Annotated in this window: 45 protein-coding genes and 5 pseudogenes; 17 read left to right on the plus strand and 33 right to left on the minus strand. The window is 60.1% G+C overall.

Features of this window, described 5'->3' with window-relative positions:
- Both AC0L2F_RS31940 and AC0L2F_RS31945 read right to left on the minus strand, forming a co-directional pair.
- Window positions 1-157 (minus strand): annotated as a pseudogene (locus tag AC0L2F_RS31940) (IS3 family transposase); the annotation flags it as partial.
- A 51-nt stretch (window positions 158-208) separates the two neighbouring features.
- Window positions 209-304: pseudogene (locus AC0L2F_RS31945) on the minus strand (hypothetical protein); the annotation flags it as partial.
- 245 nt (window positions 305-549) lie between these two features.
- Here AC0L2F_RS31945 and AC0L2F_RS31950 point away from each other — a divergent pair.
- Window positions 550-825, plus strand: a pseudogene (locus AC0L2F_RS31950) (IS3 family transposase); the annotation flags it as partial.
- Window positions 826-1,292: 467 nt separating this feature from the next.
- On the opposite strand, the gene AC0L2F_RS31955 reads toward AC0L2F_RS31950, so the two are convergent.
- The 14 genes from AC0L2F_RS31955 to AC0L2F_RS32020 form a co-directional block, all read right to left on the minus strand.
- On the minus strand, window positions 1,293-2,429 hold the full coding sequence (locus AC0L2F_RS31955; protein ID WP_473251104.1) for an NAD(P)/FAD-dependent oxidoreductase: 1,137 nt from the start codon (window positions 2,427-2,429) through the stop codon (window positions 1,293-1,295).
- Window positions 2,426-4,408 (minus strand): LodA/GoxA family CTQ-dependent oxidase, encoded by a 1,983-nt coding sequence (locus AC0L2F_RS31960; RefSeq protein ID WP_473251106.1) that lies wholly within the window; start codon window positions 4,406-4,408, stop codon window positions 2,426-2,428. Before AC0L2F_RS31960 ends, AC0L2F_RS31955 begins: the two co-directional genes overlap by 4 nt.
- A gap of 22 nt (window positions 4,409-4,430) precedes the next feature.
- Window positions 4,431-5,090, minus strand: coding sequence for a hypothetical protein (locus AC0L2F_RS31965; protein ID WP_473251108.1), 660 nt, complete (start codon window positions 5,088-5,090; stop codon window positions 4,431-4,433).
- Between the two features lie 24 nt (window positions 5,091-5,114).
- Window positions 5,115-6,311: a hypothetical protein gene (locus AC0L2F_RS31970; protein ID WP_231188945.1), complete on the minus strand. Its 1,197-nt coding sequence runs from the start codon at window positions 6,309-6,311 to the stop codon at window positions 5,115-5,117.
- A 211-nt stretch (window positions 6,312-6,522) separates the two neighbouring features.
- On the minus strand, window positions 6,523-7,374 hold the full coding sequence (locus AC0L2F_RS31975; RefSeq protein WP_473251109.1) for an MBL fold metallo-hydrolase: 852 nt from the start codon (window positions 7,372-7,374) through the stop codon (window positions 6,523-6,525).
- A gap of 9 nt (window positions 7,375-7,383) precedes the next feature.
- Window positions 7,384-8,499, minus strand: a complete 1,116-nt coding sequence (locus AC0L2F_RS31980; protein WP_473251110.1) for a hypothetical protein — start codon at window positions 8,497-8,499, stop codon at window positions 7,384-7,386.
- 39 nt (window positions 8,500-8,538) lie between these two features.
- Window positions 8,539-10,005, minus strand: a complete 1,467-nt coding sequence (locus AC0L2F_RS31985; protein ID WP_231188938.1) for a hypothetical protein — start codon at window positions 10,003-10,005, stop codon at window positions 8,539-8,541.
- A gap of 697 nt (window positions 10,006-10,702) precedes the next feature.
- The gene (locus AC0L2F_RS31990; protein ID WP_473251111.1) at window positions 10,703-11,803 is read right to left on the minus strand and encodes a hypothetical protein; all 1,101 of its coding nucleotides are present in this window, start codon (window positions 11,801-11,803) and stop codon (window positions 10,703-10,705) included.
- Window positions 11,804-12,042: 239 nt separating this feature from the next.
- Window positions 12,043-12,525, minus strand: coding sequence for a hypothetical protein (locus tag AC0L2F_RS31995; RefSeq protein WP_473251112.1), 483 nt, complete (start codon window positions 12,523-12,525; stop codon window positions 12,043-12,045).
- 29 nt (window positions 12,526-12,554) lie between these two features.
- Entirely contained in the window at window positions 12,555-14,798 is a 2,244-nt protein-coding gene (locus tag AC0L2F_RS32000; RefSeq protein ID WP_473251113.1) for a multicopper oxidase domain-containing protein, read from the minus strand.
- Between the two features lie 309 nt (window positions 14,799-15,107).
- Entirely contained in the window at window positions 15,108-15,509 is a 402-nt protein-coding gene (locus AC0L2F_RS32005; protein WP_473251114.1) for a hypothetical protein, read from the minus strand.
- Window positions 15,494-16,240, minus strand: a complete 747-nt coding sequence (locus AC0L2F_RS32010) for a hypothetical protein (RefSeq protein ID WP_473251115.1) — start codon at window positions 16,238-16,240, stop codon at window positions 15,494-15,496. The genes AC0L2F_RS32005 and AC0L2F_RS32010 overlap by 16 nt, the downstream gene beginning before the upstream one ends.
- A gap of 118 nt (window positions 16,241-16,358) precedes the next feature.
- Entirely contained in the window at window positions 16,359-16,628 is a 270-nt protein-coding gene (locus tag AC0L2F_RS32015) for a hypothetical protein (protein ID WP_473251116.1), read from the minus strand.
- A 1,538-nt stretch (window positions 16,629-18,166) separates the two neighbouring features.
- Complete coding sequence (locus AC0L2F_RS32020) at window positions 18,167-19,618, minus strand: caspase family protein (protein WP_473251117.1); 1,452 nt, start codon at window positions 19,616-19,618, stop codon at window positions 18,167-18,169.
- A gap of 359 nt (window positions 19,619-19,977) precedes the next feature.
- Here AC0L2F_RS32020 and AC0L2F_RS32025 point away from each other — a divergent pair.
- From AC0L2F_RS32025 to AC0L2F_RS32060, 8 genes and pseudogenes are all read left to right on the plus strand, one after another.
- Window positions 19,978-20,271, plus strand: a pseudogene (locus AC0L2F_RS32025) (transposase); the annotation flags it as partial.
- A 322-nt stretch (window positions 20,272-20,593) separates the two neighbouring features.
- The gene (locus tag AC0L2F_RS32030; protein WP_473251118.1) at window positions 20,594-21,922 is read left to right on the plus strand and encodes a tyrosine-type recombinase/integrase; all 1,329 of its coding nucleotides are present in this window, start codon (window positions 20,594-20,596) and stop codon (window positions 21,920-21,922) included.
- 728 nt (window positions 21,923-22,650) lie between these two features.
- A complete protein-coding gene (locus tag AC0L2F_RS32035; protein WP_473251119.1) occupies window positions 22,651-22,944 on the plus strand; it encodes a hypothetical protein in 294 nt (97 codons plus the stop codon).
- 141 nt (window positions 22,945-23,085) lie between these two features.
- A complete protein-coding gene (locus AC0L2F_RS32040; RefSeq protein ID WP_268738918.1) occupies window positions 23,086-23,265 on the plus strand; it encodes an HORMA-1 domain-containing protein in 180 nt (59 codons plus the stop codon).
- A gap of 49 nt (window positions 23,266-23,314) precedes the next feature.
- Window positions 23,315-23,590: an HORMA-1 domain-containing protein gene (locus tag AC0L2F_RS32045; protein ID WP_438744122.1), complete on the plus strand. Its 276-nt coding sequence runs from the start codon at window positions 23,315-23,317 to the stop codon at window positions 23,588-23,590.
- Window positions 23,587-24,702: an AAA family ATPase gene (locus AC0L2F_RS32050; RefSeq protein WP_473251120.1), complete on the plus strand. Its 1,116-nt coding sequence runs from the start codon at window positions 23,587-23,589 to the stop codon at window positions 24,700-24,702. Before AC0L2F_RS32045 ends, AC0L2F_RS32050 begins: the two co-directional genes overlap by 4 nt.
- A gap of 508 nt (window positions 24,703-25,210) precedes the next feature.
- Window positions 25,211-26,490, plus strand: a pseudogene (locus AC0L2F_RS32055) (type IV secretory system conjugative DNA transfer family protein).
- 35 nt (window positions 26,491-26,525) lie between these two features.
- Window positions 26,526-27,638 carry a hypothetical protein gene (locus tag AC0L2F_RS32060; protein WP_473251121.1) on the plus strand — a complete coding sequence of 371 codons (1,113 nt, stop codon included), beginning with the start codon at window positions 26,526-26,528 and terminating at the stop codon, window positions 27,636-27,638.
- On the opposite strand, the gene AC0L2F_RS32065 is transcribed toward AC0L2F_RS32060, so the two are convergent.
- The 4 genes from AC0L2F_RS32065 to AC0L2F_RS32080 all read right to left on the minus strand — a co-directional run bounded on the left by AC0L2F_RS32065 (window position 27,613) and on the right by AC0L2F_RS32080 (window position 29,751).
- Entirely contained in the window at window positions 27,613-28,500 is an 888-nt protein-coding gene (locus AC0L2F_RS32065; protein WP_473251122.1) for a MobA/MobL family protein, read from the minus strand. The genes AC0L2F_RS32060 and AC0L2F_RS32065 overlap by 26 nt on opposite strands.
- Window positions 28,501-28,673: 173 nt before the next feature.
- Window positions 28,674-29,156 carry a hypothetical protein gene (locus AC0L2F_RS32070; protein ID WP_473251123.1) on the minus strand — a complete coding sequence of 161 codons (483 nt, stop codon included), beginning with the start codon at window positions 29,154-29,156 and terminating at the stop codon, window positions 28,674-28,676.
- A 203-nt stretch (window positions 29,157-29,359) separates the two neighbouring features.
- Window positions 29,360-29,554, minus strand: coding sequence for a hypothetical protein (locus tag AC0L2F_RS32075; RefSeq protein WP_473251124.1), 195 nt, complete (start codon window positions 29,552-29,554; stop codon window positions 29,360-29,362).
- On the minus strand, window positions 29,551-29,751 hold the full coding sequence (locus tag AC0L2F_RS32080; RefSeq protein ID WP_085394447.1) for a hypothetical protein: 201 nt from the start codon (window positions 29,749-29,751) through the stop codon (window positions 29,551-29,553). The genes AC0L2F_RS32075 and AC0L2F_RS32080 overlap by 4 nt, the downstream gene beginning before the upstream one ends.
- A gap of 499 nt (window positions 29,752-30,250) precedes the next feature.
- Between AC0L2F_RS32080 and AC0L2F_RS32085 the strand changes: the two genes are divergently transcribed.
- Both AC0L2F_RS32085 and AC0L2F_RS32090 read left to right on the plus strand, forming a co-directional pair.
- Window positions 30,251-32,608: a DUF2235 domain-containing protein gene (locus AC0L2F_RS32085; RefSeq protein WP_473251125.1), complete on the plus strand. Its 2,358-nt coding sequence runs from the start codon at window positions 30,251-30,253 to the stop codon at window positions 32,606-32,608.
- Window positions 32,609-32,644: 36 nt separating this feature from the next.
- The gene (locus AC0L2F_RS32090; protein WP_473251126.1) at window positions 32,645-33,220 is read left to right on the plus strand and encodes a hypothetical protein; all 576 of its coding nucleotides are present in this window, start codon (window positions 32,645-32,647) and stop codon (window positions 33,218-33,220) included.
- A 168-nt stretch (window positions 33,221-33,388) separates the two neighbouring features.
- On the opposite strand, the gene AC0L2F_RS32095 is transcribed toward AC0L2F_RS32090, so the two are convergent.
- The 7 genes from AC0L2F_RS32095 to AC0L2F_RS32125 form a co-directional block, all read right to left on the minus strand.
- Window positions 33,389-33,928 carry a hypothetical protein gene (locus AC0L2F_RS32095; RefSeq protein WP_473251127.1) on the minus strand — a complete coding sequence of 180 codons (540 nt, stop codon included), beginning with the start codon at window positions 33,926-33,928 and terminating at the stop codon, window positions 33,389-33,391.
- 322 nt (window positions 33,929-34,250) lie between these two features.
- Window positions 34,251-35,711 carry a HesA/MoeB/ThiF family protein gene (locus tag AC0L2F_RS32100; RefSeq protein ID WP_473251128.1) on the minus strand — a complete coding sequence of 487 codons (1,461 nt, stop codon included), beginning with the start codon at window positions 35,709-35,711 and terminating at the stop codon, window positions 34,251-34,253.
- Between the two features lie 23 nt (window positions 35,712-35,734).
- Window positions 35,735-36,586, minus strand: coding sequence for a hypothetical protein (locus tag AC0L2F_RS32105; protein WP_473251129.1), 852 nt, complete (start codon window positions 36,584-36,586; stop codon window positions 35,735-35,737).
- Between the two features lie 96 nt (window positions 36,587-36,682).
- Window positions 36,683-37,387 carry an ImmA/IrrE family metallo-endopeptidase gene (locus AC0L2F_RS32110; protein WP_473251130.1) on the minus strand — a complete coding sequence of 235 codons (705 nt, stop codon included), beginning with the start codon at window positions 37,385-37,387 and terminating at the stop codon, window positions 36,683-36,685.
- Between the two features lie 3 nt (window positions 37,388-37,390).
- Complete coding sequence (locus AC0L2F_RS32115; RefSeq protein WP_085394453.1) at window positions 37,391-37,720, minus strand: helix-turn-helix domain-containing protein; 330 nt, start codon at window positions 37,718-37,720, stop codon at window positions 37,391-37,393.
- Window positions 37,721-38,026: 306 nt separating this feature from the next.
- A complete protein-coding gene (locus AC0L2F_RS32120; RefSeq protein WP_473251131.1) occupies window positions 38,027-38,227 on the minus strand; it encodes a hypothetical protein in 201 nt (66 codons plus the stop codon).
- Between the two features lie 308 nt (window positions 38,228-38,535).
- Window positions 38,536-39,189, minus strand: a complete 654-nt coding sequence (locus AC0L2F_RS32125) for a hypothetical protein (protein WP_473251132.1) — start codon at window positions 39,187-39,189, stop codon at window positions 38,536-38,538.
- A gap of 281 nt (window positions 39,190-39,470) precedes the next feature.
- On the opposite strand from AC0L2F_RS32125, the gene AC0L2F_RS32130 reads away from it, so the two are divergent.
- The gene (locus AC0L2F_RS32130; protein WP_473251133.1) at window positions 39,471-40,115 is read left to right on the plus strand and encodes a type IV toxin-antitoxin system AbiEi family antitoxin domain-containing protein; all 645 of its coding nucleotides are present in this window, start codon (window positions 39,471-39,473) and stop codon (window positions 40,113-40,115) included.
- Window positions 40,108-41,106, plus strand: coding sequence for a nucleotidyl transferase AbiEii/AbiGii toxin family protein (locus AC0L2F_RS32135; RefSeq protein WP_473251134.1), 999 nt, complete (start codon window positions 40,108-40,110; stop codon window positions 41,104-41,106). Before AC0L2F_RS32130 ends, AC0L2F_RS32135 begins: the two co-directional genes overlap by 8 nt.
- 915 nt (window positions 41,107-42,021) lie before the next feature.
- Here the strand turns inward: AC0L2F_RS32135 and AC0L2F_RS32140 are convergent.
- The 3 genes from AC0L2F_RS32140 to AC0L2F_RS32150 all read right to left on the minus strand — a co-directional run bounded on the left by AC0L2F_RS32140 (window position 42,022) and on the right by AC0L2F_RS32150 (window position 47,854).
- Window positions 42,022-44,892, minus strand: a complete 2,871-nt coding sequence (locus AC0L2F_RS32140; RefSeq protein ID WP_473251135.1) for a YecA family protein — start codon at window positions 44,890-44,892, stop codon at window positions 42,022-42,024.
- 52 nt (window positions 44,893-44,944) lie between these two features.
- Entirely contained in the window at window positions 44,945-46,219 is a 1,275-nt protein-coding gene (locus AC0L2F_RS32145) for a YiiX/YebB-like N1pC/P60 family cysteine hydrolase (protein ID WP_473251136.1), read from the minus strand.
- 87 nt (window positions 46,220-46,306) lie between these two features.
- On the minus strand, window positions 46,307-47,854 hold the full coding sequence (locus AC0L2F_RS32150) for a Fic family protein (RefSeq protein WP_473251137.1): 1,548 nt from the start codon (window positions 47,852-47,854) through the stop codon (window positions 46,307-46,309).
- A 360-nt stretch (window positions 47,855-48,214) separates the two neighbouring features.
- Here AC0L2F_RS32150 and AC0L2F_RS32155 point away from each other — a divergent pair, with 360 nt between their 5' ends.
- Together AC0L2F_RS32155 and AC0L2F_RS32160 are read left to right on the plus strand one after the other, a co-directional pair.
- Entirely contained in the window at window positions 48,215-50,629 is a 2,415-nt protein-coding gene (locus tag AC0L2F_RS32155; protein ID WP_473251138.1) for an AAA family ATPase, read from the plus strand.
- Complete coding sequence (locus AC0L2F_RS32160) at window positions 50,601-50,924, plus strand: hypothetical protein (protein WP_473251139.1); 324 nt, start codon at window positions 50,601-50,603, stop codon at window positions 50,922-50,924. Before AC0L2F_RS32155 ends, AC0L2F_RS32160 begins: the two co-directional genes overlap by 29 nt.
- Here AC0L2F_RS32160 and AC0L2F_RS32165 read toward each other — a convergent pair.
- Complete coding sequence (locus AC0L2F_RS32165; protein ID WP_473251140.1) at window positions 50,921-51,556, minus strand: ArdC family protein; 636 nt, start codon at window positions 51,554-51,556, stop codon at window positions 50,921-50,923. The two genes, AC0L2F_RS32160 and AC0L2F_RS32165, sit on opposite strands and share 4 nt — an antisense overlap.
- A 564-nt stretch (window positions 51,557-52,120) precedes the next feature.
- On the opposite strand from AC0L2F_RS32165, the gene AC0L2F_RS32170 reads away from it, so the two are divergent.
- Window positions 52,121-52,411, plus strand: a complete 291-nt coding sequence (locus tag AC0L2F_RS32170) for a hypothetical protein (protein WP_473251141.1) — start codon at window positions 52,121-52,123, stop codon at window positions 52,409-52,411.
- A gap of 267 nt (window positions 52,412-52,678) precedes the next feature.
- On the opposite strand, the gene AC0L2F_RS32175 is transcribed toward AC0L2F_RS32170, so the two are convergent.
- Window positions 52,679-54,025 carry an IS5 family transposase gene (locus AC0L2F_RS32175; protein ID WP_007605691.1) on the minus strand — a complete coding sequence of 449 codons (1,347 nt, stop codon included), beginning with the start codon at window positions 54,023-54,025 and terminating at the stop codon, window positions 52,679-52,681.
- Between the two features lie 1,391 nt (window positions 54,026-55,416).
- On the opposite strand from AC0L2F_RS32175, the gene AC0L2F_RS32180 reads away from it, so the two are divergent.
- Window positions 55,417-55,602, plus strand: a complete 186-nt coding sequence (locus tag AC0L2F_RS32180) for a hypothetical protein (protein ID WP_473251142.1) — start codon at window positions 55,417-55,419, stop codon at window positions 55,600-55,602.
- 150 nt (window positions 55,603-55,752) lie between these two features.
- On the opposite strand, the gene AC0L2F_RS32185 is transcribed toward AC0L2F_RS32180, so the two are convergent.
- On the minus strand, window positions 55,753-56,469 hold a 717-nt coding region (locus AC0L2F_RS32185), incomplete at its 5' end, for a hypothetical protein (protein WP_473251143.1).

Genomic DNA, 56,469 nt, shown 5'->3' on the forward strand with positions numbered 1-56,469 from the left:
CGTTGTCCGAGACGATCATGCCAGGCTTGCCGCGGCGACCAATCAACGCCGTCAGCTCGCGCGCCACCCGCCGTCCCCGGATCGAAGTATCGGGGATCGCCGCCAGGCATTCCCGGGTCACGTCATCGACGATGTTGAGGATCCGGAACCGGCCCCCAGTCGAGGCGGACCGAGCGAGGCGGCGCCCGATTTCGTGCATAGAGTGGCCCTGCACCTTGAGAAGTGCGATCTCCTCGCGCTCGGCAAACGACAGGTACCGCCCGGAGAGCGGCTTTGCCGAGGATCTGAACATTGCTGGTGGCATGCCGCCCGCCTTTCGGAACAATCTGTATCCGACAGGCTGCGATACTCCCGGCTTCAAGCGCAGCTTCTTCACTGCTTAGCCCCGCGGCAATCCCCCGCCAAAATCTGCTCTGTTCATCACGCCCCGCAACTTGCGGCCGCCCCGGCGATGGCATTGGCGCTCGTCCAGATCGTGCCGATCTCCGTCCTCCAATACTCATCGCAACCTCCAATGTGCGAGTGTTGCGACGACCGTTTGAATCCGCCCAGTACGTCAGCGAGCAGTTCCAGCGCCTGATGGCTGATAGCGGCATCGTCTGCAGCACGAGTCGGTCCGGCAACGTCTGGGACAATGCGGCCATGGAGAGCTTCTTCTCGTCGCTGAAAACCGAACGCACCGAGCGCAAAACTTATCGCACCAGGAACTAGGCCAGAGCAGATGTGTTCGATTACATCGAGCGGTTCTACAACGCGACCCGACGTCACTCGACGATCGGATACCTCAGCCCTGTTGAGTTCGAGCGCAAGGTGGGATTAGTTTAACCCGGTGTCCATCAAACCGGCAGCAGCTCAGCTTCCGGGCTTCGCGCCGATGTTGGTCAAGATGCTGGCCGACCCATCGCTTTGCCTTGGCGAAATCAATCTTGCCGTCCTTCCGGGCGGGCAGGCCCTCCTTGACCACTGCGACACGCGCTGCCGGGTGACGTCGATCCGTCGGCCGAATTCTGCTTTCGAAATAATTTCAGTCGTCATCGGCCGTTCACCAGCTTCGCGCGAACGCGGCGCTCGACCTAGCGTAATGTCGCGAGGTCAAGGGAGGGCATGCGAATCGGCGAACGATCCGCACCTAGTAAGGACGCCCGATTGCTTGCTTGTTGAGCTTGCCGGCACATTCAACCTGTTGGCACATCTGAGCCCATGGCGTGGGTCCAACTCGCAATAGATCTGTCCCACTCAGGCTGCCGAGCAATAAGTCGGTGGATGCAGCGGGCGAGCGATTTCGAGCGACGTCACATTCTCAGCCGCGTCCTTGCCGCGAGCGGAAGGTGCGCTTGCCAAAAAGGTGTTGCCCAGCGGTGTGCGGCTGCTTGGTAAATCGAAAAAAGCTGCCGCACAGAATGGTGCCATGTTTCAGCAGTTCGTACGGCGAAGGCCTCCATGGCGACGCAATCGCCGAGGAGTTGACGGCCGATTGCCTCTGCACCGTCCACGGCCGATGCCATGGCGTTCGCAAGGCCTTGAGAGGCGATCGGATCAAAGCTTGCGGCGGCGTCGCCGATTGCCAGCCAACCCTCACCGGTCGGATGATCGAGGAACGACGGCGAGGCGTCGACGCTCTGCACATCGCCGCTACAAATCAGTTCCTTGGTCCAACGAGGAAGTGAGTTTGTGTCGTCGATCGCAGCGAGAAGGGCTGACCGCGCGGCGTCGCTTCGGGCGAGGGCGGGATCACCGGTGAACAGGGCGCACGTAAGCGTCTGCCCCGGGCCGCATACCGCGTACCACCATCCGACCGCAGTGGCTTCGACGGTCAGTGACGCCGGTTCGCTCTGCCTTTCTGTGTCGGGCGCGGACTGGATATGAACGGCGAGCAGGCGAAAGAGACACTTTCGTTTCGCGCCGAGCCGGCGAGCTAATGTCGACGTAGGCCCGCTTGCATCGACCACGAACGCCGCCCGCAGGGAGGCCAGACCATTCCTCGAACGGCTCTGCACAGACCAATATCTATTGCAGCGGCTTAGACCGCGAACGTGATGGCCGGGAAAGACACGGACGCCGGCCCTCATGGCTCGGCGCACGAGCAATTGCTCGAGGGCGACGCGGTCGATCACCCAAGCGCGTCCACCCGGGTGACGGAGAAAATGCTCGCGGTCCGGCCGAGCCGTCGACCATGCGCGATCGATGCATGCGAGGGGACATGCCAGATTGCCATTCGCTTCGATAACGTTGAGGAGACCGAGATGAGACAGAATAGGAATGGCGTTCGGCGTCAGTACCTCACCGGGCTTGCCCTTAGGCTGCAGGTCTTTCTCCAGGAGTGCGACGAGCAGACCCCGCTCCGCGAGAGCCGCGGCGGCGACCGCTCCCGCAGGGCCCCCGCCGACCACGAGAACGTCCCAGACGCGATCGTCCTCCAGGCCGTTCACACCTCGCCCTGACGGAACTGATGGCGCGGCGGCGTGGTCGCTTCGGGCGGCGCGTCGAGGCCCGCTTGGAACGGAGTCGGCTCCGGTGTCCGCTCCCGCAGCGACTCGATCCGGGTAATCAAGGCAATTTTTTCGTCGGAGCCGGCATTCGCGCGATCGCGGCCAGTCTCCACGTGGACTGTTTCCGGGAAGCCAACCTCGCGCAGCGCCTGCGGCGTTTGGCGTGGTTCGACAATCCCGAGCGTTGCCCAGAGCTGAACCATCTTGTCAATGCGCTCGTAATAGGTGCGGCCGCGCACGTCGCGCAGCCAGTCCTCCCGCAGCAACGCGTGCTTGAGACGCTGCAGCTTTGGGTCATCAAACGGATCGGTGAGGTTAGCGCTCGCTCGCTCGAAAGCGGCAGAGCTCAGCACTTGGTCGGGCACGCGCGCGCCCCAGAAGCTCGGGAACGACAAATATGTGCTAGGGGAGTAATCGGCGCTGGAGTTGCACGATGCTTCGTCGGTCTGCCAGGGCAGGCCGAGCCAGCGCGTGAGCGCACCGGGGCCCGCAGCTGTGATCGGGCCTGCGGGTCCGAGGCATGTGTCCCGCGTCAGTTGTGAACCGAAATCCTGGCGCACGGCTTCGCCCTCAGGGACAAGGTTTAATCTGTACAGCAGGCGATCGTCGCGTTGGGCCGCGTGATGCAGCGCCCACAGCTCAGGCCGCCGCATCGGCCATGTAAGCTCGATGCCTGGGTGGAACGGGCCGCCGAGGCACTCGGTCAGGCCCACGCGCATCAGCTGAGATACTTGCGCATCGGCGGAGAGGGCCGCGAAGTCCGGTAGCGACGGTGGTCCCTGCCAATCGGACACAAACGTGCCCGCGGCCCACCGATCGAGGTGTGCGAACATCGTAGGCGTGACCGACAGAAAGGTCAGATCGACGTCGCGGGCCTCACCAAAGAGGTCCCCGTATATGTAGGGTATCTGCCGTTGCGAGCCGGGACCGGGAGATACCGGGCGGAACAAGGCAAAGACCTGTTGGCGCCAGGGCGCGTTCCCGGGACTGGCGTCGGCCAGGCGTGAGATCACCGAGACGGCCCGCGCATCGAGCGGCGACCCCACGCCGTGCGCGACAAGGAATCCGTGATTGATCCACTGCAGCGCGGTTAATCGGTCGAAGATCGGCCAAACGTTGTGCGAGAAACTTGTCCTCATCGGTCGGGCGAGCCAGCCGGCTGCCATGAACGCCTCCCGGACGGTGTCGTCCATCGTCACGAGACCGTTAAGGCCGGGCGCGAAATTGGGCGGCGTGACGATCACATAACCGGGATCAGCTTCGAATTCCGTGGTGCCCACGGTTACGCGCGCGCGCACCGGCCCGTCGCATGTGTCGTCATACCAACGATCGTTGTTGGCGAAGGTGACGGGGCGCATACTGGTGTAGAATGGCGCCGACTTGCCAAAACCGCCAAGGAAAATGAGCCGCCCGGCGTCGTCGGTTCGTAGCTCGCCAAGCGTGACGAAGAAATTGAGAATCTGCCCATCGTCGAAACGGAATTCGGGCCCGGACAGGTTCAGACCGCCGATCTGCCGCGCTGCCGGGCGAATGTCGAGCTCACGCCGCCGAGCATAGTCCACGTTGCGCCGCGCCGCTGGAACCACGAACTGCGCCGGCAGGTCCATGGCCTGGTTGAATTGGTACCAGCCGGCTTTGAGATTGGCGACTTCAACGCGCCAGGAGATCTTCACGTCCGGGCCCTGGACGAGTTCGATGGTCTCGCCTGACTTCAGCCGCGCATAGACGTGGAAGCGCACCCCTTGGCGTTTGATCTCGCCGGCCGCAGTCTGAAACCCGCCGCGCGCATCGGGCGTTCCGCCGATCACCTCGGGCGCCAGCGTGTAGTCGTCCTGCCCCTGCGCGTTGCCCAGGCGAGCAATGCCGATCGGCGGATAGACGCCTATCCAGGCAATCTCGGATGCACTCACGCCCGACATGTCGTCCCCAGTATGCTGCCGCCTATTCCTTGAATCGAAGGTCCATCTCGTCTTCAGCGATGATGCTGTCGTTAAAGCCGGTCGAGCGCAGCACACGAACGGTGGCACGCTCCGCGGCAGGAAACTGGTTGCGGTCAAGCACGACCTTCGGGCTCTTCTGGCCAACGGCGATCGTTTGCCATGTTTTCTCGCCGGCAGGCCGCACCTGGATCGTGTAACTGACGCCCGGCTCATCGGGGGCGGCCATGGACATCGATCGCTTTTCGGGATGTCCAGGCGGCCCCGCGCCCATTTCCAATCCTTGAGACCGGGCTGCCACGGTGGGGTCCGGAGAGCCTGCCTCGAACGTGTTCACGATCTTGCCATCGTGCAGCAGCACGAGACGGGCCATGCCCTCCGCATACGATACGTTCTGGTCGATCAGCCCGGTCTTCGATGCATGGTCGTCGCTGGGAAGGAGAATAGTTGGCCGCACGCGGCTCAGCTCCTTCCCATCCGCCGCTTCCACGACGAGTTCGAACCCGGTGCCTTGCGGCGGCTGGTTGGCGGGTGGAGCCGCGCCTTCCGTTGCTGATTGGCTTGCGGCCGCGGTGGCCGGATTGACATAAAGGAATTCGCCCGTACCTGATCCGATGTCGACCGATCCGACGATGTGAATAACTTTGTTCTCGTATGACATCATTCGCCTCCTGATCGTGAGCCGGTATCACGCGCTCGGCGGAGCGAGCGCCGTATCCTCATGGACCAGGCGATCGTGAATGGCCTCATAAGTATACGCCGAGAGCCACTGGCTGTCGGCATAGGTCATCACATCGTGATGGATGTTCCCCGGCAGCGCCCGCATCTGCAGGCCGAGGGCGGGGTCGCCGAAATCGAAACCCGCGAACTCCTGCGCTGGTGAGCTAATCAAGCCACCGGCATAGGGAAAGGTCGTTTCGAGGTTGTCTCGGGGCTGGCCCGTCCCCTGAACAGGATCAAAGGTCGGGAAGCCCGGGTGCCGGCGCTGGAACGTGTGGCCAAGTTCGTGCGCGCCGTACCAGTCCGCGAAACTCGCGTCGCTGTCGCCGGTCCAGCCGTTAGGCACGCCGCAGGGGCCGCATGCCACCGCCCCGAAAATGGTGGTCGCCTCATCGTAAAGGGCGCTGCCGCGCATAAAGCTTTTGCCCGCCTCATTGTCCACCAGGCCATAATAATGGGTCCGTGGATCCATTCCGGATGAAATCTCTCGCATGCGCAGGGCCGATAGCTGGGCGTTGACCAGGATCGACTGATTGCCCCCGAATGGCGGCCTGAGGCGGTCGCCATCGATGACAATCTGTGACCATTCGAGCGCGGCAACCGGGTAGGCCCGCGTCAGATAGGACCGAAGGTAATCGAAATGGATTGCGCCAGGTGTGATCGTCGCCGTCGGGGCGTTCGTGCTGCTATAGCGAAGCCCGATCGCCCGGATGCGCAACACCGGCGCTGCGACGAAATTGGCCGTCATCGCCGGTTGCGCCGCGAGTGGCAGCTTCTCTCCTCCCGGCACATTGAGGTGGTCGAGACGAAGTTCGATCGATCCGGCGCCGAGCGCGTCGGTCGGAAGAACAAAATTCAGGCTTTCGGCGACATCGAAGCGTTGTCCCATGAGATCGGGCGTGCTCGCCGGATCCAGCTTCACGCGGTTCATCGCCGCGAGATAGAAAGCGCCGCCGTTGGCGCGTCGCCACGTAATCTCGCCAGTCACCAGCGTCGAGGCAGCGACCGTGGCGGGGTCGAGATAGACGCGCACGATTGTGGGTTTGCCGGCAATGAGCCGCACACGGTTGTCGAGCGCCTGGATTACCTGCACGATCTCGACGCCGCGCACGCCGACATTGGCCGCCGAGCCCGTCCCCGCTGGAGCCAAGGCCGCTGCCGCCATTCGTGCCCGGCGCGGCCTCCTGATGGTTGGCTGTTCGTAGGGCGAGGACCCCACCGGATCATATTTCGGCGCCGCCCTGCCGCTGGAGCTCGGCGCATCCGCCGCTGACTTTCTTGGCCGTCGCGCACGTGGTTTTGTGTTCAAGGCGCCCTCCCTTCTCTTCTACAGCAGCCACGCTTGGTGTTGCGCATGGCTACCGCGCGATGTTCCCTCAACTTTGGTCAGCGCGCTCGATGATGAAATGATCCCGCGTTATACGTTGCGCTAAAGTGCCAATCGCTTCACAGGCCTGATGCCACTCGGCGAATATTTCGGCACTGAGCGGCAGCGGATGCTCGTCGGGCTGAAACGTCGTCCCGAGCGGATAAAGCTCGCCGGGCGTCCTTGTCATCTCAATATGATTTCCGAGCACGACTGAAACCGGGTGCTCGGATGCGAACGCCGCAAGGCGCGCCGCGCTGCGTCGATAAGCCGCCCAGTCGGCAACAGTCAGCAGGCCAGGGTAGAGCGTGTCCCCGGTCAGCAGAGCCTGCATGCGAGGGTCATAGACGGCGATGTGATCGGAAACGTGGCCCGGAAGGGGCAACACGACCAGCGCACGGCTGCCGAGATCGAACGTGGCTTGCCCTTCCGGCCAAGCGGGGAGATTGAACGCGTGCTGAACCGCGCCTACGCCGCGGCCGATAACCCTTGTCTGGGGCCGCCCGGCAAACTGCCTGTCCCAGAAGACATGATCGCCGTGGCCATGTGTGTGCGCTATAATAAGCTCGCCGATGGCGCGACCTTCTTCGGCACGCCGTGACAGCAGCGTATCGACAGCCTCGCGGATCGGCAGGATTTTCCGTGGGTCGCCGTCGTCGGGACTGGCCCCCGTATCGAACAGCACGGCCTTCTCGCTGCCCATCAGCAGGTACATGAACGGTGCTTCGAAACTGAAGCACTTGCTCTGCCGGAGCACATGGGTGTCGTCATCGACCGACACCACTTGCAGCGGCGGATCGGTGTTCGCCGCGCAATCGGCGGAGCCGTGGATCCAACTGACCTTGTCAATACGGAGCGGCACGGCTTGCCCCTAGAGCCGTCCGCGCGTGTGGCCGGCCGAAAGCACCGCGCTCACCGAAAGCGGCCCGCCAGGACCGCCCGCGGCACCCGCTCCGTCGCCGACGCAGCCGCGAACCGGCTGCGCCGTACTCTGGCCGATGCGCGTTGCGAGCGCCCGGATCGTCATTTGAATCCGGTCTGCGATCTGGCCACCGAACTGGATCGCTCTTCCGTCGATTAGTACATCGCCCAGCACGTAATTGCGGTCGCTCGGCACTTCGATGACGGCTCGGACCGGACGTTCTGGAGTTCCGCGCGTATACTTCCAGAAAGCGGCAGGATCGCTGCCGTCGGGGGTTTCCCATTCCTGCATGTCCAGGCCGCCGAAATAGATGCCGACAGGGTTCGCGACAGTGACCTCTGCCTTGCTACGCGCATGAAAGTTCACGCGCGCGCCGATGAACGGGTCGCTGTGTCGCTGTTCGGCGCCGTATCGGCCACACCGGATCAATTCCAGGGTATCGACCATTGGCGAACCATCGGCGCGCAGCCGCGTAACCGTTGCCGCGCCCGCGATCTCGATCTCGGCGCCCAGTGTGTTGTTCCTCTGCACGAGGTGCATGGCCCCGTTGGAGGTTGAATTGTTGAAGCGATTGCGCAGGATGTAGGCGCCCGATGGGGTGAAGAGGTCTGCCTGCGTTGCCGAGGCGTCGACATGTTGCTTGTAGAGTGCGAGCGTTTGGGTCGGGTCGGTTGCGGCGAGAAAGCGCCAGTACTCCGGCCCTTCGCAGGTAAACGTGATCCGCGTGATCTTGTTCGTGCCGGATTGCCGGGTCACGCTCCACTCACAGTACTCGTCCTGAACGTCGCGTGAGGCATCGGCAGAGCGCCACCGCTCCATGTCCGAGCCGCTGCTGATCTGCACAATGCGGGGAAACGCTGTCCATTTCACATCCTCAAACGCCGGGTTGGGTCCCGCCTCGACCTTGGCGGCATTGAAGAATTGCGCCCGGGGCGAATCGAACGGATCGCCGCTACCCTCTTGAGCGGAGTTCAGCGCGTCGGAAATGAACTGATGCCAGGCATCGCGTTGGGCCGGTCCGAAATCGTCCAGAAAACCCGGTGGGTCAAATCGTTGCAACGCCATATTCACCTCCCTGATGACTGCGCGACAGGACCGGAAATCTCATCGTTCGACCACCTCGGCATCCCTGGTTACTGCCAGAGGCGGCGCGTTCTCGTCGATGTTGCTGAACGGTAGCGTCAGGCCGAATTCAGCTATCTTGCGCTTGCGGAAAGCGCGCCTGCGCCAATCGGCGACACGCATGAAATCGAGAACGCCTTGCGACGTCGCGAGACGCGCGCGCACTTTGGCAACGAACGCGTCAAGCTCCGCGGCGGCCCTTGTGCGCATCGCTGCCTCGTCGAGCGTCAGGTAGTCGGCTGCGATGCGTTCCGGTGCCTCCGGAGGCAGGCCGGCCGCGGCGATGTTGATGTTCCTGCGCGTTTCGGCCTCGATCTGGCCTGCTGGCGTTGTCCCCGCCGGGACGTACTGCAGCAGACTTTCACGCGCGGCCGAGTCAGTCGGATTCCAGGCGTCCACCATCAGGAGCCCAAGAGCAAAGCCGGGAGAAAGGATGCCTCGTCGCGTGAGCTCGCCCACGACCACGCAGTCCTCGAATGCCCGCTCCGAAACCGGCCAGGCAAAGAAGGCATCGCCGGCCTGCTGGAAGCCCGCATCCGAGCGCTTCAGCACGAGCCCGAGTGCGGCGACGGCGCTTTCGTAGTCCGGTCGTCGCACCTGAAACGCCTGGCCGAGTCCGGTGATATCGAGCGCGAGCTGGTTGACGATGCTCTCGACGTCGAAGAAGAAAGTGGCCGGCAGTCCGAACTCAGGCTTGCTCCCGCGGCTTCGCTCCTCGCTTGAGACGATGTTGACGGATGTGGCCGCGAGCAGGTGGCGCAACAGCTCCCTGGGCGCCGCGATACCGCCTGGCGCGCCGAGCAGGCGATCAAGGCGCGCGCGGGTCCAGCGTTGAACGGCCGGTCGTACCACCCGCCGCTCCAAGATGTCCGCGCTCTGGCGGGCAGCGAAAAGCGGATCGGTCCTCACCGGGTGATCTGGCGGAAAGGACTCAAGCGGGATCTCCTGCGCTGTGCTGTTCCAGTGCAGCCAGGGCAAGCGCAGTTCTTTCATGACCAGCGTGCCATTCACGTGGCTATCGAATGGCCCTTTGCCCCGCGCTGCATCATCGAACGCGTGCCAGGAGGAGCCTTCCCACAACCATGCGTCTCCTGCGCGCTCGTAGAAATGAAACACCTTGTTGCGGCTGTCCCAGCCAGCGACCTGCAGAAAAGCGGTCGGATCGGTCGCGGGCGGTCGCGTGCTGACCAGAACTGTTGGTCCATTGGCGGAACGGCCGCGGGTGACCACGTAGCGGACGCTCCTTGGCAGCCGAGAGTTCGCTTCGTTGAATGGAATCTGGCCGGCTTCCGCGACGACGAAGACCATTTGCTCGGGCAGGCCTTCGGGGGCGCCATTCGACTCGTTCAGGATGGCGAGGAGTTCGGCAGTCGTCCCTGGGAAGCGCCCGCGCGCCAGTACCAGCTCGAAGAAGGGGTCGCCCAGGGACGCGCGTTCGCCGTCTGTCATGGGTCGCCCATTGGGATCTATACCGACCACTCTGGCGCGAAGGCTGGATGGAGATGAACCCGCGGAGTCGGAGGGACGATCGAGTCCGGCCGCGGCATACGATAGAGGATGGGAGCGTGTAGGATTAAGCGGATCTTGGCCGAGACTCATGGTGAGCCTCCCTTCCGACGCCTTTGGTGCTTGCCCTTCCAACCATCAGCGTCCCCCAATTTCATGAAGTATTCTTGTCGCAATCTAATATAGCATTGACTATCTGCTGATGCCTCGGGTTGCGCAACAATTTTTTGCTGATTGCCACGCGCGGAATGTCGCAGAACCGCTTGCGATGCTGCAGCGCGAACAATTGCGGATCTCGCTTTCGCCACATTGCGATTCGTTGCGCGGCCAAGAGATCGAAATCGCTGCCGATGCACGGTGGCTGCCTTTCGAGAGGTCAGCCGCTAGACCGAGCCCGCATCCCAGCGCGAAAGCCGAACGAAATCGTGGCAGTCGCAAGTAGAAGCGGGACACACTACGCTTGGTGCACTGCGCCGTCGGCGTCGAAAAGCGAATTATTTTCGACGGCGGATAGGGGGTAGCTAACCAAATGCCGCCGGAAATCGCCCTTACAAGACTGCTATTTTTCAGGTTTCGACACGCCCAAGCGCGTCGAGAAACGTCGCATGGTCATTTCGCTGGGTGACCATGCCTTCTGGCCCTAAACATGGGGGGCTTGAATTGGACCTTCTGGTCCTGCTACGGCATTCGAATATTGAAATTGAATGGGCACCGTACGAGTGCCATTGGTGAGATTCACCTCCTTCATCACGCGGCTCAGATTCGCACCAGCTTCGGTTATTGGGAAGTCGCCGCACTCTTCACCCTGTGCGGACGTCCATCCGAGAAACTGGACCGCATTGGGGCTGCTGCCGGCCCGAATGGCATCCTCCACGTCGGGGTCGGTCCGCGCCTCGTTCAGTTCGTGATAAAACGTCGCAACGATGTTTTTCCATGGCTGATCGAACGCGACGATCCCGTTATCGGATCCGCTCGGTCGCGTTTCGGAGAAGACGCCGATAGCGTAGTAGATCGTGACCTTGCTGGTCGGATGGATTGAGCCATGATAGCCGCCCAACCCTCGCAGCGAGCTGGCTCCATCCTCGACGGGAATAACAGCGGCGGCGGCATTGCCGACCGGGCTGATTGCAGCCGTCGGATCCTCGTCGGTCGTCAAGATCGTTTCGCTCGGCAGCAGGAAATTGAAGACGGTCGAGCCGAAATCGAAACCCTGCAGCGCGCCCTGCTGGAAAAGGCTGTTGACCAGCTGTTCGACGTCGCCTTGCGAGAACTGGGATGGCCTTGCGCCAGGCAGTATGTGCGAGGGCTGGAACGTTGTGGTGATCGGCTTGTTCTTGAAGTACTGCATCATGACGTTGTTCAAGTTGGTGTCCGCCATCGCGGCTGCCAAAGCATCGTCGATATTCTTGATGTCGCTTGCCGCCCATGACGATGCGCCACCGATATAGAAATTGGTATAGACGAGGTCCTGGATGATATTTCCACCGTGATTGATCAGATTGTGCGTGGGAGTTGGCGCGAATGTCGACGCGGTAGCCGCCACAACGGCAGCCATCGGCGCGGCCATGCCCCGGTAATACGTTTCAGCCGGCGAACCCGGGGTGGTAACAACGTTCATCGGACGAAATTTGATCGCCCTCTTGGTTGATCTCTTGGTGGGTGATTTCTTGGACTTGCCCGATTTCGCTTTCGTAACTGACTTCTTCTTTGTAACCGAGTTCTTCGTCTTTGCCTTGGCCATGAGACTTTCCACTCCTTAAGTAACTCGACATCCGGGCCATCGATATCGTCGCGCGCGTTCGCCGCGACGACGCACGAAATGCGAGAACGTCGATGGCAGCTCAATTAGTGAGCCCATCGGGCAGATCGCAGCCGCGATGGACTTTCCATCGATCCTCCAATCAATCTCCCGTCGCTCCGCACGAGCATGCGAAGTGCTTCGGCGCGAGCGACAAGGGGCGCGTGCGAGCGCTGCCGATCTCACGGCTCGAGCTTGAGCACTCCCGGCATGAGGCCCTTGTGGACCACACAAAAGAAGTCGACCGGATCCTTGAACTTGTCCGTGACTTCCAGCCGGAGGCTTCCAGTGAACCCGACGCCGAACTTGCTGGTGGTCCCGTTGCAATCGAGTTCGCGGAGCGCGGCGTTGGGTTTCCCCGTCGTGTCGTCGCAGGCAAGCACGGGACTCTTGTCCTCGGCCGGAGGCCCGCCATCGGTTCGCTTGATGGTGACAAATCCGTGATGGACGGGGCCGCTGGGGATCTGAACCTCGATGATGTCACCGACCTTCAGATCATCGACGGCGAGAGGTATGGAAGCCGTCGATTTCTTGTCCTTGTAGGTCCAGGCGAGCCCCTGGACACCGATCACATGGGTGTCCGCCGCAGATGCAGCACCCGCAAATGCCAGAGTTGCACCGACAATGATGCTCGCCATCGGAAACGGCATTGACAACGTCCTCATTGGTCTCCTCCTCACTCGGCGTTTTGACGCTATTGCGCTGCCAGCCCGGGACCCCAAACCTCGATAGGAGCCATCAACCCTTTGTCCTCATGCTTGAGGATATGGCAATGGAAAACGAAGCGTCCGAGCTGCTGGCTTGTATCGAAGCTCATCACCACGAACACCGACCCCCCCGGAGGCAGAGGAATTGTATCGTGCCAGCGTCGCGTCGCGCCGGGATCCAGGTCGCTATTTTTTTGATCGTCATAGAGATCATAGTTTGGCACATCCGCCGGGCATGCGCCCTGGCCGCAGGTGCGCGCCGAATCGGGAGGCTTTATGAAATAGCTGTAGAGTTCATCGGCTGTCGCCAGGCGAAATTTCATCTGATGAATGTGGAAATTATGCAGAGTGCTTGTTTGATTGGACAGAACCCAAAGCTGTTTGTGGCTACCCTCGTGAGCTTTCTTGTCGATGAAGACGCACACATGCTTCTTGTTCGTCCAATCGACGAGCCCATCGCTCCCGACATATTCCTCGAACGGGATGCCCCCTCCGTTAAGCCCGACCGTCGTCTTGTCGGGATCTTCGTCCGCTGGTGGGTTGTGCATCGGTTCGTCCTGCGGGTCTGGTCCCGTCGGGCGCACTATCTGGGTGAAAACGCTCCAATCGGTCGTTTGCCCGTGGCTTGTCGTGACGCCATCCAGAAACATGACCCGGCGATACTCACGAAACGCCGGGGCCAGATCGCGAATGCATCCCGCGGGTAGCTCTGCAGTCTCAATCGCCAGGGCCGGGCTCGCAATTTGGGGCGGACCGGGGGTGGCGACGGCAGCATTCAATGCGATCCGCACGTTGCTCGCAGTGGCATTAGGCTCCAGCACGATACGGGCCAGCTGGATCTCCGGCCATTCGTCCGTTCCCGCTTCGACCCTGTGTCGCTTGGTCTTCAGAATATAGACCTGCCGGGTCGGACGCTTGTCGTCGTTGCGCACGTAGATCTCCGCGCGCGTGGCCGGCATCATCAGCACATCGTCATAGTCGACGGCCTGCACTGGTTTCTGTGCCTGCCCGGGTGCAATCGGTATCGCCGGTACTACTCCATCGAGGCTGAGGATCGTCATCCGCAGAGGCTTCTTGTCCGCCGCGTCCTCGTTCCGCAGCTCCAGCCAGTACGGGATGTTGGCGCTGAGATTGCCCAGCCGGAGGAGGAGATTCTTGCCGCCCTCCACAGTGATCGTCGGGTATCGCTGCCCGTTCACCGTAAAAAGCAGTGCCTTCGTCTGCTCGCGCTGACAGAAGCCGGTTCGCAGCTTCGGATCGAGGTCCGGTCCGGAACCGTCCGGATTCCACACCCCGCACGACTTGCCCGGAGTAAAATCCCGCGCGGCCGGATCCGGATCCCACGTCGCAGCATCGCCGTTCGCCTCGCCGGGGAGCTTGGCGATGTTCATTACCGGCATGTCGCGGAGCAGCGCATAGCGCACCATGGTGATACGTTTCAGGTCGCTTGTGTCCTTCGCGAGGTCGTTGGAGCATTTCTCCTTGTCGTTCGGATCCGGCAGACAGCCGGCCTTCACGTTGGCCGTTGCTTCGCCGACCGAAAGCAGACCCGACATTCCGCCCATCACCTGATCTGACGAGATCCCGTGCAGATGCGAGTGATACCAATTCAGCCCAAGAGGGTGCGGGATGAGTCCCGTGCTTTCGAGAACGCGTGCGTCGATCATGTCATTGCCGGGGATCGGCGTCTTTCCCGGGATCGGCACCTTGTAATCGAAACTCAGGCCCGGCTTGAGATGGACATAGACGTTGTCGCCCGTGCCAAGCTCCGCGGGCGCGGGTCGCGCGTTGTTCGGTGATACGATTCCGCCATGAAAATAATGAAGATTCGTCGAACCGTCATTGTGGTCGTGCATGCTGCCGTTGGCGCTGGAGGTCAGCGCGTTGATCAGGTGCGCCGAAACGGTATCGCCCGGCATCGCTTCAACGATGGGCGTAAGATAGTTGTGATTGTAGTTTCCGGAGGTGACCTTGTAGCCGCCCATGGCGATCTCGGCGCTGGCTGCCTTCAGAGTGATCTGCACCTCGTTTTGGCCATTGACGAGCGGCGTAATGGAGCAGATGCCGGCGAGATCAGGCTGTCCTGCCGTTGCTTCAGAGCAGATTGGTGGCTGAACGAGCTCTGCTGCGATTGCCGCCTGAAGCAGGAAACCCAGGGCGACCCCGGTCACCCATGCAGCCTGGCCAAACCGGATCGCAAGCCGCGCTTCCCACTGATTTAAGCGTTGCATCGCGTGACTACCCAAACAACGGTGCGCACATGACGCCGCGCTCGAAAGCGCGGACCAAATTCAATCGATTCAAAAAGTCGTTCGAACTCATAAAAAGACGTGAGCGACCTCACGTTGCCATTGATACTACATGCGCCTTTCTGATGTAGTCAATCCATTCCACGCAGCCAGCGACGAAGACCCCAGATGCGACCATTGAATGAAATGGCTGGTCTGAGGACGTTTCCGGCTCCGCGAGGACGGCCGGTAACATAGGGACAAGCAAACAGCCGTTCGGAGGCAGCTGCGCCGGCTGATCCGCAGACTGTTTCAGCTCCTTCTGCGGGCGGTCGCCGGAGCTTCCAGTCCGGTCGTGATGATACCCTTCCGCCAAAGCCAACCCAGAACGGCTAGGGCCTTCTCCAGCAAAAATGCGGTTCGCCAGATTGCGGTCAGTTCGGCCGCGGTGGACAATGTCGACATCAATGCGAGGACCGCATGAAGCGGTACGCCGTCCACGAAGGCGACGGCTTCCTGCAAATTCGGATGGGAACAGGGAAGTGGTGCGGACAACCTGGCCCCGATCAGGCTGGGTGTCTGCGCGAGCTCGGCTGCTGCACTCGAGGCCAGTATTTGGTTCCGCGGCGGCAATGGTGTTCCTAGCGCGGCGTTTTTCGACACGCGGCGGCATGCGCGTCGCCCGAACACGCCAAAACTTAGTCGCGTGGACATGGTACGCCTCGGCGTATCGGTCGCATGACCACCTGCGATGTGTCGCGGCTTGCGGGCATCTCCATCCGCATCTCCGTGAACGAGATCGCCTCATACCCTTCATCGCCCATTCGACGGAGCAACTCGTGAAACCCTTTGCCCTGCAGCGAGAAATTGTCATCGTTGATGGTGACCAGGGTCTGCGTACCTGCCAGCATAGCTGCCGTCTTTCCATAGCGCCGCGATCGCATTCGAGGAGTAGATGGCAGTCGGACGCCAGTATCGGCGCGAGCCGCCGAAGCTCTTGAAGGCAACTTGCCGTGCAGTGGCGCGAAGGCGGCGACCTCCTCGGCCGAGGAGGAGACCAGCGTGTCGAGAATGGCGAACCCCAGCTCGGTTGCGACGCGCAGCTGCAACAGATTGCGGTCGGCCGCATCGTCGGCGCGCCAGTCGTTGTACCAGACTGTGTTCGGCGGTAAGAGCGCCAGGAAGCCTGTCCAGAAGAATTCGCATTGGAATGTCGAGATGCCGTCGACGCTCGTGGTCTTCCGTCTCGCGGTGCGCAAATGCCAGCGGCCGTCGCACCAGACTGTCCTAACCTGATCCAAAGCGTCGATGTTCGGATCATCAAGCGCCAAGCGCACATTGCCCGAAGGCTCAAGTCTAATGCTCGCCGCGTATCTTGTCAGATAGGCAGAGTAGTCGATGACAACCGGTCGCGACGCGGCCACAAGCTGCGCACGCCGTCCCAACGTGGGGGTCGGCCATGCTCCCGACAATGGCAACGGTCGGACGCAACAGCGGCCCAACTATGCGGTATCGGTCGAGACGCTCGTGTTGCCGTCAAGTGCCGCCACCTCCGAACGCAGCTCAAGCCGCCGCGTGCGCCGTATCGGATGACCCGTGCGTCTCGCCCTCGGGCAAGTCCTTGGCGAGCATCTCCGCCAAAACGATGGCGTCGTTTGCGAGAAAGAAGCGCACCGTGCCGCCAGCGCCTGGCTCGATTGGATGTTGCGATGTAAGCGACGCGTTTGGAATGGAAAGTCTGCGACCCGCCATCGTGATGATGTGGGTCTGCTCTTTGGTCTTTCGATCCCGATCGATGTATCCGATCAGCCCGACCAACGTTGGTTCTGCCATGGACTTCCCCCCGGCGTCTTTCTCGCATCGATTGCGATCGTAAGGGTGTGCCAGTATTTGGTAACTTCGCCGGCGCAGCCGAGCCGGGGATTACGGGGGCCACTGACGCGCTTCAGCGCGTCGGTCCTTCACATAATTTGTCGAGCTCGAATGTGTATTGGGCAATCAGATGCTTCGCGACCAGCATAGCGTCCAGCCGCAGATAGGATGGCGCGCTTGAAAAAACAGGATCGTGCAGCAGCCCCTCGCTCGCCCGAAGGGTCAGCGCTTCCAACACAGCGCTGCGTACCAACGCATCGTTCTGTTGCGATGCGAGCAGACGATCCACCGTGAATGCATCCTGGGCCGCCAATGCGACCGCGAGCGCGCGGAACAGCGGCTGCAGCCCTTCGTACGACCAATGGTTTGCCGCATAGCGCGCAAGCACAACCGTCGATCTAGTCTTCTCATCCGCGCGGCCCAAAATCGACGCCGCTAGTGCATGCGCGGCCGCGATATCCGTGACCTCGATCACGCTCACTCCGGTCAGCGGATCGGTCGCGCGCGCCGGCATAATGCGCAGCTGGTAGTCAAGACTGCTCTCCAACGCCTTGACCCAGCGGTCCGGCAGCTTACTCCAGCATCCAAAGTCCCTGATCTGCGAGCCGTAGAGCGCGATGCGGTCCTGCTGCATGCGCTCATCGAGCCGTTTCAGCAGCATCGATTGCTCCGACGGCTCGAGAAAGCCCCCCTGCGCGCTCAGGATATTGGCGGCCATGTCCGCATCCAGGTCTGAGCAGGCAACGTGACTACCAGCAATGTGAAACGCGCAGCGTTCGAGCCCACCCTTCCACGATGATCGAAACTTGAGCACGCGGGCAAAGCGTGGCAGCCAGATCGGATCGATCCAGATCGGCTCCCCTATAGCGATGAATCGGAAAAAGCGGATGATCCAATCGAACTCGGCCTGGCCGAGATCGCCGTGGCGCGCGAGCAACAACAGGGCCGGGAGCGCCCAGCTGCGCGCACCGTCGCCCTCGGCATCACGTCGATCGGTTACGCGCGCGATCAGCCACGTCAGCATTCCCGGGCCGTTGCCGACGCCCGCGGCATCGGCCCCGGCGGCAAAAAAGGCCGCGAGCTTTTCGGCAAGCTCACACCAACTCCGCGCGCAGGCGTTCAGCCGCGGAAACGTCGCGGTATCTGCCGCGACGTCGAGGCGCGGGCCCTTCGCCACATCCTCGAGAAAGCGCATATACGCGAGCCAGTCCGCCTCGCGCACCACACCTTTCTCGGCGCGGATCGAGACCAAAAGTATAGCCGCCTCTAGCGCACGTCGCCGCAGATCCGGGTCAGTGAGCTCGCGATAAGCGAACGCGAGGCCGACGAGATATATACGGATTGCCTGATCGGAGAGCTCGCTCAAACCAAAGTCGAGATGGGTGGCTGGATTCGTCACCGTATAGAGCGCCTCGACCTCTGGCCCCTGCTCAAGGAAGAAGACGGGCGCGCAGGCGCGCTTGCGATCGATGAGTGCGGCCTCGACCGCGAACTGATAGTCACGTGCACGGTCGCGACGCGGCTCGTTCGCGGCGCATACCGAGCCCAGCCCGTCGCGCGCAAGCGCGAAATCTACTCTGCGCTGCGCTTCCCGCGACAGCTCCGGCCACAGCTTGAACTCCCAGTTCTCTCTTCCCTCGATCGTGTGCGTCGCAAGTCCACCGATCTGACCGGCGAGCAACTCGGCGCGTTGCGCGATGCGCCGTTCGTCCCAGCGGGGGGAGGGGGTGGCGATCCGTCACCGCGAGCGGGAATTGCACGCCGACGTTGATCCCTTGCGGCACGAGCGAGGCCATCCAGGGCGGCCCGGCCCGCATCTCGACCCACCCTTCGGGGCCGACGGTCAGATGATATTGCAGCAAAAATAGCAGGCCGCCGGTCAGCAGCGCGAGGGTCGCGCTGCATCCTACGATTCGGCGCAGCCGAGACGCAAACGCCCGGCGCGGCTCCGGTGCCTTGGGTGGCGCGATTGCGTCCGCGGTCCATGTCAATCCGACCCTTCCTGCTCCGTAAATCTCTGGGGCCTGGCGCTTTCCCCCGGCATAGAGATACGCCAGTTGCTCGGTTCGCTCGCGAGCGAACACGAACAGGCTGGCGAGGTCCGTACGTGGCCCTCCCGCTTCGGACGGTGCGGCAGCGAGCGTGTAGAATGCACGCTCGGTGACCGCTTCGTGCAGCGCGATCGTGAACAGCCCGCGTCCAAGCGCGGGGTGCTCGTAGGCAAGCTCCGCGGCTGCTGCACCGGCCATCACCAGCACGGCGCCTGCATCGAGATCGGCCTCAAGAGCGCGATGCAGGTCTGCCGCGACCCCGCCGGCGTGACAGAAATCCAGGATGGCCGTCACGCGGCGCGCGCCGGTCATCCGGATCAGATCGGCGAGATCTGCACCTGCGAGGTCGACGGCCCCCGGGCGGGCCTGGAAGGTGCAAAACCATGATTGGCCATTGGCTTCGTCACCGTGACCTGACAAGATCAAGCACAGGTTGAGGGCGGCGTCTTGCTTGGAGTCTCTTGTGGCGGCGATATCGGCAAACACTTGCGCAAGGTTCTCGCGCGTAAGTGCTTCATCTGTAACGTCGGTCCGTCGGTCGCAGGAGGCGAGTTTTACGAGCGCAGAGCCAAGGCCGAGTGCGCCTTCGACTGCAAACTGAAGTCGCACACGTGATCCCATGTAGAGGGGATCGGCGAAGCGATCGGCTGCGAGAATGATCAGGATTGATGCGCAATCGGGAGGGAGGGACATATGACCGGCGGGGTTGTCTTGGCTAGCGCTTTGGCCGTTTTTCTGGTTGGCTTGTTCGGTGGTGCCGTGGCAGAGCTCGTTCATTGGTACGGTTTGCGCACCAATCCACGATTTCCCGAGTACTGGAGCAGCATTAAGTACTGGACCATCACCGTCGCGATGATCCTTGTCGCCGGTATTTTCACCTGGCTGAATTTCGGGAGCCAAGCACAGGCCCTCACGGCATTTCAGATTTGATTGCTTACACCGCTAATTCTTCAAAAAGCAATCGCGAGCGCCGCCGGAGGCGAGACCGCACGATCACCGCGTGCGAATGTCACCGACTTCCTGCGCGGGTGAGCTTCGCCGCACTTCTCCCCATCGCCACGACCCAGCCCCGCCAGCAAGGCCAGACGGACGCGCGCCGGGATTCCAAGCGTCAGGTTATAGGGTCCATGCCGAATAAGGCCACGCAGGGGATGGTTGTCGAAGCTACTACCAGCTGTCCCCCGTCAGCACCCATGAGACAAATTGAGGGTCTTCACGGAGGGAGGATTTCTGGTTCATCGTAGCCGCAAGGAGCGAAGATGAAACAGAAATCCGGACCGAGCAAAGCGCCGGCAGAGCAAGTGCTGAAGGACATTCGGCGTCAGACGCGCCGGCAGTATTCGGCGGAGGAGAATATCCGCATCGTACTGGAGGGCATGTGCGGTGAGGAGAACATCTCCGAGCTGTGCCGCCGCGAGGGCATCGCGGCTTCGATGTACTACGGCTGGTCGAAGGAGTTCCTCGAGGCCGGCAAGCGCCGCTTGGCAAGCAACACGGCCCGTGCCGCGACCTCCGGCGAGGTGAAGGATCTTCGTCGAGAAGCCATCGCCTTGAACCACAATCCGTAGACCCGAGCCAACCAAATCCGGCCGTAGTTAGATGTAAAAATATCTGTGATTGACGAGGGTTATGACCTTATTTGCCCATAAGCGCCCATAGCTGACCTTGCAACATTTTGTATGCCCCCGTTGTGCCCGCCGTGGATTTTCCCTTCGGGCACAAAAACGGGGGGAGGTCTGAGACCCCGTTCTGTTTGGGTCTGTGGATCCTCCCTGCGCGGGCACACAGCAAGGGGAAGGTCTGAGGCCCGGTTCTGTTCGAGGTTGGCCGCCCTTGTTGCGGGGCACATCAGGGCACTGAGAGAGGGAATGGATCATGACGGAGCCGGCCAACCAGCTGACACTCACCGATGCGGTGATCCGCGACGCAAAGCTGCCGCCGGGTAAGGCGCAGCATTATCTCCACGACGACAAGCTGCCCGGCCTTGCCTTGCGCATGCGCGCCACCGGCGGCCGAACCTGGGTCTACCTCTTCACTAAGCCGGGGGTGAGGGGGACCCAGCGCAAGACCCTCGGCGCGTGGCCCAAATATAATGAAAAGGCCGCGCGCAAGGCCGCCACTATCGCGGCAGGCGAGGTCGTCAAGGGCTTGGACCCGAACGATGCGAAGCGCGAGGCGAGGCGGCAACAGGCAGCCGATAAGCAGCGCACCACGCTCGCGGCCCTCATTGAAGATGGTCCCTACCAGACGTCCTTGACCGAACGTCAAGTCGTCAACTGGAAGCCAGCAATGTCGGCCTTGCGGCGCGGGCTCAAGGATCACGCCGAGAGCGGCGTGGGGGACCTGACGCGACGGCAAATCATGGCTGCGGTCGACAAGATTGCCAAGACTGGCAAGCGCGGTGCCGCCAAGGACTTGCGCAAGCACGTGCATACCTTCCTCGAATGGTGTGTCGGCGAAGGTTACGTCGAGCACAACGTGCTCGCCGGCTATCGCGCGCCCAAGGAAACTCGCGCGCAGAGAGTCGGGCGCCGAACAAAGGGCCGCGCGCTGACCGATGAGGAAATCATCAAGGTCTGGGATGCATCCGGCAAGCTCGGGGCTTTCGGTTTCCTGGCACGCATGTGCCTGCTCGGCGGCCCGCGGCGCAGTGAGCCTACCATGATCGAGTGGCGAAAGCACATCATGGACGACCGGATCACGTTCGATGCGGCGTGGACCAAGATGGGGCTGCACCACGACGTGCCGCGCACTCATCTGGTTGACGAGGTGCTCACGGCCGCGAAACATTTCCAGCGCGCGACGTCCGACTATGTCTTCCCGTCACCGAAGACCGGTGGGCAGATGTCGGGCTTCACCAAGATGGTCAACCGCCTGGTCAAGGAAGCGGGCGTTGCCAAGTTCACCATGCATGACCTAAGGCGCAGTTTGCGCACCATCATGTCGCGCTGTGGCTACGACAACGAAATCCAGCGGTTGTGCGTTGGGCAGAAGCCAAGCGGAATCGATCAAGTCTACAATCACGACGAACAGTGGATCATCCGCAAGATGGCGTTCGAGGCGGCTCACGACTACATTGCAGAGCTGGTTGGCGCGAAACGCATCGGGAAGATCGTGCGCCTGCAGCGGACGAATCCGCTTGACCCGATCAAGGCCGAGCTGCTCGGCCGTCTCCGTGAGCATTATGCGGCCGAGGCGTCCTAGTCGTCTTATCGCACTTGGCCAAATAGTCCCGCACCGCATCGACACGATAGAGGGGTCGGCCATCGACGTAGCGCCATTTCAGCGGGTGGCTCGGGTCGCGCCGCCACTGCTCAAGTGCACCGGGCGTGCGCCGGACGACCGCGGCCGCCTCTAATGCCGTTAAATTAGAGCTGCCCGGCAGCGTATCGATATCGAAGGTCGCGGGCGGCGGCATGCCACGGTTCTTACGACGGCGCTTCGTGGCGTGTGGCATCTTCCGACTATTTGGTAGCTCTAACGCCTCGATCGGAACCTTTGCGTCCTTGCCGCTCATGCCTCAGTCCCGAACCGCGATCGGTCCGAGCCGATAAGATCGTACGCTGCTCTAACAGGAAAGAAATCAAGTTCGCAGGTGCGGCTGCTGGGTCGCTCTGGCGTACAAATAGGACGAACCGCTTCGATTCGTCTGGGACGCGCCCGGGAGCCCCTTCGCTTCATCCCGAGCACATAGGTTCAAAATCCTCCCCTGAAACGAAGTTTCTTCTGAATAAAATCAATGGATTATCCCGCCTTCGGCGGGTTTTTTCATGTGGGGTAAGGGATTTCCACACGGTCTCGTTCGTCGGCACGGGCCTGAGCGTGGACATCTTCCCCGTCATTGAAGACTCGCAGCGCGCAGGTTACGGCCGGCAGTTCGATTTGCAGGACGGCTCGAAGCTCCAGACCTGCGCTCCCTGCGGATCAAGTTCGTGCGCGACCGGAAGAACAAGGACAAGGACTTTCGCACGTTGGTCCGCTTGACGAAGAAGTGGCGCAATCACGCCGAGCTGAAACCGCTCAAATCGTTCATCATCGAGCTGCTCGTCGCGAACCTGCTCGACACGGAGGGCAACACCGGATTGATTGAGCAGCGGTTCCGGCGCATCCTTCTCTACATCGCGCAATCCGGGCTGACGGAGCGCATCCAGTTCGCCGAGAACACGCCGCCGTTCGGCACGTTCAACGACCCTGTCGTGATTATCGATCCTGAACAACGTCGCTAGCCGCATCACCGAGGCCGAGCGGCAGGTGATTGTGGCAGCCGCGCAGAACGCCTGCGAAGCCGCGCACTTTGCTTCGGCAGAGGATGACACCGAGTTGTGGAAGGAAATCTTTGGACCCCGCTTCAAGATCGAGGAACCTGCATGACCCACTCTGCAACTGCCAGTCAGACGTATTCTTACACCAACGCCGACGTCGAGGCGGTGGCGCGGAGGTTTACGGCCGATCTCGTCATGATCGCCCAGAGCTCCGGCGCCATCACCGAAGCCAAGGCGCGCGAGTATGCCCACGATGCGAGGCCCTCGCCAAGAAGGGGGTCCTGAAAAGGTTGACATCACCTTGCCCCGCGACTTCACGGAGGAGGTGTGCGCGGTGCAATACACCGTCAACACTGCCTCGGGCGATCTCACCATGAGCCGCCCCGGCGGGGTCATGTGGCGGCCCAAGGTCGCCAATCCGTACTTGCGTATCGTTCTGTTCCACACCGACGATTACACGTTCCCCGAGCGCGCCGCGATGAGCTCCAAGCTGAAGATCAACTGGAGTCCAACAAGCGACGACACCAGCCATGCGACGCTGAAGTCGGCGGGCAACCGCGACTATGCCAGCAACGCATTCGGTATGCAGCGAAAGGACTTTGCCTCATGAACCAGCCGGCTCCCAAAGTCTTCGACAGCGAAACTCCGCTTCCGGACCCTGCGCTAACCGCCAAGGCGAAGACGCTGCTCGGATTTGAGGAGCGGTACAAGCGCGTTCACAATCAGCTTCGCCTCCTTTTGAGCCTCGATGAAATCGGCGTCTGGAACAAGAAGCACCACGGCGGTAAGTTGCGGCTGTCCGAACTGGTCGCCGAACAGTATCCCCTCGCCATCTTTCACGGCGACATCGGCACAGGAAAAACGGCCAACGCCGAATGCCTGGCCAACCGCATTGTTGCAGAGGCTCGTGCGGACCATTCGATCTTGTTCAAGCTCAGCAACCGCGTTCGCGGTAGCGGCAAGGTCGGAGAGATGGGCACGCACCTTTCGGAGGCGTTCCATCGCGTGACCCACTCCGCGGGCCGCGGGCGGCGTGCCATCCTTATTATCGATGAGGGCGATTCGCTGGCGACTTCTCGGTCTCAGGACCATAGCCACCACGAAGATAAAGTTGCCGTCAACACGCTGATAGAAGGTATCGACGATCTGCGCAGGTTTGGTGGCCGTGTCGTCACCTTCCTTTGCACAAACAGGCTTTCGATCCTTGATCCCGCTCTGCAGAGGCGCGCGGCCATCGTCGAGGAGTTCAAGAGGCCGACGGCTGAAGAACGCAGGCAGCTATTCAAGCTCGATTTGGCAGCCCTTGGCCTACCAGAAAGTCAAATCGCGCAACGGGTAGCCGCGACTGAAGCAAAGAATGGGCAGCCGTCCTGGACGTACTCGGATATTCGCACCCGCCTTTATCCGGATGTATATGACAATGCGGGGCAGTATTACGCGCGGAAAGGAAGATGGCAGGAGGCGGAGCAGCTGTTTCGTAGGGGCGTGGCCATGGACGACCCCGACTCCATGATTTCTCTCGCGGATGCAATTCGAGGCGCCAAGTTAGCCGCTAAATGGCCGGGTGAGGACTTCCAGCTCTACGACAGGGCTGCAAGTCTCGGCCATAAAGGCGCGCAAGCCGAGGTAGCCCAGCGGCCAGCCGTTCCTAATGGCCTTCGGAATGTGCCTCCAGTCGTAAGAGAATGGGGCGGTGCAGTCTTGCGGAATATGACCCGTTGAACGACGGGCAGACGCCCATTCCGGAGCGTCGGCAACGGCGAGCCCTCCGCAGTCGCGGCAAGCGGCGTCAAGGGCGGGCTCTTTTCCGCTCGTGCAACCCTTGATGTCCGCGCGGCCGCGGCGGCACCGCATACACTCGTTTGTTCACGTATGACAAAGCCGTAGCCGAGCTTCGCAGAAACAGATGCTTGCACGCGCTTATTCTCGCACATCGCCTGCAACGGCTTGGTTCTCCTGGCAAGAACATGTCACCTTACAGGCGATGCAAGTCGTTTGGGTGCTGCTGCGGATAACCTCACTCGCCATCCGGCTTGGCGTCCGCATACTCATCCTGCTCACATCCATTGCCATCGCGCTCCGGCGCTGGGGCGGCCTTAATCCGGGCCGCGCCCTCGGCTCGGCACGGTTCGCCAACCGACGGGAACTGTTCTGGTCCGGCGTGCGACGCGGGCAAGGACCCATTGTCGGCCGAAGAGGCCGCTCTTTTTTGCGCTTCAACAGGGACGGGATGATTGCGGTGTTCGCGCCGATGGGTGCCGGCAAAGGTGTTGGGGTGGTCATCCCAAATCTTCTCGACTACCGCGGCTCATCGTCTGCACCGATATCAAGGGCGAGAACAGCGCCATCACGCGCCGTCGCCGCATGAAATTCGGCAAGGTGCGGATTCTCGATACCACCAATCCCCACGCGTCCGATCGTTTCAACCCGCTGGACATGATCCGCACGGATGGGCTCCACGAGAAGGACGACGCCGAGGCGTTGGCGCGACTGATGGTGATCCCCGACGCCAAGGAGTCGCACTGGGACAGCAAGGCCGAAGGCCTGCTGACCTGCCTTATCCTGCACGTGGTGCGGCTTGAGCCGCATCTGCGCACCATGGCTCAACTGCGCACGCTCTCAACACTTCCCCCGGAAAGTCTCAAGGAACTGCTGCACGCGATCGCCAGCGAGGGTACGCGGGCGGCCCGCGAATTGGCAGGAAGCTTCCTCGCGATGGAAGGGAGCGAGGAGTACCGCAGCGTGCTGTCCAACGCGGAGAGGGCCACCCGGGTCTAGTCTTCCGCAAGCCCTGCCGGCGAAATCAGCACTTCATCCACCTTCCAGCTCAACGAGCTGGTGAGCGAGGTATCCACCATCTACCTCGTCCTCGACGAGGAGAAGCTCTCGGCTTACGCGGGATTCCTGCGCGTGATGGTGGGCTGCGTCATCAACGCGCTGACGCGCGGTAAGAACCTGCCGCGGCCCAAGAAAAAGGTTCTGCTGCTGCTTGATGAGGCGGCTGCCCTCGGCAGCCTTGAGCCGCTCGAGCGTGGAGTAGGGTACTTGCGCGCCTACTGCACGCCCCTTCTCGTCTTCCAGGACATGAGCCAGCTGCGCGAGCTCTATCGCCGCTCCGGCTCATTCCTGGCGAACGCGACCTGTAAGGGCTTCCTCAACGTCGCCGACCTGGAAGCCGCAAGGTTCGTCTCCGAGATCATCGGCCAGGCGACTTCATTTTTAAAGAACCAGGGCACCTCGCGGTCCAACATGGACATGGTGCGCGAGCAGCAGTCCATGGGTCTCTCGGAGACCGGCCGCTGGCTGCTGGACCCGTCCGAGGTGCTGCGCCTGCCGGGCAGGCGCTCCCTGGTCCTTTATCGCAGCGACATCGTGCGGTATCCGGTGCTCGCCTCCAAGGTCAACTACCGTTCATGGCGCCACTGGCTCTGGTGGGGCGTTTACGACCGGTGGCCAGCTGCGGTTAACTCGCGGCAACGTGAAGTTGCGAACCAAACCATGACAAGTTAATCTCGGCAAGCCTCGCTCATGATGGGGTTTCCAGTATGGCTAGATCTGACGCGAGTGTTGGCGGCAATCTCGAAAAGCGTGTCGAGAGCCTTTTGAACGGATGCATCGGCGCAAATCCGCTGCCGGGAAGACCCGATCGAAGTCTGCTACCCGACTCTCCGTTGGCGCAAGGTCTTATTGCGGGTTTAAGCTACGCGTTCCTTTTCTGTCTGATACCGGTCGTGTGCTTGCAGTTCTTTGAAGCTCGGCCCGAGCGTCACCTGTTCTTATTCTCAGTCTACGGAAGCTTGTACTTCGCCTGGGCCACGATCATCGCGCGACTTACGTCGATCCGACTGCTTGAAATTGTCAGAAACCAGATCGTTCCGACTCTTTCACCGAAAGGAGCGACGCAAGTCCATACCGAACTCGAAGAGCGCTTCAATGAGTGGCGCATCGGCACCGTCTCCTGGGCATGGGCGCTCTTGGGAACGGGTGCCGCTGCATGGGCGATTTACCGCGATGTCGGTTTCTTTCCGCTGCAGATCTTCTGGTGGTCTTTGGGCTGGCTGATGCTGTTTCTCACGGCCGCACGGACCACCTTCGTAGGAAGGTTCTACTCCTGCTTCGCGAAGCAGCTGGATGAAGAAGAGATATACGCTCTCGATCCGGCACAGTCCATACTGGTGCAAGGCGTAGCCGCGCTTGGTCAGGCGATGCTTGTGTTTTGGTTTGGCATCTTGCTGTCCATCACGCTGCTTATTCCATTTGCGAGCCTTGGGGACCAGGAACTCACATCTCCACAATGGTATGCGCACCTGCACTCCGCCTTTGTATGGCTCGTGGTGCCGGTCACGAGCCTGTTTTCAATCCCGTTCGGGACTCTTGTCTATCTGAACAGCGAGAAGGCAATTCGCAAGGTCGTAACGAGGACGCTTCGAACGACAAAGTTGTCGGTCGAGCAACAGGTCGGGCCCCTCTTTGCCAGATATAAGGACCTAGGCGAGGCGGACCTGATGCGCGTGAATGGTTTGTCGGCGATCTACAGCAAACTGGCAACGTCAGGGGGTTACAAAAGTGCGCTTGCGATTGGCTTCAGCCTGCTCATCCCGCTGATCGGACCGGCGACTGCGGTTGCGAAGTTCATCCTTGATCATCAAAAGCACTGAAAGCCAGGCGGCTTCTGCCGTGCTGGCGAGAGGTACCCTTGCGGAGTGACCGCGGGCGGTTCGACCAGACCGTGAAACGAACAAGCTGGTTCTCACGCAAACTCAGCAACTCAAAGAACAACCGGTCGAGCTGCGCGATGAGCCACTGGACTTGTGCCGCCCGCTTGCGGGCATGCAGGGTACGCTCCCATGCCGAGGCACGATCCTCTCGTGCCGCACCAATCGCTTCCGAGTCGCGGATGCGGCTTGCGTAGTAGACCTGCCGCGTCTTCAAGCGCGTGATGTGTCGTTGCGCCTTCGCCGCGGCGAAGCCAAACCTCCCAGCGTTCTGCTGAATACGGCTGACGTTGAAGTCGGCGCGGCTGCCCTCATCGAGCTCGGTGTAGACGACCTTGCGGCGTTCCTTGTTGCCGGCGGGCCTGCGCCGAACCGGCCCGGCGATCTTGTCCTTACTGAGGGGCGGGCGTTCGCGCACGGCCTTTCTGACTTTGGGGCCGACGTGCAACTCCGGAGGACGTTCAAGCGCAACCGCCCGCACGTGGTCGCCCCGCGACAACGCCGACACTTTTTGGGCGGCAAGGCTGCGGTGGTCACCGCGCGCATTGTGACCCCTTCCCCGCAGGGCGTTGTTCTGGCGGCGGGCCCAGGCCTCCCGCCATTTGATGAGCATGGCTTCGCTATTCCATGCCCGCGTCTTGACGCGCCTTAAGCCCAAGGGCGTGGCCTGCCTGAGCGTCAGCAGCAGATGAGCATGGAAATTGCGCGGGTCGTCCCCCTTCTCGGGGACGGGGGCAAGCTGCGCAGTGTAAGTGCGCCATTCACTTAGTTCAGCTTCTTGGTTTCCTAGCCAGAACAGTTGCAAGAAAACGTCGCACTCAGGCGCGAAATTGCGTTTTATTTCGCGGGGCTGTCCGATGTCGGTGGTAATATTAATGCGCGTGAGACAAAGCCCCGATTCTCGCGCGGCACGACCTGCGCAGAGAATTGAGCCAATTCACGGGAAGAGACGACTAGATTGTTCAGATTGGCTTTGGCCTAGTGGCGCGTCTTGGGCTTATTGATGTAATTGCGCTGCGCTATCAGAGCGGCGATCCGGAGAAATGAAAGCGTTATCCTCGGCGGGCCGTAGCCGGTGTCGCGCACAAAAGCCTCGGCTGGCTTGCTTACTTTCTTGAAAAAATTTTCAAGAAAGTCGCTCATAGTCTCAATCTCTTTGGATGTGGGGGCCTTCAGCCGCGCTATCAGTCTGGAGACGGGGTCGTGCACATCCGAAAAACGTTCGATCATTTTTGTCAGAGCGCCGTCCCTTGTGAGATGATCAATCACTTTGTGTAGCTCGCTATCATCCGGATGCTCAGCCCGAGCAGCCGCGCGTGTCCCAACTCCAAGCTCATGCAAGATGCCAACTGCAAATTGGCGCCTGGCTTCGAGCAGCGGCGTTCCCTGAGGCAACAGGTCGCCGGCCCTGAGAATGCGTTCAGCTGTAGAAGGCTGCAGAAGAAGTCCGTCTTCAATCATCGGTACATCTCGGCAAACGCCGGCTCCAGCCAGTCATCGCGATGGTCTGACCGGTGCGCGACCGGTAGTGGCAGAGATATGGTGGGTCAGTGAGAATGAAATCCACACACGCGGTGCCCACGCGGCATGACCTTGACGCAATCACCGGCAAGCACGGTGTTGCAGATATCCTGGACGGGTAGGGCGCTCATGAACGCACCTCCCTAGGGGGGCCTTGCGTCCCAGCCGAAGTCGCTGCGGACCAGCTCGAAGCCGTCCATGGTGCCGAGACTGTCGGTGACATAGATGGCCTCGGCCTTGCGGATCGCGTCCTCGCGGCTGGCAGCCTCGACGACGATCGCCCATTCTTCGTAGTCAAAGCATTTGACCAGGAAGCGGGGAAGGGAAACGGGGCTCATCGCCCCGTCTCCTTGTCGGCCTTCGGTTCGCGGACGACCAGGCGGCCATCCAGAGGCAGGCAGCTGAGCTGGAGGTTGAAGCCCTTGCCGTCCTCGTGCGGCCATGCGGCGCCGATCTTGGTCCAGAAGGCGTTGTCGCCCTGTCCTTCGACCACATAAACTCCATGTGGGCGCTGGTTCTTTTCGTTGCGTTTCATTTGACGATCTCCCGTTTGGTTTTTGCCGGCTGCGCCAATCGCGGCCGGACGGGAAATTTTTGGGAGACGAGGATTTAGCGGCGGCGCAACGGAGGGTCCGGCCGAGGGACCCGCTTGCGGGATACGGTTGGATGCGTTGCGCCGACACGCCTCGGCGCCAGTTTCCCCGTCCTGCTGGCCGATGCATTGGGGTTAGACGCACCATGGGAGGGGCTTGAGACGTAATAGGACCGCGCCTGCAGGGGTTTCTGGCTGTGGGTGAGAGAAAGGCTGAACATGCGGACTAAGGGAGGAGCGCTCCGAATCTTTCGGGGCGTCGGGCTAAGCACGTCTTGCCGCGCTGCAATTGCTGTGAGCCACGGCAGATCAGCCTTGACTAGTGCGGGGCGGGACGTTCAACTAACGGATATTGCAACCGTTTGTTGTGGGCGATTTCCGCGCTTTCGGCGCAAACGCTGATCTCATTTTTGATTGAGGGAAGACTATGCCAAGACGGATCGTGCTCCTCTCCGATGGCACCGGCAATTCATCGGCAAAGGTTTGGCGGACCAATGTTTGGCGCATGTTCAGTGCGCTCGATCTCACCAAGGACGACCAGGTTGCCTGTTACGACGATGGCGTGGGGACGTCGTCGTTCAAGCCATTGGCGATGCTTGGCGGAGCCTTCGGCATAGGCCTTCGCCGCAACGTCATCACGCTCTACAAGTTTGCCTGCCGCAACTACCGAGCTGCGGGAGATGAGATATACGCATTCGGATTCAGCCGCGGCGCATTCACAATTCGCGTGACCATAGGTTTGATCCTGGATCAGGGTCTGATTCCTGCGAAGGACATTTCGGATAGCGAACTCGACCGGCAGGCCAAGGCGACTTATCGCGCCTACCATAAAAGACATTTCCATACGAACTGGTACCTGATGATTCAGGGGCTCAAGAAGCTGCTGGGACGGGAGATGTCTGCGCCCTCTGCGGGAGCCACCGCAGGAAGGCACATGCCAATCATTCGCTTTCTGGGGCTTTGGGACACCGTCGCCGCGTACGGACTTCCGGTTGACGAGATGACCCAGGGAGTGAGCCAATGGATATGGCCGCTTGAACTCCCAGGCCACACGCTTCATCCCGACGTGAAACGTGCTTGCCACGCTTTGTCTTTGGATGATGAGCGAACGACCTTCCACCCGGTTCTCTGGAATGAGCGTCGCGAGCCGCCGCAGCCGACGGGAGCCACCCGGTACACATCCAATGAAAGGCTTACGCAGGTCTGGTTTGCCGGCGTCCATGCCAATGTCGGGGGCGGCTACCCGGACGATTCACTGGCGCACATTCCGCTTTACTGGATTATGGAAGAGGCGCGGGCCTGCGGCCTCTCCTTCAAAACGTCCGATCCTGCGGCCGTGGCCGAAACCAAACAAGCGCAGGACAAGGATGGTCGACTGTACGACTCTCGCGCTGGCTCGGGCAGCTACTACCGATACGGCCCCAGGCGGATCTCCCGACTGACCCGCCAAAGCTTCTCGTGGACCACAGGAGATGAGGTCTACGTCGAGAGGCCCAAGATTCACGAGACGGTTTTGCGGCGCATTAAGAACAACGCACACGTCTATGCGCCCATCGGAATCCCACACAACTATGATGTCGTGTCGCCTGAGATCGCTCCAGACGGCTGCGTCCGCTTCCGAATTGACAGCCTTCCAGAGAGGGCATCGGGGCCGACAATCAGCACCCCTGAAACCTCCGATCAGGCCCAAGGCCGCGTCGTCGCGGAGCGGCAGTTCATCTGGCCATTGGTCTACCTGCGCGCGGGGCTGTATTTCCTCACGCTGGCGGCGACCATCGTCTTCGTGCTGTTTCCCTTCACGGGGCGCAGCGATCCTCTGGGCGAGCGGGTCAATGCGCTCAAGTGGGTGTCAGACATCATCCGAACCCTGTCCGGCTTCCTGCCATCCTGGGTCTCGCAGTGGTTGGTGTCCTACGCCCAATATCCGGTGACGTTCCTGATCCTGGGGGGTGTCATCGTCGCTTTGCTCTTCGGCGGCAAACGGGTCGCATCTGCGATCGACGACCGGATGACCGCACTTTGGCGAGATGCGTTCGCAGGCGAGCTTATCGCGCCATCAGCGGCTCCCAGCGCCAGCCCTCATGGGCGCGAGCTATTTCTTGTCGGTGTGCGCAAGGCATGGCGCTACTATCTCGCTCCGGTACTTTCCGCGGTTGTCATCGTCTATCTGGCAGTCACGGTCGGTAATCGACTTGCGTTCACCGCGGTTGATCAAGCGGGGCTGGTTTGCAAGCCAACGGACAGGCTTGAATTTGTCCCCGACGCCGGCGCGCTGGTCTCGTTCGATGCGTCCGACCTTTGCTTTTCGACCGGTTATAAAGTGGGACGCCTAGAGCGATACCTCGTCTGGACCAACCCGGACCCGATTGCCCTGGCCAGGCAGTACAAGGACTACACTACCAGCCGCGCAACATGTCAGGTAGGGGCGGGAGACTTGCACAATGGCAGCGTCGTCACGGATGCACGTGGCTATTCGACTTTCCATAATCCGGATGACGGAACACAGCTGTCCTGGACCGAGACCGTTGTCCATATGCTCGCATCACCTTTGCGGCGTTACTACTTCCAGCCCTGGTTCCAACCGGTGGCGCGCTATGGCGCGCTAGGTAGTGAAGTGGACTTCCTCGAACCTGACCCCGACCGACGGGTGAAGAAAATATCTGAATATGTGACGCCGAAGGTGGCGGGCGAGTTGTTCTTTTACTTGAACGATGCCGTTCTTGTTCTCCCACGCAAATACCAGTGGCTTTATGGCGATAACGGGGGGTGCGTTTCGTTCTTCATCAAGCCGTCCAAATAACGATGGCGTGGGCCGACGTGAGCGTATGGGGATCTGATGGATTTCAATGGGACCTATATTGCCGGGCTGGTCGTGTCTGGCGTAGCGACAATCGTCTTCTTCGGCGCGAACCATCGGTTCAGGGAGGCGGTCGATCAGGCAATCGCCCCGATGAAAGTGCCCGAACGCCGATGGCGCGGGTATAGCGCGCAAGATCTCGCCGATTTCAAGAGAGTCGGGCTCGAACGGCCGACAACGTTCGGGAAGTCTGCGCTCGATGTGTACCGTGATCGCGTGTTGGTGCTTGACCTCGGTTTCGCCGTGGCCTTGGGCTTTTTCAGCTTGCTGTCCTGGGTTGTGGCCGTACAGCAAATCGGTTCGCCGCTGGTATCGTCGTTCGCCATGTTCGGCGGCATGGCAGGGTTCATCTACGGCTGCTCCGAAGTTGGCGAGGATTTCATGCTTCGGATGCTTCTCCGGCCGGAGCGAATCGTCCGCGATGACGGTGCTCGGAGAGCGACTGCTCTAACATGGCTCAAATTCGCGATGATTGGCATCTCAATTGTCGGAGCCGCCGTGTTCGGAATGTTGACACTCGTTTTCAGGGCGATGCCGTCCGACGCCAAGTCATAGAGTTTGGAAGACCGGCCGATTGGTTGCGGACGACTTGCAGCTCATCGAGCGCAAGGTGTGCCTAGAGGCCATAGGCCGACGCCGCGCGCTGGTCGCGCGCGGCGAAAATTTGGGACGCCAAAGCCGGAGCCGCGCATGCGGCTCCGGCTCGTTTGGTGGTCGTGACGTCTACGCAGCCATCGGCGCTGCGGTGCTAACGGCCTGCGGCAATCGCAGTATGGTGGGCAACCAGCCCTTGTCGGCCAGCAAACGCTCAGCGGCCTCGGCCATCGCGGGCTTCTTCAAGTCCGTCAGTTGCGCGGCGGCTTCCTCCGACACGCCTTGGCGGACCGCCTCAACAATAACCGCCTTGGTGACCTGACCAAGGTAGTTGACGGCGGTGGGCTGCCAGTGCGCCGCCATGTCCAGCGAGACCGCCTGGGACAATGATTCGGCGTGTTTCAGGGACGGGGATGAGCCTGCGCCCGGACGGACGACCGCATCGAGCGCAAGGGCCGCGCAATGCGCGAGCAGGCGCATCAACTGCTTCTGCGTGAACCCCAGCAAGGCGTCCCACAGGTCTTGCACGTCGGCGGGTAGCGCCTTGGCAAGCTCGGCTTGCCGGTCGCTGCACGTGCGCCCCCGCGCGCTCTCATCTATCCCGGCCAGGTGTCCCGACAGATATCCGGCGGCCACTGAACCGTAGAAGCGATGAAAGCCGTTGTGCACCGTAAAGCGGTATGGACCTGTGTCGCGCGGTAAACCCCGACCGGCGGAAGCGCGCACTCAGGAGACTGGAACGCGAAGAGGACCGGGATCATTTTGAGCTTCTTCAGCATGGGGACGTCAGGATTGCGGCGAGGTGGCTCGATGTCAGCGATGGGTACCACGTCCACGTCATTTTCGGGCCGGACCCCGGTATGGATAATAGCCGCCAGGACTGGGCTGGAAATGCTCCATTTCGGCGAAGCACCACCAGTCGTCTGGAATCTCGAACGTGCCGGCACCTGTTGGAAGGTTGAAGCGCATGACTCTATCCTTCGTTTACCCGTCAGCCGGCAAGGAGACGTCTGACTGCGCGAGCGATTCGCTGGAATAGGCTCGGCGTCGGCTGAGGCATTTTCTCGATGACAGGATCTCGGTTGGATGGAGGAGCGCCAGTCACCTCAAAGCCACAGTGATCCCCTAAGGCGACTACATCGGGAAACAGACACTCGGCGCTGCATTTCCCGTGTTGGGGTGGCTCCAAGAAGCTGCCGACGAAATGATAGAGCTGCTGTCCGGGATTAGACCGGCCAAGCGGGTTGAGAACCATCGCCAACATCTGAAGCGTCTGAAGGCTTGCACATGCCATGGAGAACGCGAAGACGTTCTCGCGGGCTTTCAGGGGATGCCCCTTCGACAATCCCTGAATGTAAGTTGGGTCATCCAGGTAGCCCTCGCGTTCCAACTGAACAAGCCCGGAATCATATTGCCCGATGCATTGCATGCATTGGTGACCCACAGTGACGGTATGTGCACGCCAGTCAGCCGCAGCTAACTCCTCATGGCGGTTCGTGCGAACGGAAATCCCGCCGTCGATGACCGGAATCAGGTGAGCATAGGCGATCAGGTTGAGAACATGCCGCCCCCAAGGGCGGTCAACGCAGGAAAACAGGACGTCGCAATCCAGCGCGGCACGGTATCCGGCTTCTTCATAAACGGCAGCCACCACGGGGAGGGTGTCGAATCTTGCAGCCGTCGCGCATTCGCCCAGGTGCTCGGCGAGCGCCTTTGCCTTCAACTGCCCGACATTGCCGCGCTTGGCGTACAATAGCCGGTCGAGATTCCTGGTCTCGATCCTATCGAAATCGATGACCGTTACATCTTCAACCCCGGTACGGGCCATGCCCTCGGCAATGAAGGCGCCCACACTTCCCGCTCCGACGATGCCCACCCGAAGCCTCGCGAGGTCGGCCTGCTTTGCCTTTCCCCACGCCGATATCGTCCGAATCTGTGCTTCCGTTCCAGGCGGCACCGGCGCGAGGGCCTCCATGAAGGTCGAACGAAGCCTGTCCCCCACCACGCGAACCGTGGCGCAGTCCCGCCTCGCGTACTGGCGCGGCGCCGTGCGCTCCCAGAACCTGGCGCTCCAGGCGCCATCGCTGGCGATCGTGAAGCCTACGAACGGCAGCTTCGTGGCACCGTAGACGGCGGCTGCATGACCTTGCTCGGTATTGATGTCATCCGGACTCGTACCTTGCCACGCCAAGCCGCCGGGATGGCTGTGCATGAGAGCTACACCTGCGCCAGCCTGAGCGGCCTCCGAAAGGACACGAGTGAAGTAGTGGGATTCGAAGCTGGCGTTGCCGTGCACGTTCCGCTCGCCGTCTCGCGGCAAGATTAACCGCTCGACCACAGCGGTCATCCGGGTCTGTCCGGTGCTCGGATGCCAGAGCGCGAAGCAGAGATCTTCCTGACGGTCGGTGCGCAAAAGATGGCGACGCGCCAACGCATCGACCGTTTCAGGCATGGCCGCGCTCCGGACGGCCCTTGTCATTGCGTGTCCCACAATTTCCACACGTGACTCATGTAGGTCGCCACCGCCTTCTTCGCGGTGCTCCAGCCCGTGTAGGGGCGCGACCAGTATTGCCACTCACCACCCAGCGCGTTCTGAAAATCCGCGCTATCGTGAATGCCGCCAGTGGGATGAGTACCTCCACTCTGGTTCGGGTAGAACCTGGGCGAGACGTGGATGCCGCCGGGCGCCGTCAACGGGAAATCCTGGGGAACAACCACGCCAAGTCGGACCAGCCGTCCGGCGAACTTGCCGGTCGGCACTTCGTAGTCGAGGGAAACATGCTCGGGCTTGCCTGGAGCAACTGTTGGCCTGTGACCAAGCGATGCAAGCCCCGCCACAAAGCACGCCACGCCGGTTTTGGCACTGCCATCGGAGACCGGGGCCGGGCCGACCGAGATGACCTGGAAACTCGCGTGGTCGTGCAGTTCGAACGGGACGTCCCCCTTGCCCTGGAAGTTGGCCTGGTGGTGGGGATCGGTTTCGATGAGATAGTGCATCGCGACATCCAGGCCGGAGAATTCCCTGATGATTTCGTTCGGAGTCCACTTGCGTTGCTCCGTTTCGTAATCCTCACCGTCCACCGAGAAATGGATGATTTTCGGATGGTGATGAGCCTCCTCAAGCTCCTCCTCGGCGGCCTCAAGCTTGTGCTCTGCGGCGTCAAGGTCCTTGATCCCGTGCTGGATCTCGTCCTTGGCCTTGTCGATGTCGGCCTTGGCCTCCTCGATATCGTGCAGGGCTTTGACTTCATCGTGCCCGCAGGCCTCGTGGACCTTGGGCCCGGCCTCAAGGGGCTCCTGAGGATCTTCCTGGTTCGCATCGCTCATCTTGCGGTCTCCTTTATCAATTAGTCAGCGGATATGCTGATTAGCGTATTTTACGCCAAATGGCGGTCGAGTCAACGGGCCGCCAAGTCATTGATTTCAGGAGAAAAGATTGCCGGAGGCTAATTCCTGGCCGAGAATCCCTAGAATCTTCAGGCGTACGGTGGCCGCCTCGCGTGAGACGGTAAAGCCGTTCACAACCGCGTTGATCAGGGCCGCGCCATTTTCGCTGGTCGGGGACGAGGGCCCGTAAATATTGCGCTGCTGCTGGATGTCGCCCACGACTCTCTTGAGGTAGGTCCGTGGCATAAGGGTCGCACCAGACACATAGCCGGCCTGCCATTCCATCCAGTCCGTCTTGCTCGCGGAAATCATGGTGTCCCGCTTGCAATAAATGGCATTGGGCTTCCGATTACCATCCACGGGTAGCTGGCGCTGCTCCAGCGCGAACAGGTAGGCGTGCAGGATCACATGCCCATATTCGTGGGTGAGGGTGGTTCGCAGCCGGTTCTCGTACCTGTGAACATCATTGGAAATCGCGACCTTTGGCTTTCCAGTGCGGGCAAACTCCGTTACGCCTTCCACGCTGGCGCCGTACATGGTCAGGTCCGCATATTGGTCCAGATCCGTAACGTCGCGCTCGATCAAGGTGGTGATATCGTCAGTCGAGATAGGAAATTCGACCTTGCCGTGCTTGCTCCGTAGGTGGTCCGCCACGAGTTTTTCAAACATGTAATCAAGTTCGGCGGGCTCGTAATGCGGCCTCTCCCGAAAACCATGCATCGTGTCGCGGACGTACCTCAAGAGCTATCCCTTCAAGTGTCTCCGAAACGCGACGAATGCCTGATTTACTTGGTCAGGAGTGGATTTCCTTATGAGCTTTCTATCTTGCTCAGGAAGCATTCCAATCAGTCCGTACAAAGCCAAGGGATCTATTTTCAGAACCTTTGCAAACTCGCTTACCAAGTGATCCGATGACGGACTCCTTCGGTCGTGCTCAATGTCATTTAGATACTGAGGAGTGATAGCTTCCCCGTCTTCCTTAACAATCTTCGCCGCCAGCTCCTTTTGGCTCATGGCCCTCTGCTTGCGTGCTGATGCGATTGCGCGTCCGAAGGACGACATATCTAAACTCATAATCTCTCTAGCCTCTTAGAGTTTTTAACAGCATATCAGCTAATTAGCAGATTGTCAGCTATGAAATGAGAAGCGGCTCAATTCTTGGCGAAAGGTCCTCACGATCGGAAAGCCCCACACCGTCACGGATGTGGGGCAAAAAGCATTGCACGTTGCGGGTCATCAGCTCTCAACGGCTTCGACCATTTCCCAGTTTTGGAGGATGGTTTCCCTCACCACGCCAGCGTGCCTAACCGCTGCTCTGGGAAGAATCGCACAAGGCTACTTCGCGGAGCCGGCAGCCAATGCCGCCGACTATCGAGCCAGTCAGGCGCTTCCAGCCTTGCGCTCGCGAATCACGAGACGCCCGCTGACGGGCAGGGCAATTAGTTCGACGTTGAACCCCTTGCCGTCGTCATGCGGCCAAGCCGCGCCCAGTTTGGTCCAGAACGCGCCCTCGCCTTCGCCGGTGACGACGAACGCCTCGTGGGTAGGCTTCTTCGACTTCGATGATGACCTGCTGGCCATTGTATTCTCCCGTTGGATGATGCCGCAGGCGGCAGGCCGGTCGGGAGACAAAAACGTTTCCTGTGCCGGTTATGCCGGCAAGCGGTTGGTATCAGTTTAGGGGGACGGATGCCTGTGCAATGGCTTTGCTTGATTGCGGCAGAACGGGTGACGCCGACTGGACACGGTTCGTGTGATCATGCTCGCCCGAACGGGAAGAAGGAAATGTCGTGGCAACGTGCAACGATGCATTCGGTAGCTGGGGCAAGATCGTGCCGTGCACCAAGGGGCCGCCCCCGGTCCCTACAGATGTGGTAGGATTCGCGCCGTCATGAAAGGTAGCGCTCATGCCAGTCGAGAGAATAACAGCTCAACGCAGACCATGTCCGTGCGGTGCGGGCTCTATTCGTATCGATATTACCTATCTTGACACCGATTGGGGCGTGAGAGACCAGAGTTGGGAAGGCGTATTCGAATGCGATCCCTGTCAGCCGCGGTATGGATTTGTGGGCGCCGGTCGAGGGGTGGACTTGGTCCGCATTGAAGACAAGAATTGCTCGGACGCGCTCCGGGTCGAAGCCACGGAATGCGAAAACAAGATGTTTGCCTGGGTGGAAGTCGCTGAGGCTAATCGAAAACTGGCGGCGGAGATCGACGCTCTGCCTACAATGGCCGCCTAATATCGGTTGGCGCGCCAGCTTGAAATCGAAACGGCCTCTTGCGACATTCCGCAGACACACCCGCGGCGTTCCGGCCGCACGCTGGCTCGCGTCGAGGTTCTTAAACGGGCAATCCGCGCGATCCAGTCCTGCAGACCTGCTTCCTGTGATGAAGTACTTCGGCATGAACTTTCGACCAATAACGGACTGCTTGGCCCAAGCCGAGGATTTGCGACGACGCGCCCTTGAGGTTCTCAAGCCGGTATTGTCTCTCGGTCCGGTCAGCATGCTGGCAGCTTTGGCCGGCAATTCGACGTCATCCAACCAAGAAAATTGATGAGAAGAGGCTTCCGGGATCGCCGCACTTGGTCTTGTTACCCTGCTATAGCCGTGCGGCGGCCATGTACGCGATCGCGGCCAGCATGGCCGTGGCCGACCACGACAATTGCGGCGAGCAGCGGGCGTACGAGATCGGATTTTGGCCCGTAGAATGTCTATATCTGTCAAGGGGTTGCGGAACGATTTACAGGTTGTTAGCGGTGGTTCCGTGTGATATGAAATGCAGGATATAAATAGGATATATCCGACAAATCAGATCATAAGCCATGGCCAAGCCATCCTCGACCCAACAAGAGCGTGTTATCGAACTCCTCAAGGAGCGCGGCATCGCGCGCCCTTCCGAGCTTGCCACGGCAGGCATCACGGCCGCGACTATCGCCCGCATGAAGGAAAAAGGCCTCGTTCTCCAACTCGGGCGCGGTCTCTACCAACTGCCCGACGCGCCGATCGATACGCACCATTCCCTCGCCGAAGCCGCCAAACGCGTACCCAAAGGGGTCGTCGCGCTGACCTCAGCGCTCGCTTTCCATGACCTGACCGATACCATCCCCTCCACGGTTTGGCTTGCCATCGGTCCCAAAGACCGTCAGCCCCTTCCAACCAATCCGCCAATGCAGTTCGTTCGCTTCAACCCGGAGCGGCTTCAGGAGGGCGTGGAGATTCATACGATCGAAGGTTGCCCGGTCAAGATCTTCAGCCCCGCCAAGACCGTCGTCGATCTTTTTCGCTACCGGCGGAGCGCCGGGACACGCTACCGGCATAGCACCGGCCTCAACCTCGCGCTCGAAGGCCTGCGCGAGGCCCTGCGAACCCGCAAGGCCAAGCCTTCGGAGATCGCGGATTTCGCGCGCAAAGCCGGGGTTTGGAAGGCCATGCAACCTTATATCGAAGCGATGACCGCCAATGGCTAACCCGCCCAAGAATGTCGCTGCCTCGGTTCGCGCGCGACTGCTCACGCTCTCCAGAGAGCGCAATCAACCCTTCGACCTTCTCCTCACCCGCTACGTGCTGGAACGGCTCCTCTATCGCCTCGGCTCGACGGATTATCGTAACCGCTTCGTTCTCAAGGGCGCGATGCTGCTCGCGACCTGGGTCGACAACCAGTTCCGGCCGACGCGCGACCTTGACCTTCTCGGCTCGGGCGATCCCGACCCCGACGCGCTCTTGACGATCTTCAAGGAGATCGCCGCCGTCGACGCCGCCGACGGCGTCATCTTCGACCCGGCCAGCTTCGCCGTCGACCGCATCCGGGACGAAAACGAATCCGGCGGCGTCCGGATCAAGGGCAATGCCACGGTCGATAATGCCCGCGTTCGCGTCCTAATCGATATCGCATTCGGTGACGCCATCGAGCCCGGCGTGCAGGAAACTCACCTCCCGGTGCTGTTGGATTTTCCGGCTCCCAAGCTGCGCTCCTATCCGCGCGAGACCGTCATCGCCGAGAAATTCCAGGCGATGGTCGCGCTTGGCCTCGCCAACACACGCCTGAAAGACTTCTACGACGTCTGGGTGCTGATCCGCTCCTACAAGTTCGAGGGCGACACGCTGGCTCGCGCCATCAAGGCGACATTCGCGCGCCGCAAGACCGACATTCCCACCGCACTGCCGGATGCATTCACCCCGGCCTTTACCGAGGATGCCGGCAAGAAGGATCAGTGGGCGGCGTTCACCAGACAGGTCGCGGTCGACCCGGGCCCGCTGACGGATGTGGCCAAGACGCTCGCGGAGTTCTTGATGTCGCGCGAAGGAAGCCCGCGCCCTGAAGGACGGGAAGAAGGCGCCTTAGCCGGTGCGATCATGATGATCATCATGATGACCAGCAGCAGCACCATCAGCGTCAGGATGATCATCGCCGTGCCCATGATCACCATGATCGCCAGCAGCAGCACCAGGACCTGCTAGCTGATCATCAACATGCGGATCATCGGTTTCATCGCGATTTTCGCTAGGCGAAGAGGGACGAGCACCTATATATTAGGGCGTAAGCTCAACGCCCACAATTGCGCGCGACGGCGTTTCGATTGGCAAGCCGCTTGAGGAATATATTTTTGACGCAGCGCGACAGAGCTTCTCAACAGCCTTTGAGAAGAGCTTCATCATAAATGGAGGAGCGACATGTACGCGATATTTTCGACGCCCGGTTAACTTGCTGCCGGACCGTCCATTCGTAATACCGAAAGGCTTGGCGCGCATCTTCGTCCCAAAGCTTTCTTTCGACCTCGGAATAAAGATCGATCAGACTCGGATTACGGTCGACCGCGCAGAACATTATCTTTTTGCTCTTGCCGTCGAGAATTGCGTCAACGGAACAGTGTCATCTGCAGCCCGGCCCCGTGATGCGAAATATACTGTTCTGGCCGAGCTCCGTGCTGAGGACGGCAAACCCAGCGGCAAGAGCCAGTTAAGAACGGGTCAGTCATAACGGTGGCTGTGAACGGATTCTTTCCCTTTGAGGAAACCGCAGGCCTGCAGCCGGTTGACTTTAACGCTATACCTCGAAAGCAGCTTCCTACCGGCGAATAGACTGCCTCTTCAGGAAGTCGCGCGGCGACTCGCGAATGGTCCGGTAGCTTTGAAATGTAATCGAAGCGAAAGCCGAACAAACCGCCTGTCTCGGTCTCATCGTCTCATCTGACAGTCTGGTTGAAAGGACAAAATCCTCGCGCCTCACTGTTTCGGGGAACGGCAGACGGTCAAATATGTCGGAGTTCATAGTTACAATATTGTCCGCGCTGAGCCGCTACTCCTCCTAGCATTAAGGCGCGCACGGCGGAGCGCATTCGCGTCAACGCTTCCCCCGGCAACTGACGGCCGGCGTCAGTTAGCGCGACCATGGCAATGTTTGAACTTCTGACCTGATCCACAGGAACAGCGTTCGTTTCGTCCGATCTTGCGCTTAGATTCCCGCGCCGGTGTCTGCCGAATCCGATCTGGCTTTGCAAAGTGATCCGCCAGTCTTTCAAGTAAGCCCGGAGGCGGCACCCATTTTGGCGGCGGTCCGAACGCCCGAAGTCTTGCGATGAGCTCCCGTTGGTTCTCAAGTTCTCCCTGCGCTAGAGGGGGAAGGCCGCTCTTATAGGGCTCAAGACGCTCCATCTCGGCTTCAGCATCGGAATATCGTTCGCAATAAGCGAGAACGACGGCATATTGGGAGCGGACCGAGATCAGATAATCGGCGAGCTTCCACTGGCGAAGCTGAGGCAGAACGATGGTCTCCATCATGTTCAGCGCACCATCGAAGTCACGCTTGCGTACGAACTGATCCACGAGGTCCTGCCCCACACGGAACAGAGAGTCTGGGGCACGTGCCAGATCGTAAAATTTTAAGGCGTGGGTACGAGCGAGCGGAGAAAACTGATCCTGAGCGTCAAGCGCCTTGGCGAGTACGTCAAGGGAATCCGCGAGATGCTTGATGTCGTCGACGTTCGCCCCTTTCTTTAGCATCCGCGCCAACTGGGGCGCATTGTTTCCCATCACCTTGTCTGGCGTTAGACCAATCAGCTCATAATAGTCCCGGATTAGAGGCTGAACGCGCTTCTCTGCAGCTTCCGCGTCTCCCAATGCGAGCTCTGCGCATGCGACGTTATACCAAAATACACGTTGATGACCGGGAGGGAGAGTTTTCACGACCGGCGTAAGGTCCGTCACCAGACGCATAGCGCCGCGCCGATCGCCTACGCCGGCAAGGAAGTTCATTCGCTTCATGCCGACGCGCAGTTGTTCCTCGGCCCCCAGATTGTGGGCTATGATCAGAGCGTCCATTTGGTCGAGCCACAGACCGGCGCGTTCAGAACCAGATTTTAGGGCAGCAAACGCCAGTCCATCCAGCGCCTTTATTCGCTGATCAGGGGGAACAGCCTCATCCTGTGCGCCGTGTTCGAGGTAAGCTTCAACCTCGGGCCATACACCCATTTCGTGGAAGAGCTCGTCGGTAGCCATTTCGACCAGAACATCGAGGCGACCGACCTCGCCACTCAGCCGGAGGAAGAGCGATAGCTTCGTCGGGTGCCAGTTCTCTACCAGGCTCTTCTGTACGACAGCTCGCAGTGCTTCCCGTCGCGCTTTTACGCTCTCAGTGCCGTGGAGGAGTAGCCGTCCCATGCCTACTGCGCGTGCTGCATCGTGAAGCTTGATCCGGTCGTCGGCAAAAACCTGCAGCAGCCCCTGACTGACCAAGTGGCGAAGGGCCCTGTCGAAGACGGCCTGATCAGACCCGTTCGCTGCCGCAACATACGACTGTACCTCCGTGCGACTCAGTGGTGCATCGCAAAGGCTTAGCAGTTCGGCAACGTCAGCTACTGCCTTTGGCAACCGGTCGAAAACCCGCCCGAGGATGAGGTCTTGTGCGATTTCCCTGGTATGCGCTGATCGTGCAAGATCGGCGCACAGCTGCTTCAGCGAACCATCGTAGTCGGATTCTGCAACGGAGATGGCATTTAGAACGAAAAGCGGAAGGCCGCCAGTGAGTTCGATCAATCGCTGGCAATCGGCAGCACCACTCTGGCACCCTTGATCATGGGCTGCCGCCGCTACTGTGTCTGGTCCCCATCCCAGCAGGGCCTCACGGGTTACGCCAAGAATCGCCTCCAGCGTGGAGACCTCGCCTTCGGGGCGTCCCAAAAGCACAAAGCGCATATCTCTCCCAGACTGGATCACCCCCATCAAATCATCGGCAGGTAACTGGTGAACATTGTCGAGGGCAACAGTGACAATCTCTCCGCGCTCAGCCAGACGGCGGGATAGAAGCTGAAGGATCTCTCGCCCAGACGCGCCAGGCAAAAGAATCTCGCGAAGACCGCCCCCCGTCTGAAACAGCCGACCAGCAACCTCTCGGGCAACGGCGTTGGCGAGGGCGGCACCGGGTGTATCCGCGACGTCCAGGTAAATCATAGCGCCAGAAGCATGTTGCGCAGACTGTGCCAGCCACGAGGTCTTGCCGGCACCTGAATAGCCGACGATCAGCCTGACCCTTTCTCCGGTTAACAGGTCGGGTTCGTGCTCCTGCACGCGGTAGGGAGACGGCGGCAGTGGCAGATCCTGCAACTGCATTACGAGCTGCTCAAAAAGGTTGGGGAGCTCTCCAGCCTGGAAGGTGTGGTCCAGATTCTCGTCTTCCCCGGTGGCTGCAAGAGATACAAGGCCAGCCAGCTTCCAAACGAGAGTTTGTGGCGCGAGTGTTGAGAACGGGAGGTCCCCCGCCAGTTTGCAGGCCGCCTCGGCCGTTTCGATAAGCGACGATTGTGGGGCCGGCAGAATTCGCTGTTCTGGATCGGCCGACGGCCAATCGATCCGCACATCGTCTGGCCAATCCGCCGCGGCAAGCCTAGCGGCGAGAGGACCGTTGGGAGCTGCGTTGCTGACGATGAGGAATGCCGGTTCTCCGTGGCGCTGACCGCTCTTATGAACGGCGCGCAATTCTCCGAAGCGTGCTAGAGCTTCCTCAATGTCGTTCCAGGCGAGCGGTTCTTTCCGGTGCTTCACCTGGACGTAGATGCGCCGCCCTTCAAACTGCACCTCGACGTCTTCGTCGCCCTCGACCTCCACGCTCTTCATCGGCAACGTGACCGCCGACAGGAGGCACTGTACGGTGTACAAATGCTGGAAAAGGTAGCCGCGATGCACGGCTTCAATCCGAACAAGCTGTGCCGGATCTAGGACATTGACTCCGCGCTGCTCCGCTTGGGTCAAGAACAAATCCTCCGTCCACCAAGGCGGTGTGCCACTCGGATTAGATTCCCGATCACTTTTGAGACCCCGATAGAAAAGGCATCAATACGTCGCCCATGCCACGCCGAATCTCGATGCAGTCATCGCAGAGACGCAAGGATGGCACTCCGGGCATGGTCTCCGCCCCGTTGACCAAACGGTATGGGTAGGCCGGGTGATCCCCGCATGAGGAGCAGACATCGGTACTATCCTCGGAGGAGACGGCATGACGGGATAACGCCGCAAGTCTTGGTTCGACGCGGTCGATTACCGACCACCAGTATGGAGTATGAGGCTCGATCTCCTCCATGTGCTGTTTCAGCAGATCAGGGTGATGCCTTTGCAGCCAATCATAAGCCGCCTCCCTGCGGTTCTGATCGTTACTTATCAGCGTTTTATACAATGCAATCACAAGGCGGAACGACTCGCGCGAATGCTGTTGCTGAAGCACCTGAAGCTGCACGAGATTGATCGCAAAACGTATGCCGCCGCTGTAGGCCGCTTTGACGGTATCTATGCAATAGTCGCGTACGGCCTCGGGCGACGCGGAAAGTAGATCCATCAGGCCAGTGGAGTAACGCCATGGATGCCCCTCGACCTCTATCTTCCAAATGTGTAGATAGCCACTGCTCTCAAGTGCGGCGGCAATCACCTGATCAGCTTCTGGGCGCTTTACGAGCAAGCCATACATATCATTGAAATTCTCTAACTCCGGATCAACAGAACGCGCGGCATCCAGTACAGCGTTCTGTGCATCATGCATGGCCTGGATCGGATTCGGTTGGTCGGATCTCCATGCAAGCTCTTCGGCAGATACCGGCTCGAACTCTACCGGCAGCTCTTTCAACAGCGGGCTGAGCCGCAGGTCTTCGGGTGAGCAGTAATCCGCGTCCGAAACAAGCTCTATGCCGGCCATCTTGTATACGCGCGCAACCAGACGCGAGCAGAATTGTCTTCTTGATCTTGGCCTGCGGATTGCAGCGACTGATCGTGCCGCTTCGATTTTGGAATAGCGTGCACCGATTTCAGATCGAGCATAGTCGACAATCTGCTCAAGCACCTTGCGATCAGGTGGAATCTTCAGACGGAAGTGAAACGCCTTTTCATCGTCTTCAAATAGCTCACGCTGCAGATTACGTGCCTGCACCCCGCTCGAAGTCGAGTCGATAAAGGAACCGTGCTGCACGCAGATCATCGCATGAGATACTGCACCATCGGTCGTGAAACGAATGGCCTTACTGATCTTTCCAGGGCGTGCTGTAAAGAGAATGTCTCCTGGTTTTACGCTGTCGATCTTGATGCGTTTCATCCCCACTCCAATTGCGGACCGTACCCTTCAAGGGGCGTGCCGCCGCTGGAAAGAGAGGTTTTTCCTGTCTCCGAACGAGATGCGCTGTCAGTCACCTGCGGTTCCGCTTTGGCCGAATGAGTCCGCGTAAAACTGCTCAATTTTCGTAACTTCATCTTGAGTGAGTTCGGCGAACTCGTTCTCTCGGGCCCGCTTCGACAGCCGCCCATCATTCTGTCGCAGAAAGCCGAACAGGTTGTTGAGCGTTCGTTCCGGCATATCGATCATGTTCTCGATGCCCGCACGGAACGTGTCGAAGTTACGAAGGAAATTGGTTTCGTTCGGAAGATCCTGCTCTATCGTCTGGCGTACGCATTCATACAAAAACTCAGCATGAGGCGTCGCATCGAAGAAACGGTAGAAGTCGGCCGTATCGTTGAGGACCGTTACGTTGCCCTTTTGCGTAGCTTCCCATTGGACACATGGAAGCAATCTGCTGGAGTAGCTTTCCAGCACGCCCTTGTACTCGGTGATCCTGTCAAGGATTGCCGAAGAGACGGGGAAATGCAGTCCCGCAGGATTAAAACCTCGACGCGCTAGAACGTGATGCATCAGGTAACGATGGATGCGTCCGTTGCCGTCCTCGAACGGATGGATGTAGACGAACCCGAATGCCAGTACCGCTGCAGCGATGATGGGATCAAGATCGTTCTCGGCGCTATGGTCGAACGCAATCAAACCCGCCATGAGCGAAGCAATGTCTTCATGCCGGGCGTCAATGTGGTCTGGGATAGGCCGCTGCGTGTCCCGGTCATGTTCACCAACAAAGCCGCCTTCCTGGCGGAAACCCATCTTCACAAAGCGCTCATCGCCGATGACGATGTTCTGCAAGCGCAGAAATTCCTGCTCGTCGAGCGGCGCACGTCCGGCCTCGCCAATGGCGCGACCCCATCGCTGAATGCGATCCTGTGGCGGTCTTTCTCCCTCGATCACGTAGCTGGACTTCGAATCCTTCAACAGAAGGAACGCAGCCGTCCGCGCAAGCAGGTCCTTCGGAACTGCATTGACGACCGCGCGCGCGCGCTCCTTCCAGTCCTGCGCAATAAACTCATTCAGCGCAGGAGACCTAAACACGAGCGGACAGAATTCCGGCGTTCCGGGAAGGTTGTTGCGAACACGATGCCGAGCCGAATTCTCTCCCGTCCCTGCGAACTGAAGATCGGTATCGACCGCATCCACGTATGAGACCTTGTCGGCGGGCGGCAGCTTCAGCTCACGGCCAAGCAGCCACTCGTACAGGAACCAGATGCGGCGGGTGTAGAGGCCGGTCGGCTTCTGCTTTACGAGTTCTGCGATCTCCCCTTCCTTCACGGCGAGAAAAAGCCGCTTCAGAACGGCAAGGTCCAATCCCTCGTTCTTGAGAGCAAAAGTCAGGTGTCCCTCAAGAGAGTCCTCCGGGGCGTGGCGGGGTGTATAGATGCGCCAGCCACCCTGCTCGATAATCCGGTGCTTGGTACCAATCGCCGAAAGGGTCCGGGGGACAGGAACGGGCAGCTTGTAAGCGTCGATCAGGGCAGCGTAACCCGCCGGGGCGGCCGCCTCCGGCAACCTGCGGTCATGAAAAACACTCACTGGTCCTGAAAATTGTACGCTCAATATAAATCTCCCGAAAAACGCTCTCCGACCCCGAATTTCCTTCTCGCAAACCGCTTCCGGTCGAATTTCTATTGTACCTCATGAAAAACGATTTCTCAAAGTCGATTTGGTGAAAAACATCTTTTCATTGGAACCGATCAGTACGCCCCCGCCAACCGTATCGATCCCGGCCGATGACGGGAAATAGCGCAGTCGGGCGGAAGCTTGAGAACTTCAGGTCGCAGGCTCAAATATTGCTGCCCAACCACTCCCTAAAACCTCAGGTCTACAACCTGAGGACGATAGTTATGAAAATACAATAACGAATCGTCCTTTAATATCCGATTGTAGTCTACTTCCACGGCTTATGAGTCGGCCTGTTTGGACGACCGTTTCATAAAACCACAAGCATGCGGGATGAAATGTCAGACGGAGCGGCCGACTATCAACATAAGGACTGGTTTTCCGACACGGCGGCGCGTCGATGAGACAACAGCCGCGCCACGCACCGTTCTCGAAACTATTCTCGACTGGTCTGTAGATCGGCCAATGTGGCAACGCGACGCTTTGCGCCGCATCATCGCGGTAGGAACACCAAACGATGCGGCTATCGCCGAACTTCTTGCGCTGTGCAAAAAAGAGCATGGTGCAACGGGCTTCGATCCAGAACCTGTAGCATTGGAAGCCGCACATCTACCGGCCAGTCCCGCAAACGGCGCGTCTGTTACCATCACCAGCCTTTCCGACATTGTCGGCGTGAATCAACTTGCGCCTGGACAAACTCTACCATTTGAAACAGCCGGCCTAACGATAGTGTACGGTCCTAATGGCGCAGGCAAATCCGGTTACGGACGCGTACTAAAACGTGCCTGCCGTGCGCGAAAAGCAGGCGAAATCATGCCTGATGCGTATCAACCGGCCCCGACGGGAAAAGCCACTGCCAGCTTTAGCATTCTCAAGGACGGCGTCGCAGCCTATCCCGTTGCTTGGTCGGATACTGCAGGCCCGCATAACGTACTGTCTGCGATCAGCGTGTTTGACCGAGACTGTGGCTCGGTCCATGTGCAGGAAAAGAACGAAGTTGCCTTTCGGCCATTTGGTCTGGATATTCCGGACGATCTCGCCGGTGTCTGCCAGAAACTGAAACAGCTTCTCGTCGCCGAGGAAGCCCAGCTTAGCGCAGCGCGCCACCCGGTGTTCGCGACGCCAACTTGGAACCCGACAACCGATGTCGGTAAAATTCTGTCGACGCTCGCGTACAATACGGACCTGGCTACGCTCGAAACCTTGGGCGAAATGACGGCGCAAGAGGGCTTGCGACTGGCAAGACTGCGCGAGGATTTGCAAAAGAATCCAGTGGAAGCTGCCGCCGCCCAAAGACTTGTCGCCGACGACGTACGTAGACTCATTCTTGCCCTCGGCGGATACGCCGTCACATACTCTGATGAAGCACTGCTTAAACTTAAGTCGCTGGCCGACATTGCACGTGAGACACGAGCGGCGGCGACTGCAGCAGCAGATAAAGCGTTCGGAGGACTTTCCGTTTCCGGCGTCGGCGGCACCACATGGCGGGCGCTTTGGGAGGCCGCGCGCCGTTATGCGGAGCATACCGCTTATCCGAGAAAAGCTTTCCCGCATAGCGAACACGAAGTCTGCGTGCTTTGCCATCAACCGCTGACAGCCGAAGCCAAAGGCCGCCTTCAAGATTTTGAGTCGTTCATCAAGGCTGACGCGGAAGCTCAAGCCACCGCTGCTGAAGCTGCATTCACTTCGGCGTTAAGTTCGTTAAAAAAGTCGAAACTCGACATTCGCGTCATTGGGTCGATGCGCCGCCGTCTCGCCGCTCAAACGCCAGATGTCTCGCGGGCTGTATTGCGCTTTCTCGCTAGCGCCGATTTGCGCCGACGCCAGTGCCTCGCGAGGCTCTCGACGGAAATGCAATTGACTCTCGCTTCGTTCGCCAGCTCCCCGAAAGAGCAATTGCAAGCTATCGAAACGGCTGCCCAGGACTATGCGTCTCAACTCGATGACGCGGCCCAGGAAGTAGGCCGAGCCAAATTGATCAAAGAGCGCGATGGGCTCGCTGACCGAGACGCCGTGTCGGCACTTATGGACAATGTCCGCAAGGAGGTCGCACGGCTTGGCACACTCCGTATTGTAAGACGGTGTGCAGACGACATGACGACAAACGCCATCACGAAGCTAGGGAATGACATCGCGGACAACGTGATTACGCCGAAGATGCGCGATCAGTTCCAATCCGAAATCGTCAGCCTTGCGGCAGAAAAAGTGCGCGTAGAGATAGTCCGGTCAGGCGGCCAATACGGCTCACCTAACTATCAAGTGCGCCTGTTTGCAAACCCGAAAGCCAAAGTCCATAGTGTTCTCAGCGAGGGCGAACAAACCTGTGTAGCTCTCGCAGCGTTCCTGGCAGAGCTTGCCACGGCATCTCATAAGTCGACTCTAGTATTCGATGACCCGGTCACATCCCTCGATCATCGTTGGCGAGACAAGGTGGCCGAACGGCTAGTGAAAGAATGCAAACAGCGACAAATTATCGTGTTTACTCACGACATGGTGTTCGTAAACGACTTGCACGATAAAGCCGCGAGGCACGGCGCTCGGGCAAAGCTCGTCAGCCTCTCACGCGGGCCATCAGGCACGGGCATAGTGACGGACGGTCTCCCATGGCAACATGCTTCGCTGAAGGATCGTATCGATAAACTGGAGAAGGACGGGCGCGCTGCGCGGGCGCTCTACGACGCTAATGACGAAGAGCAATACCGGAATTTATAATCGCTTGCGTGCCTCCTGGGAGCGCGGGCTCGAAGATATTCTCTTCGCCGGAGTGATCTTACGCCATCGGGATTATATCGACGCCAAGAGCCTTAAACGGGTAACCGCAGTCGAAGCCGCCGACGTCGACGTCTACCGAAACAATTTCAAAAAATGCAGCGATCTTGTCGAGGCCCATGATCCCTCACGCGGCAGGGATGCAGCGGTTCCACCTCCCTATGAGATCATGGCGGACATAAAGACGCTTGCTGATTGGGCCGCCGCCCTGCGCACGAAACAGAACGCAATCGCTTAGGACGGTAGTCCGGGTCTGCGTGCGCTGCAACGGCTCGGGACAGATGCAGATCGACGCACTGCGTCCCTGAAGGGTTCAAACGGCGGCATCTGCACATGATCCGTGCCCATGCTGTAATACGCCATATTGCCGCCGCTGCGGATATCGGCTGCAGTCGCCGCAAAGAACGCATCCGCACGGGCAATGCGCTCCAAAGTTTCAAGGCGCGGCTGCGCGGGGGCGTGGAATTGCGCCGGCAGGCCTTCGACCTGCTCGACGTTAAAGACCGTGTAGCCCTTCATAAACGGAATATCGCGCGCCGTTTCCTCGCCGGTCGCCTCGTCCGTTTCGCTGCGGGTGATGCTGGACGCATAAACGACCAGGCTGCCTTTCTCGCCTTTGCGGACATGCCCGCCAAGCTCAAGCGCCTGCCTGAACGTCATCCAGATCGGCGCAGCAAATCCCTTTTCCACCGCCTCCGCCCACAACATCAGAACATTGATGCCCTGGTACGGAATGAGGTTGCTGCGAAGCGGCCTTGTGATCCTGCCTGCCGCATGCTCCGCGTTCCAGGGTTTGAGCCACGGCCTGACGCCGCGCTCCAGTTCCGCAACGATGCTGTCCGTCACGCGCTGATAAACGTCACTCCTCATCACTTCCCTCCTCAATAAAAAATACGGGTGCGCCTGCACCCGGTTGGCCATCGCCGAGAGCGGGAGGGTTTGGGTCGGTGTGCGTTCGCGGCTGGCCGGGGTGCGGACGGGGCGTCCTTCGCAGCTCTTGCGTAGAAGGATGCCCCGGACGCGGCCCTGCCGGTCCGGTAGAAGGCGCGCCAAGGGAGGGAGGGCAGCGCCCGCCCTGACCCCTTATGAGAAAGAGGATGTCAGCCGCAGGCTGCCGTCAAAATCCTGCGCGAGGGATCGTCACCCGCATGGGCCGAAACTGCCTTTTCCGCGGGTTCGGTGAGCGCAGCGAATAGAGCGCGGTGCGGCGTTCGCCGCACGCGCCCGCCTGATCCCTTGGAGGACGCGGCCAGGCCCTTGTCTTCGACCTGTGGTTGCGGTTTGATAGCCTGGACAGGCTTGAACCAGGCAGATGCTGCAGGGAGCTGAAACATGTCCAATGGCCAGTTGGAGCCGGATCTGAAGTGGGCCCTTGATCTCGCGTATTCTGAGATGAACTATCGCCGCAAGAAGTAATGGGACATCTTTGCCTGGGTGGTGACGATCCTCATGTCGGCCATGGGCGGGGTTATCGTCCTGTCTTCGAAGGGCGAGTTCAAACCCGGCATGGGATCGCGCGCCGCGATGGCCGGAGCTCTAGGTGCCCTCACGGGCTACGCTTACTTCTGGATAGATCCGAACATCACCGCGGAAACGCAGGCGTATAAGGCAATAGTAAAATTGGTTGGTAACGACAAAGGGAAAGTCGATGCCATCGAACAGCCGAGTGAATTCCGTTTCGGCTACGTTGCAGTCGTCCTACTGATCGGTATCGTAGCCGGGTAGGTGCGGTCAGTTTTGTCAACTTGTGCCCGGGATTGGGTAGTTTAAAAGGGCACTGAGAGTTTATCCGCAGGTCGCCGGTCTTGGGCGAAAGCGCCATCCCAAAAAGGAAGAGGCTGCCAGCTCAGGCGAACCAATTCAGCTTACGGCGCAGCTTTTTGATGATTTCCCGCAGGCCGGCCGCGTACTCTTCGATCAGCAAGCGCATCTCCTCCAGGCGCGAAGGCCTGATTGGCTGATCATCTTTACGCGGACGTAGTTCGTCGTCCGTTAAGAAGCCGAATTGAGCGGGAGCGGACAGGCAAGCGTATGCGATAGCTGGATCAGGAAGAGGCACAAGAGTTCTCTGAGCCAGGCGAGGATACGGCGGAAGTTGTGGCCGACTGCTGAGAGCACGACGTTGGCGGCGTCGCCGGCGCGGCCTTTGAGATAGCAGCGGCCAAGGTGACCTTCGGCCTTCAGATGTCCGATGATGGGCTCGATGGCGGAGCGGCGCCGGAGCTCGCGCTTGATGGCGCCGAACACGCCGCGCTTCTGGCCCGAAATGAAGACGCGACGGGGATTTTGCGTGTCGTGGCCGCGATATCCCTTGTCGACATAGGCCCGCTCGATCGGACAGCCAGTGAGCGCCTCGGTGCGGTCGATGACGTCCCGCAGGGTATGACCGTCGTAGGGATTATCGGGCAGCGACCTGGCGTGCAGTACGAACAGGCCACCGGGCGCCCGGCGGTTGTTGGTGACGATGGAGGCCTTCACGCCGAACTCGTAAGGCGCGGCGGCCTTGCCTTTGCCGATGCATTCCACCTCCGGGGCATGGAAGGAATAAAGCTTCCAGCCGCGCTGGCGCTGCTGCTGCGAGCGGATTTGCACGGCCCGGCCAAGCGGGAGGGCGAATGCCTCCTCCAGTGCCGGCTGGCCCTCGATCTTGCGGCGGATGTCGCGGATGATGCGGCCGAGCCGGCTGCGCAGAATGCGCAACTGCCGCTGATGCCGGCTGAACTGTTTGGCATGGGCGTAGCGGCCCGCCATCATCGCGGCGGCCTTGGCCACACGAGAATAGGATTGCCGCAGCCTGACGGCGTGCCTTCTCGCCAGGCGGTTGAGCCCCTTGATAGCCGCATGGAGCAGCTTGGCATCGGTCGGAAAGGTGATGGCCTTCGGCTGCACCGTGGTGTCGACGGTGACGCGCTTGAGGTCCTGGCCGCGTAACGCGCCGGCCTCGTGCGCCACCCGCAGGCTCTCCGCCAGCAGCAGCTCCAACTTGTCGCCGAGCCGCTTGCGCCAATGGCTCAGGTCCGAGCGCTCGTGCGGGAAGGCATGCTGAAAGAACTCTTGCCCGGTGAAGAACTGGAAATACGGGTCGTGAACCCAGCGCTCGCAAACGCCCTCATCGGACAGCCCGTAAGTGTGCTTGAGCAACAGCAGCCCGATCATGAACCGGGTCTCGATCCCGGGCCGGCCATTCTCGCTGTAGAGCGGCGCGACCTCGCCGTCGATCCAGTCCCAATCGATCTTGCCGGCGAGCTGAACCAGCTCGTGCTTCATGTTGATGATCTGGTCCAGCCGCGCCCGGAACAGATCGTTCGATCCCGTCGTCCTGTGCTTCTTCGGTCGCATCGGCCCCTCCGATGCACCACAGAATCATGGTCCGCAGCGAAAGGGAATCCACAAACGACAATTGCAAGGTTTGGGGGCCTCAAGCCCCCAATCCCTGCAATCTCAAATGCCGCCGCAACCGGAAAACTGACTCCTGCTCAATCGCTTAGAGCCTTGTTCACGGACGACTAGTTCCTCGGGCGGCTTCATGGCGCGAAGCTCGGTCCGGAGCCAAAGCGGGCTGTTGATTTGAATCAATACAAAACCATTCGCCTGCGCGGGCGCATGGAAGGGGAGCAGCGGGCCGCCCCGCGTGCACGGCTCGGTCAACCTCACTTCTCAAAATGAGACCGGCCCAAGGATGCCGCATCGAACGTATTATCCTCCTTTGCCGAACATTGCCTTGGGCATATACCTCCCTTGATATCGACAAAAGGTGCCATTCTTCACCATAGTCTCAATCCACGCATATGCACTGTCTAGTCTCGGCCATGAGGCTTTCTCGCGCAGCCCCGTTTTGGGGTCGACGTACTCGATGGTTGCAATCCCCGGGGGATACGTCCCCCACACCGCGTGCGACAAGGTAATGGGACTATTGTCTTTGCACATCCAAGCGACTGCCCTTGGCCGGAAGCTCTCTGGCGCATCGAACTGCGGATCGGCCGGCGGCTGCCAAACCGGGGGAGGACGAGCTGCTACGTCGCCTATACGCGGGGGCTCGCGAGGAGGGACTGGGCTGGAGCGCCCGAATGGGTCGGGCATCAGCCACGCCAGCAGAGCGACAATCACACTGCTCACCGCGACGACCACACCGATCACCGTAAAAGCTGCGACCCTTTTCTGGAGCGGAGTGTCGAACATGTAGAGGCGCTCCTGCGCGTCGCCGGCCGTCGGAGCGGAACGGTCTGTCTTGCGGCCTGCTCCGCTGCGCAGGATAGCGAACTGGCGGGATTAGTCAGCAGGATTCACGACCGTGCGCGACCGCTGAAGAGGCGGTCCGAGGTCCGGTTGGGAGCAAAGTGAAACCTCAACGGCTGATCCTCAGAGCCCGGTGCGGCGTTCGCCGCACGCACCTAATCGCCTCCGAATATTCTGCAACGTGATCCGTGCTCGCTCCTTCACCCGATACGCCGGGCAGTTCGCACGCCCCCGCAGAAGCTCCGTAAAGCGCGGTTCGATGATCGCTCCCATTTCACCTTGTCATTACCCGGACGGATTTTCTTCCTTTGCCGTCCGCGTCCGTCGTCCTTCATCCCGCCATTTCGCACCGATGGTTTCCTTCGCTGCAAGTTCTGCTGCGCGAGAGCTCCTCCTCTGCGTTGCGGTCGCAAGCGATGAAGCGGGTCTCCTTCGGCGCATGGCCTGCGCATGAAGGCCGCGATGGTCGCGGCCGGAAAGCAAAGGAGAAAACCATGCGTGTACGGACCCAAGGCGAACTGATGCGTGCCACCCGGACCGAGCTGTCGGCTCTGCTCCGCCGCATCACGGGCGAACTGCCGAATCTGCCGGAAGGCTCGGCGGAGCTGCGCGCGGCCCGCGCGAACCTGCAGAATATTCGCAGGGCGCTGGCGCGGCCGGACTTCCGTCCGCCGCTCTAGGCCGCTCGCCTGCTGCCGATCCCTCCGTCCTTCCGGGAAGAATGGCTTTCTTCCCGGAAGGAATGTGAGGATGAACTATCGAGGCGCGGCAAAGCGCGCGCAAACATTGCGGGTCCGGCTTTCCTTCTCGTCTCATATAACTGCAGGTCACTATGCTTTTGCGAGCGCAGTAAGTGTGCTGATGGCGATAAAGACCTCAGCTGCTTCTCCGCTAACATTCTTGAGACCTCTCAGGACGTCGATATTTGACCGGGTCGTTTCATCATATCTGATTTGGCTAAGCTCTTTTGCTGCCTTTTCGCTCGCCTGCGACAATATTCTCAATGTCGCCGCGAATGTTATTGGAGTTTCGTAGCCCAATTTCTTTAAAGTTTCGGCGGCTTTAACCGCGTCCTGTTCTGAAATCGGGAGTTTTTCGCCGCCCTTCGAAATTATTTGGGCCGCACTTTGGAAGCCCTTTCCGGCCGAGGAAAAATCCTTGCCCGCTGATTGAATCAGCTCGTTCGATGACTTAGCGGACGATTTCATCGCTTCGAAAATTTTGCATTGAGCCTGTAAGAACTGGCGGGCGGCCTCTCGCATCTTGCTCTGGGCAGGCTCCGGTGCGTTGGAATAAAGGGTAGGATTGGACAGAGCGTCAGCTTGCGTCGGCTGCGGCAGGCACGAGCAGAAGACCACGATCGCTAAAACCAAAAATGCTAGAATGCGCCGAACTTTCATTTTATAGCTCCGTGATTTAAAGCTCGCATTTTGGAATGAATGCGGCCTGGAAATCCGAATCCAGGTCGGGTGACCTGCCCCTGCCGATTTCCTCCAGTTGAAGTTAGAGTCCGGCCTTCTGAAGGACGGACAAATGAAGCGAGCCAG

The organism is Bradyrhizobium sp. Ken64 (assembly GCF_055807555.1).

Bases quoted from the DNA above. Each gene is read 5' to 3' on its own strand.
- AC0L2F_RS31960 (WP_473251106.1), bottom strand. From the start codon at position 4,408: ATGTCGGGCGTGAGTGCATCCGAGATTGCCTGGATAGGCGTCTATCCG.
- AC0L2F_RS31965 (WP_473251108.1), bottom strand. From the start codon at position 5,090: ATGATGTCATACGAGAACAAAGTTATTCACATCGTCGGATCGGTCGAC.
- AC0L2F_RS31970 (WP_231188945.1), bottom strand. From the start codon at position 6,311: ATGGCGGCAGCGGCCTTGGCTCCAGCGGGGACGGGCTCGGCGGCCAAT.
- AC0L2F_RS31980 (WP_473251110.1), bottom strand. From the start codon at position 8,499: ATGGCGTTGCAACGATTTGACCCACCGGGTTTTCTGGACGATTTCGGA.
- AC0L2F_RS31985 (WP_231188938.1), bottom strand. From the start codon at position 10,005: ATGACAGACGGCGAACGCGCGTCCCTGGGCGACCCCTTCTTCGAGCTG.
- AC0L2F_RS31990 (WP_473251111.1), bottom strand. From the start codon at position 11,803: ATGGCCAAGGCAAAGACGAAGAACTCGGTTACAAAGAAGAAGTCAGTT.
- AC0L2F_RS31995 (WP_473251112.1), bottom strand. From the start codon at position 12,525: ATGAGGACGTTGTCAATGCCGTTTCCGATGGCGAGCATCATTGTCGGT.
- AC0L2F_RS32000 (WP_473251113.1), bottom strand. From the start codon at position 14,798: ATGCAACGCTTAAATCAGTGGGAAGCGCGGCTTGCGATCCGGTTTGGC.
- AC0L2F_RS32005 (WP_473251114.1), bottom strand. From the start codon at position 15,509: ATGTCCACGCGACTAAGTTTTGGCGTGTTCGGGCGACGCGCATGCCGC.
- AC0L2F_RS32015 (WP_473251116.1), bottom strand. From the start codon at position 16,628: ATGGCAGAACCAACGTTGGTCGGGCTGATCGGATACATCGATCGGGAT.
- AC0L2F_RS32030 (WP_473251118.1), top strand. From the start codon at position 20,594: ATGACGGAGCCGGCCAACCAGCTGACACTCACCGATGCGGTGATCCGC.
- AC0L2F_RS32040 (WP_268738918.1), top strand. From the start codon at position 23,086: ATGACCCACTCTGCAACTGCCAGTCAGACGTATTCTTACACCAACGCC.
- AC0L2F_RS32050 (WP_473251120.1), top strand. From the start codon at position 23,587: ATGAACCAGCCGGCTCCCAAAGTCTTCGACAGCGAAACTCCGCTTCCG.
- AC0L2F_RS32060 (WP_473251121.1), top strand. From the start codon at position 26,526: ATGGCTAGATCTGACGCGAGTGTTGGCGGCAATCTCGAAAAGCGTGTC.
- AC0L2F_RS32070 (WP_473251123.1), bottom strand. From the start codon at position 29,156: ATGATTGAAGACGGACTTCTTCTGCAGCCTTCTACAGCTGAACGCATT.
- AC0L2F_RS32075 (WP_473251124.1), bottom strand. From the start codon at position 29,554: ATGAGCCCCGTTTCCCTTCCCCGCTTCCTGGTCAAATGCTTTGACTAC.
- AC0L2F_RS32080 (WP_085394447.1), bottom strand. From the start codon at position 29,751: ATGAAACGCAACGAAAAGAACCAGCGCCCACATGGAGTTTATGTGGTC.
- AC0L2F_RS32090 (WP_473251126.1), top strand. From the start codon at position 32,645: ATGGATTTCAATGGGACCTATATTGCCGGGCTGGTCGTGTCTGGCGTA.
- AC0L2F_RS32100 (WP_473251128.1), bottom strand. From the start codon at position 35,711: ATGCCTGAAACGGTCGATGCGTTGGCGCGTCGCCATCTTTTGCGCACC.
- AC0L2F_RS32105 (WP_473251129.1), bottom strand. From the start codon at position 36,586: ATGAGCGATGCGAACCAGGAAGATCCTCAGGAGCCCCTTGAGGCCGGG.
- AC0L2F_RS32115 (WP_085394453.1), bottom strand. From the start codon at position 37,720: ATGAGTTTAGATATGTCGTCCTTCGGACGCGCAATCGCATCAGCACGC.
- AC0L2F_RS32120 (WP_473251131.1), bottom strand. From the start codon at position 38,227: ATGGCCAGCAGGTCATCATCGAAGTCGAAGAAGCCTACCCACGAGGCG.
- AC0L2F_RS32130 (WP_473251133.1), top strand. From the start codon at position 39,471: ATGGCCAAGCCATCCTCGACCCAACAAGAGCGTGTTATCGAACTCCTC.
- AC0L2F_RS32135 (WP_473251134.1), top strand. From the start codon at position 40,108: ATGGCTAACCCGCCCAAGAATGTCGCTGCCTCGGTTCGCGCGCGACTG.
- AC0L2F_RS32145 (WP_473251136.1), bottom strand. From the start codon at position 46,219: ATGAAACGCATCAAGATCGACAGCGTAAAACCAGGAGACATTCTCTTT.
- AC0L2F_RS32160 (WP_473251139.1), top strand. From the start codon at position 50,601: ATGACGAAGAGCAATACCGGAATTTATAATCGCTTGCGTGCCTCCTGG.
- AC0L2F_RS32165 (WP_473251140.1), bottom strand. From the start codon at position 51,556: ATGAGGAGTGACGTTTATCAGCGCGTGACGGACAGCATCGTTGCGGAA.
- AC0L2F_RS32175 (WP_007605691.1), bottom strand. From the start codon at position 54,025: ATGCGACCGAAGAAGCACAGGACGACGGGATCGAACGATCTGTTCCGG.
- AC0L2F_RS32180 (WP_473251142.1), top strand. From the start codon at position 55,417: ATGCGTGTACGGACCCAAGGCGAACTGATGCGTGCCACCCGGACCGAG.